The sequence below is a fragment of the Prevotella sp. oral taxon 376 genome, assembly GCF_003043945.1.
GTDB lineage: Bacteria > Bacteroidota > Bacteroidia > Bacteroidales > Bacteroidaceae > Prevotella.
In genome coordinates, this window is the sequence record NZ_PYXG01000003.1 from 115,343 (window position 1) to 173,013 (window position 57,671).

At 50.9% G+C, this 57,671-nt stretch carries 48 protein-coding genes and 1 pseudogene (2 of these 49 running past the window's edge); 21 read left to right on the forward strand and 28 right to left on the reverse strand.

From position 1 onward, the window contains the following. The 7 genes and pseudogenes from C7120_RS12750 to C7120_RS12780 form a co-directional block, all read left to right on the forward strand. A pseudogene (locus tag C7120_RS12750) lies at positions 1-1,599 on the forward strand (SusC/RagA family TonB-linked outer membrane protein); it begins 1,718 nt to the left of the window's first position. 14 nt (positions 1,600-1,613) lie between these two features. After that, positions 1,614-3,206, forward strand: coding sequence for a RagB/SusD family nutrient uptake outer membrane protein (locus C7120_RS12755; protein WP_107622023.1), 1,593 nt, complete (start codon positions 1,614-1,616; stop codon positions 3,204-3,206). A 30-nt stretch (positions 3,207-3,236) separates the two neighbouring features. Beyond that, on the forward strand, positions 3,237-4,139 hold the full coding sequence (locus tag C7120_RS12760; RefSeq protein WP_107622024.1) for a putative zinc-binding metallopeptidase: 903 nt from the start codon (positions 3,237-3,239) through the stop codon (positions 4,137-4,139). Between the two features lie 16 nt (positions 4,140-4,155). Next, positions 4,156-5,475 (forward strand): DUF4302 domain-containing protein, encoded by a 1,320-nt coding sequence (locus C7120_RS12765; RefSeq protein ID WP_107622025.1) that lies wholly within the window; start codon positions 4,156-4,158, stop codon positions 5,473-5,475. A 12-nt stretch (positions 5,476-5,487) separates the two neighbouring features. After that, positions 5,488-6,582 carry a BACON domain-containing protein gene (locus tag C7120_RS12770; protein WP_107622026.1) on the forward strand — a complete coding sequence of 365 codons (1,095 nt, stop codon included), beginning with the start codon at positions 5,488-5,490 and terminating at the stop codon, positions 6,580-6,582. A 217-nt stretch (positions 6,583-6,799) separates the two neighbouring features. After that, the gene (locus tag C7120_RS12775; RefSeq protein WP_107622027.1) at positions 6,800-8,578 is read left to right on the forward strand and encodes a TonB family protein; all 1,779 of its coding nucleotides are present in this window, start codon (positions 6,800-6,802) and stop codon (positions 8,576-8,578) included. Between the two features lie 5 nt (positions 8,579-8,583). Then, the gene (locus C7120_RS12780) at positions 8,584-10,074 is read left to right on the forward strand and encodes a glycoside hydrolase family 28 protein (RefSeq protein ID WP_107622028.1); all 1,491 of its coding nucleotides are present in this window, start codon (positions 8,584-8,586) and stop codon (positions 10,072-10,074) included. Positions 10,075-10,766: 692 nt separating this feature from the next. On the opposite strand, the gene C7120_RS12790 is transcribed toward C7120_RS12780, so the two are convergent. Together C7120_RS12790 and C7120_RS12795 are read right to left on the reverse strand one after the other, a co-directional pair. Then, positions 10,767-11,891, reverse strand: coding sequence for a DUF262 domain-containing protein (locus C7120_RS12790; protein ID WP_107622030.1), 1,125 nt, complete (start codon positions 11,889-11,891; stop codon positions 10,767-10,769). A gap of 12 nt (positions 11,892-11,903) precedes the next feature. Beyond that, complete coding sequence (locus C7120_RS12795; RefSeq protein ID WP_107622031.1) at positions 11,904-12,938, reverse strand: adenine-specific methyltransferase EcoRI family protein; 1,035 nt, start codon at positions 12,936-12,938, stop codon at positions 11,904-11,906. A gap of 472 nt (positions 12,939-13,410) precedes the next feature. Here C7120_RS12795 and gpmI point away from each other — a divergent pair, with 472 nt between their 5' ends. The 3 genes from gpmI to C7120_RS12810 are packed head-to-tail and all read left to right on the forward strand — an operon-like array spanning position 13,411 to position 16,244. Continuing rightward, a complete protein-coding gene (gene gpmI, locus C7120_RS12800; protein ID WP_107622032.1) occupies positions 13,411-14,931 on the forward strand; it encodes a 2,3-bisphosphoglycerate-independent phosphoglycerate mutase in 1,521 nt (506 codons plus the stop codon). A gap of 51 nt (positions 14,932-14,982) precedes the next feature. After that, positions 14,983-15,648, forward strand: coding sequence for a uracil-DNA glycosylase (gene ung, locus C7120_RS12805; protein WP_107622033.1), 666 nt, complete (start codon positions 14,983-14,985; stop codon positions 15,646-15,648). Next, positions 15,642-16,244, forward strand: a complete 603-nt coding sequence (locus C7120_RS12810) for a DUF3109 family protein (protein WP_107622034.1) — start codon at positions 15,642-15,644, stop codon at positions 16,242-16,244. Before ung ends, C7120_RS12810 begins: the two co-directional genes overlap by 7 nt. 11 nt (positions 16,245-16,255) lie before the next feature. Here the strand turns inward: C7120_RS12810 and C7120_RS12815 are convergent, their stop codons facing one another. From C7120_RS12815 to rpsT, 10 genes are all read right to left on the reverse strand, one after another. Further along, positions 16,256-17,134: a helix-turn-helix domain-containing protein gene (locus tag C7120_RS12815; protein WP_107622035.1), complete on the reverse strand. Its 879-nt coding sequence runs from the start codon at positions 17,132-17,134 to the stop codon at positions 16,256-16,258. A gap of 83 nt (positions 17,135-17,217) precedes the next feature. Next, positions 17,218-18,138: an alpha-L-rhamnosidase gene (locus C7120_RS12820; RefSeq protein WP_146154273.1), complete on the reverse strand. Its 921-nt coding sequence runs from the start codon at positions 18,136-18,138 to the stop codon at positions 17,218-17,220. A 9-nt stretch (positions 18,139-18,147) separates the two neighbouring features. Next, the gene (locus C7120_RS12825) at positions 18,148-20,505 is read right to left on the reverse strand and encodes a glycoside hydrolase N-terminal domain-containing protein (RefSeq protein WP_107622037.1); all 2,358 of its coding nucleotides are present in this window, start codon (positions 20,503-20,505) and stop codon (positions 18,148-18,150) included. A 126-nt stretch (positions 20,506-20,631) separates the two neighbouring features. Beyond that, on the reverse strand, positions 20,632-20,835 hold the full coding sequence (locus tag C7120_RS13830) for a hypothetical protein (RefSeq protein WP_146154274.1): 204 nt from the start codon (positions 20,833-20,835) through the stop codon (positions 20,632-20,634). Between the two features lie 220 nt (positions 20,836-21,055). After that, positions 21,056-21,481 carry a hypothetical protein gene (locus C7120_RS14260; protein ID WP_107622039.1) on the reverse strand — a complete coding sequence of 142 codons (426 nt, stop codon included), beginning with the start codon at positions 21,479-21,481 and terminating at the stop codon, positions 21,056-21,058. Positions 21,482-21,505: 24 nt separating this feature from the next. Beyond that, positions 21,506-22,273 (reverse strand): bacteriocin fulvocin C-related protein, encoded by a 768-nt coding sequence (locus C7120_RS12840; RefSeq protein WP_146154275.1) that lies wholly within the window; start codon positions 22,271-22,273, stop codon positions 21,506-21,508. A 29-nt stretch (positions 22,274-22,302) separates the two neighbouring features. After that, positions 22,303-22,743, reverse strand: a complete 441-nt coding sequence (locus tag C7120_RS12845) for a DUF1573 domain-containing protein (protein ID WP_107622041.1) — start codon at positions 22,741-22,743, stop codon at positions 22,303-22,305. 159 nt (positions 22,744-22,902) lie between these two features. Next, on the reverse strand, positions 22,903-24,036 hold the full coding sequence (locus tag C7120_RS12850; RefSeq protein ID WP_146154276.1) for a hypothetical protein: 1,134 nt from the start codon (positions 24,034-24,036) through the stop codon (positions 22,903-22,905). After that, positions 24,017-25,990, reverse strand: a complete 1,974-nt coding sequence (gene gyrB, locus C7120_RS12855; RefSeq protein WP_107622043.1) for a DNA topoisomerase (ATP-hydrolyzing) subunit B — start codon at positions 25,988-25,990, stop codon at positions 24,017-24,019. The genes C7120_RS12850 and gyrB overlap by 20 nt, the downstream gene beginning before the upstream one ends. A gap of 674 nt (positions 25,991-26,664) precedes the next feature. Then, complete coding sequence (gene rpsT, locus C7120_RS12860; protein ID WP_107622044.1) at positions 26,665-26,919, reverse strand: 30S ribosomal protein S20; 255 nt, start codon at positions 26,917-26,919, stop codon at positions 26,665-26,667. A gap of 206 nt (positions 26,920-27,125) precedes the next feature. On the opposite strand from rpsT, the gene recO reads away from it, so the two are divergent. Next, positions 27,126-27,851 carry a DNA repair protein RecO gene (gene recO / locus C7120_RS12865; RefSeq protein WP_107622045.1) on the forward strand — a complete coding sequence of 242 codons (726 nt, stop codon included), beginning with the start codon at positions 27,126-27,128 and terminating at the stop codon, positions 27,849-27,851. A gap of 74 nt (positions 27,852-27,925) precedes the next feature. Here recO and C7120_RS12870 read toward each other — a convergent pair whose 3' ends face one another. The 14 genes from C7120_RS12870 to mraZ form a co-directional block, all read right to left on the reverse strand. Then, positions 27,926-28,375, reverse strand: coding sequence for a GatB/YqeY domain-containing protein (locus tag C7120_RS12870; RefSeq protein WP_107622046.1), 450 nt, complete (start codon positions 28,373-28,375; stop codon positions 27,926-27,928). A gap of 13 nt (positions 28,376-28,388) precedes the next feature. Then, on the reverse strand, positions 28,389-29,714 hold the full coding sequence (ftsZ, locus tag C7120_RS12875) for a cell division protein FtsZ (RefSeq protein ID WP_107622047.1): 1,326 nt from the start codon (positions 29,712-29,714) through the stop codon (positions 28,389-28,391). 39 nt (positions 29,715-29,753) lie between these two features. After that, a complete protein-coding gene (gene ftsA, locus C7120_RS12880) occupies positions 29,754-31,205 on the reverse strand; it encodes a cell division protein FtsA (RefSeq protein ID WP_107622048.1) in 1,452 nt (483 codons plus the stop codon). 9 nt (positions 31,206-31,214) lie between these two features. After that, complete coding sequence (locus tag C7120_RS12885; protein WP_107622049.1) at positions 31,215-32,012, reverse strand: cell division protein FtsQ; 798 nt, start codon at positions 32,010-32,012, stop codon at positions 31,215-31,217. Beyond that, on the reverse strand, positions 32,009-33,385 hold the full coding sequence (gene murC, locus C7120_RS12890) for a UDP-N-acetylmuramate--L-alanine ligase (protein WP_107622050.1): 1,377 nt from the start codon (positions 33,383-33,385) through the stop codon (positions 32,009-32,011). Before murC ends, C7120_RS12885 begins: the two co-directional genes overlap by 4 nt. Further along, positions 33,385-34,494 (reverse strand): undecaprenyldiphospho-muramoylpentapeptide beta-N-acetylglucosaminyltransferase, encoded by a 1,110-nt coding sequence (gene murG / locus C7120_RS12895; RefSeq protein ID WP_107622212.1) that lies wholly within the window; start codon positions 34,492-34,494, stop codon positions 33,385-33,387. The genes murC and murG overlap by 1 nt, the downstream gene beginning before the upstream one ends. Before the next feature lie 72 nt (positions 34,495-34,566). Continuing rightward, entirely contained in the window at positions 34,567-35,844 is a 1,278-nt protein-coding gene (locus C7120_RS12900; RefSeq protein WP_107622051.1) for an FtsW/RodA/SpoVE family cell cycle protein, read from the reverse strand. A gap of 3 nt (positions 35,845-35,847) precedes the next feature. Then, positions 35,848-37,179 (reverse strand): UDP-N-acetylmuramoyl-L-alanine--D-glutamate ligase, encoded by a 1,332-nt coding sequence (murD, locus tag C7120_RS12905; protein WP_107622213.1) that lies wholly within the window; start codon positions 37,177-37,179, stop codon positions 35,848-35,850. Positions 37,180-37,307: 128 nt separating this feature from the next. Further along, a complete protein-coding gene (gene mraY / locus C7120_RS12910; RefSeq protein WP_107622052.1) occupies positions 37,308-38,576 on the reverse strand; it encodes a phospho-N-acetylmuramoyl-pentapeptide-transferase in 1,269 nt (422 codons plus the stop codon). A gap of 19 nt (positions 38,577-38,595) precedes the next feature. Beyond that, positions 38,596-40,047, reverse strand: a complete 1,452-nt coding sequence (locus tag C7120_RS12915; protein ID WP_107622053.1) for a UDP-N-acetylmuramoyl-L-alanyl-D-glutamate--2,6-diaminopimelate ligase — start codon at positions 40,045-40,047, stop codon at positions 38,596-38,598. Between the two features lie 16 nt (positions 40,048-40,063). After that, positions 40,064-42,229: a penicillin-binding protein gene (locus tag C7120_RS12920; RefSeq protein WP_107622054.1), complete on the reverse strand. Its 2,166-nt coding sequence runs from the start codon at positions 42,227-42,229 to the stop codon at positions 40,064-40,066. Next, positions 42,230-42,718, reverse strand: coding sequence for an FtsL-like putative cell division protein (locus tag C7120_RS12925; RefSeq protein WP_199220714.1), 489 nt, complete (start codon positions 42,716-42,718; stop codon positions 42,230-42,232). Next, complete coding sequence (gene rsmH, locus C7120_RS12930; RefSeq protein WP_107622055.1) at positions 42,715-43,629, reverse strand: 16S rRNA (cytosine(1402)-N(4))-methyltransferase RsmH; 915 nt, start codon at positions 43,627-43,629, stop codon at positions 42,715-42,717. The genes C7120_RS12925 and rsmH overlap by 4 nt, the downstream gene beginning before the upstream one ends. Positions 43,630-43,650: 21 nt before the next feature. Continuing rightward, positions 43,651-44,121, reverse strand: coding sequence for a division/cell wall cluster transcriptional repressor MraZ (gene mraZ, locus C7120_RS12935; protein WP_107622056.1), 471 nt, complete (start codon positions 44,119-44,121; stop codon positions 43,651-43,653). 750 nt (positions 44,122-44,871) lie between these two features. Here mraZ and C7120_RS12940 point away from each other — a divergent pair. Both C7120_RS12940 and C7120_RS12945 read left to right on the forward strand, forming a co-directional pair. Further along, positions 44,872-45,717, forward strand: a complete 846-nt coding sequence (locus tag C7120_RS12940; protein WP_107622057.1) for a glycerol acyltransferase — start codon at positions 44,872-44,874, stop codon at positions 45,715-45,717. A gap of 19 nt (positions 45,718-45,736) precedes the next feature. After that, positions 45,737-46,732, forward strand: coding sequence for a GNAT family N-acetyltransferase (locus tag C7120_RS12945; protein ID WP_107622058.1), 996 nt, complete (start codon positions 45,737-45,739; stop codon positions 46,730-46,732). A 52-nt stretch (positions 46,733-46,784) separates the two neighbouring features. On the opposite strand, the gene dgt is transcribed toward C7120_RS12945, so the two are convergent. Continuing rightward, the gene (gene dgt / locus C7120_RS12950; RefSeq protein ID WP_107622059.1) at positions 46,785-48,122 is read right to left on the reverse strand and encodes a dGTP triphosphohydrolase; all 1,338 of its coding nucleotides are present in this window, start codon (positions 48,120-48,122) and stop codon (positions 46,785-46,787) included. A 102-nt stretch (positions 48,123-48,224) separates the two neighbouring features. On the opposite strand from dgt, the gene dut reads away from it, so the two are divergent. Genes dut through C7120_RS12970 form a run of 4 tightly spaced genes read left to right on the forward strand, consistent with a single transcriptional unit; the run spans position 48,225 to position 52,977 of the window. Beyond that, positions 48,225-48,662, forward strand: coding sequence for a dUTP diphosphatase (gene dut / locus C7120_RS12955; protein ID WP_107622060.1), 438 nt, complete (start codon positions 48,225-48,227; stop codon positions 48,660-48,662). 24 nt (positions 48,663-48,686) lie between these two features. Continuing rightward, entirely contained in the window at positions 48,687-50,465 is a 1,779-nt protein-coding gene (locus C7120_RS12960; RefSeq protein ID WP_369916888.1) for a tetratricopeptide repeat protein, read from the forward strand. After that, positions 50,458-51,348, forward strand: coding sequence for a DUF4292 domain-containing protein (locus tag C7120_RS12965; protein WP_107622062.1), 891 nt, complete (start codon positions 50,458-50,460; stop codon positions 51,346-51,348). The genes C7120_RS12960 and C7120_RS12965 overlap by 8 nt, the downstream gene beginning before the upstream one ends. Further along, positions 51,349-52,977 (forward strand): murein hydrolase activator EnvC, encoded by a 1,629-nt coding sequence (locus tag C7120_RS12970; protein WP_107622063.1) that lies wholly within the window; start codon positions 51,349-51,351, stop codon positions 52,975-52,977. Positions 52,978-53,204: 227 nt separating this feature from the next. On the opposite strand, the gene C7120_RS12975 is transcribed toward C7120_RS12970, so the two are convergent. Continuing rightward, a complete protein-coding gene (locus tag C7120_RS12975) occupies positions 53,205-54,272 on the reverse strand; it encodes a M20 family metallo-hydrolase (protein WP_107622064.1) in 1,068 nt (355 codons plus the stop codon). A gap of 90 nt (positions 54,273-54,362) precedes the next feature. Between C7120_RS12975 and C7120_RS12980 the strand changes: the two genes are divergently transcribed. The 4 genes in view from C7120_RS12980 to C7120_RS12990 are tightly spaced (at most 29 nt apart) and all read left to right on the forward strand, a layout consistent with a single transcriptional unit that may run on beyond the window. Further along, complete coding sequence (locus C7120_RS12980) at positions 54,363-56,171, forward strand: long-chain fatty acid--CoA ligase (RefSeq protein ID WP_107622065.1); 1,809 nt, start codon at positions 54,363-54,365, stop codon at positions 56,169-56,171. Further along, positions 56,171-57,295, forward strand: coding sequence for a peptide chain release factor 2 (gene prfB, locus C7120_RS12985; RefSeq protein WP_107622066.1), 1,125 nt, complete (start codon positions 56,171-56,173; stop codon positions 57,293-57,295). Before C7120_RS12980 ends, prfB begins: the two co-directional genes overlap by 1 nt. 29 nt (positions 57,296-57,324) lie before the next feature. After that, a complete protein-coding gene (locus C7120_RS14080) occupies positions 57,325-57,465 on the forward strand; it encodes a hypothetical protein (RefSeq protein WP_199220716.1) in 141 nt (46 codons plus the stop codon). Next, positions 57,465-57,671, forward strand: partial view of a CYTH domain-containing protein gene (locus tag C7120_RS12990; RefSeq protein ID WP_107622067.1) — the 5' end (the start) only. Its footprint extends 300 nt past the window's final position; the window shows 207 of its 507 coding nt (coding positions 1-207); its start codon is at positions 57,465-57,467; the stop codon falls past the right edge of the window. The genes C7120_RS14080 and C7120_RS12990 overlap by 1 nt, the downstream gene beginning before the upstream one ends.

The window sequence follows — 57,671 nt, forward strand, 5'->3', positions numbered from 1 at the left end:
CATGTTCGGCTGGGATTTCCGTGCGACCGCTGCCTATAACGATGTCTTCAACGAAGACCACATCGTGAACTTTTACGGTGGTCTGGAGGCCAACAGTTACGACCGCCACAAGAGCTGGTCCCGCGGCTGGGGCATGCAGTACCGAAAAGGCGAAGTGGCCAACTACGCCTATCAGGTATTCAAGAAAAGCAAGGAACAGGGCACGGATTATTTCACGCTCTCCAACACCCATGTGCGCAGCGTGGCATTCTTCGCCAACGCCACTTATTCGTGGAAGGGTCGTTACACCGTGAACGGCACTTATCGCTATGAGGGCACCAATGGCCTGGGCATGTCTCGCAGCGCACGCTGGTTGCCCACCTGGAACATCTCCGGAGCATGGAATGTACACGAGGAACCTTGGTTCTCCAAGTTGCAGCCGGCCCTGAGCCACCTTACCTTCAAGGCCTCTTACTCGCTCACGGCCGACCGTCCTTCGGTTACCAATGCACAAACCATCTTCAGGAGCAGAACTCCTTGGAGATACTTCACGCGCGACAGCGAGACAGGATTGTATCTCTATGAACCGGCGAACCCCAACCTTACCTATGAGAAGAAGAAGGAGTGGAACTTCGGACTCGAGGCCGGTTTCCTGGACAACCGCATCAATTTCACGATGGATTTCTATAGTCGCGACAACTACGACCTCATCGGCATGGCGACGACACCTGGCACCGACGGTTTCATCCAGAAGTATGGTAACATTGCCTCCATGAAGTCGAGCGGTCTGGAACTGAGTCTGAGTACCACGAACATCAGGACGAAGGATTTCAGCTGGACCACCAGCTTCATCTATTCTCACACCCACAACGAGGTTACCGACCTGGAGACCTCCCCCGCATCATCGACCTGGTGAGCGGCACGGGTTTCGCCCGCGAGGGGTATCCGGTAAGGTCGCTCTTCTCCATCCCGTTCGCGGGGCTGAACAGCCATGGTCTGCCCACCTTCTATACCTCGGATGGCAGCACCACCGTATCGGGCATATACTTTCAGGAGAGCGACCAAAAGGAACTGGATTTCTTGAAGTATGAAGGTCCCACCGACCCTACCGATACCGGTTCGTTCGGCAATATCTTCCACTACAAGGGGCTCACGCTGAATGTGTTTATCACCTATTCGTTCGGCAATGTGGTTCGGCTGGATCCCGTATTCAAGAAATCCTACAACGACCTGACCTCTACTCCCAAGGAATTCAAGAATCGCTGGATGGTGGCGGGCGACGAGTTCAAGACCGATATACCGACTATCGCCACGCAGCGGCAGAACTGGAACGATACTGACTTGAAGGTGGCCTACAACTCCTATAATTATTCCACGGCCCGCATTGCCAAGGGCGACTTCATCCGCATGAAGGAGATTTCGCTCGGCTATGACTTCCCGAGGTCGCTCTACCAGTCCGTGGGGCTGAGCAACCTGTCGCTGAAGCTACAGGCTACGAACCTCTTCCTGATCTATGCCGACAAGAAACTGAACGGTCAGGATCCGGAGTTCTTCAATACCGGTGGCGTGGCCGTTCCGGTGCCGAAGCAGTTTACGCTTACATTAAGATTGGGTATCTAAAAACAGAGATAGATATGAAAAGAAATAAATTTATATATTCCGTTATCATTTTGGGCTTCGGCCTCATGACGTTCACTTCCTGCAACGACTTCTTGGATGTGATGCCTGACAATCGCACCATCATCGATACGGAGGACAATGTTCGGAGTTTGTTGGTTTCCGCTTATCTCGATCACGACTACAACCTGTTTACAGAGTTGCTTTCCGACAATGTGGATGAGTATCAGAATACATATACTGAGCGTTTCATCGACGAGATCTATCAGTGGAAAGATCCCCGGGAGTCGAACAACGAGTCGCCGGAGAGTTTCTGGGAGTCGGCCTATCAGGTTATTACCACGGCCAACAATGCCCTCGATGGCATAGAGAAGATGGGCGGTGCCACGACTACGATCCTGAGAGAATGCAAGGGCGAGGCCCTGCTGGCGCGTGCCTATGCTCACTTCATGCTGGTCAATATTTTCAGCCTGAACTATAATTCCGCCACTGCCGGCAAGGATCTCGGAATTCCGCTGATGTACGATACGCATGCGGAAATCGGCGTAGTGCCCAGCCGCGGTACCGTGGCTGATGTCTATGCGTCGGTCGACAAGGATATTCAGGAAGGCCTGCCTTTGATTGGCGACAGCCATCTCTCGATTTCGAAGTATCATTTCAACACGAAGGCCGCCTATGCCTTTGCTGCCCGCTTCTATCTCTATTACGAGAAATGGGAAAAGGCCATTGAGTATGCCAACAAGTGCCTGGGCGAAAACCCTAAGTCTCTGTTGCGCGACTGGGCGAATTCCGCCACGCTGGCCTCTACTTTTGATGTGAGGTCGCAGCATTATGTGTCGTCCGAGCTGAACTGCAACTTGCTGCTCGCCACCGGCTATTCCAATGCGGGCGTTGCATTCGGACCTTACTTTACATGGAAGAAATACACTCACGGACCTTACATCTCCGATCATGAGACCGGCGGAGCGACGCATCCGTGGGGCGGGTCTACAATGCTCTATGAGGCTCCCCACTCCTATCCGGGCACAGGCTACAGCTTTGTTATCTTCTGGCGTGTCCCTTACATGTTTGAGTATACTGACGCCGTGGCCGGCATCGGCTACCGCCGTTCGATATTTCCGCTGTTCACGACGGACGAGTGTCTGTTGAACCGGGCCGAGGCTTACACCATGACCAAGCAGTATGACAAGGCTGCCACCGACCTTACGCTATGGATGCAGAACTTCACGCGGTCGAGAACCACGCTGACTCCTGCCAGCATCACGAGCTTCTATAATGCCATAGCCTATAGCTACCAGGAGACCGGAGACTCGCTGGCATCAACGGTGAAGAAGCACCTGCACCCAGCCTTCAGTATCGACAAGGAAGGTAGCACCCAGGAGGCGATGCTCCAGTGTGTGCTCGACTTCCGTCGTATGGAAACCTTACATTGGGGGCTGCGCTGGTTCGATATCAAGCGTTATGGCATCGAATATCCTCGCAGAACCATCTCTACTTCCGGCTCGCCCGACAAGCAGACCGACTTCCTCTCTAAGGACGACCCCCGCCGCGCAGTCCAGCTACCGTCGAAGGTGCTTGACGCGGGCGTTACGGCGAATCCGAGAAATTAAAGGCAAGATAAACTTTAAACGATTAGGAATATGAAAAAAATATTAGTATATGCTTTCGCGATCCTGTCTGGTGCCGTGATGTTCACCTCCTGTTCGGAAGACGACCTGAGCCCGGAAAGCATCATCACCGTCGACCAAGTGGACTATACCAAGTTCGATTACTGGCTGAAAGCGAACTTTATCAATACCTACAACATAGATCTCAAGTATCGCTTTCAGGATATAGAGACTGATCACAACTACTATTTGATTCCCGCCGACTACAATCAGTCCATCAAGTTGGCGCACATCATCAAGTATGCCGTGCTGGAAGCCTTCGACGAGGCTGCCGGAATCAACTTCACCCGAGCCAACTTCCCCAAGCAGATCTATTTGGTGGGTAACTGGGAATTTCGCAACAATGGCACCTTCGTGCTGGGTACGGCTGAGGGAGGAAAGAAGGTCTTTCTTGCTGGCGTGAATCTTTTGGACGAGAACCTCTCGAGTATCGCGAGGCTAAACCAGTATTATCTGAAGACCGTTTACCACGAATTCACCCACATCTTGAACCAAACCAAGGACTATGCGGCCGACTATCAGCTGATTACTTCCACGGGTTATGTGGCTGGTGAGTGGAGCGATCCTCCTTATAATGCAGCTAATTATTGTCTGGAGCATGGATTTATTTCCGCTTACGCTCAGCATTCTCATGGCGAGGACTTCGCCGAGATGTTCTCCATCTATGTAACCAATACTGCCGAACAGTGGGATGCCTGGATGGAAGCAGCCGGGACAGATGGTGCGAACTACATCGCATCGAAGCTCTTCATCGTGCGAGACTACATGGAGAAGTCATGGGGAATCGACATGGACGAGCTGCGCTCCATCGTCCTTCGGCGCGAGGCGGATATTGTCGCGGGCAAGGTTGAACTGTCTGATTTGACCGTAAAATAACATAAGGATTACGATTATGAAAAAGAATAAGTTTTTTATATATTTACTGCTCCTGCTCCCCGCGTTCCTGGTGGGCTCGTGCACTCCTGAGCAGGACGACTATTTCGAGGAGCCGTCTTCCACGCGTCTGGCCAATTTGATGTCTACCACACGCAAGGCTCTGATGGATTCCGAGCGGGGATGGCTGTTTGAGGTGTTCCCCGGACTGAAAGGTCAGGAGTTTGGCGGCTTTGTCTATACCACGAAGTTCGATAGTCTCACTGTTTCGGTCAGGAGCGAGATTGCCGGCGATCCCACTTACGAGGAGACCTCTTATTATAAGATGACCAATGAGGCCGGTGCCGCCATCATCTTCGATACGGGCAACCACCTCATTCATATCCTCTCTGAGGGGACCTCTTCCAACTATCAAGCTTTTGGCGGCGACATCGAGTTCGTGATAGACAGTGTGGGTGTGGACATCATCAAGGTTCATGGTGCCCGTTCCGGTAATACCTGCTACTTCCGTCGGCTCACGATGTCGGCAGAGGACTATGTCAAGGCAGTGGATGCCATTCAGGCCGATTTCATCTATGGGAACTATTACGGCACCATAGGTGGAAAGGTTATTGCCGTAGGATTTAACCTGGACTCCAACCAGATTTACATCAATCCGGACACCACCCAGACCGTTGGAGAAATATCCACTTCCTTCGTCTATACCAATCAGGGTATTCGTTTCTATGGGCCTGTTACCATTAACGGTATCACGGTATCTGAGCTTGTGTTTGACTATGATGCCGGTACACTGACAGGTACGGGTAGTGCAGGAAACTCATTCGTTCTAAATGGGCAGTTGCCAAAGGGATATCGCAAGTTTGCGGACTACGAGGAAGGTGCTTACACTTTGACTTACAGTAGCGCAAGCGGTAGACCTCTTACGAAGGCGGTAACGCTGACAAAGAGTTCCGGCAGCAGCTTCTCCATGACAGGGTTGTTTGCCAACTCTCCGTCTACAGAGGTTAAGCTCACCTATAACAAGGCCGATGGTGCGCTTTACTGGAATGCTCAGGCTGTGGGAACAGAGAATGAAAATACTGTATGGACTTGTCCATGGGTTTATGGGAGCACGCTCACCTGGAATACGGATGCGGGCATGAAGACCGTATGGAACGGCAACGAGACCAACCCAGTATACACATGGGAGAACAATGGGAAGACTTCTTACGCCTTCGACTCCTTCATCATGTGGACTTTGAATTCTGCAGGAAAGAGTGCGGGTGAGTATAAGGGTACAACTTACAAGGTGAATAACAGCAGCAGAATCATTAAATTGGTTTCTCTTACTAAAAACTAAAGATTATCAATTATGAAAAAGATATGTGGAATATTAGGTCTTATGCTGGGCTTATTTGTATTCGTTGCTTGCAGTAGCGATGATATAGAGAATCCTTATGCACAAGTCTCATCTATCTCTATAGATAGTTGCTCGGTGCTGTTTCAGGCAGCACCCGGCACAGGCTATGTCGCTCTCGCTGCTCCGAACGGAATCACGAAGGTGGTTTCAGAGCAGCCTTGGTGTACGGCTACGATCAATGGCACCATGGTTAGTGTGCAGGTGGAGGAAAACTCTGGTATGCTGGGCCGCTCTTCTGTATTGACCATTTATTCCGGCAATGACTATGCCCAGGTTACCGTGCAGCAGATGGGGATCATTTTCGCGTTGGATGTTCTGTCCTTCGTTTCTGACAACGATGATGCCGTAACGCTGCGCTATTCGATGAAGACCAACACCGATGTCGCCATCACCTCCAATGCCGACTGGCTTCAGGCGTCTGCCTCGGGGAATACCCTGGTCGTCAGCATGACAGAGAACACCACGGGGCACATGCGTAAGGGATATGTGTATTATACGGCAGGAACGGCTACCGACTCCATTCCCGTCATTCAGTATGATTTCGACAAGGATATTGCGGGCAGTTACCGGCTGTTCTACAAAGAGACGGCAGATGCCGCCGAGTGGCATTATTTCAATGCCGTGGTCAGCAAAGACTCGATATCGCTGCCAGATCTAGGCCTGAGACTTCCCGCCTCCTTTGATAAGAGTGCCTTGTCGATCAATCTCCAGAGCGGGCAGTATTGCGGCCGGTTCGGTGCTTATTATATCTACAATGCCTTCCAGTTGGCGGATGGATATTGGACGGCTTATTACTCTAGCACTACGGCTTGGGGCTCCTTTGATTACGACGAGGAAGATGGTATCCAGTATTGCATGATCAACGAATCCACCAGCACTCGTGCCTTCATGGGCATCAGCCTCATCGCGTGCAGTAGTCAAGAGTTTAATGCTTCTACCGACCAAGGCGCGCTTGCAAACCTCTACAGCCCAGTTCTTCAGAAAGTTGCTGCCGAAGGTGGTGCCAAGGCTTCCTTCAGGCTCCCATCATTGAGACAGGCTAAGTAGTAAATTCTCTCTTTTGAATAGCCAGGGGGGCCATATACTTGATGTATATCGGCTCCCTTGCTTTTTGGCGGAAGTTCCTTATATCATAAGTTTAGGGGGTGCTGACACCGGCAGGAGGGGGATTTCTCAAAAGTTGTGCATTGTTTCTTCATTTTTTTCGAGTTATGGGGACAAACTCTTGCTAATATCAAAAATATCATATAACTTTGTGGCTATCATGAAGAAGACAACCACAATATTATTGCTGGTGCTGCTCTCCTTGGGAGTGAACGCGGCGCGGGAAGTTACCTCTGCGCAGCTCAAACTGGTGGGGGACGGCAAGACCTTGAACACCCCTGCCATCCAGGCGGCTATCGACAAGCTGTCGCGCAAGGGCGGCGGTAAGCTCATCCTGCTTCAAGGAACGTATCTCACAGGAGCCATCCAGCTCAAATCGGGCGTGGAGTTGCACCTGGAGGCCGGAGCGGAGTTGCTGGGTAGTACGGATCCGAAGGACTATTATCAACTGCAGGTAGGGGGAGAAGGCGATGTCGTACGTAAGGACAATTCCAAGTATGGACTTATCCTTGCCCAGGGGGCAAAGCGTATCAAGCTTACGGGCTATGGCACCATTAATGGTCAGGGACGAGAGCTGGCACTCACCATCGACTCTCTTTGCAAGGCTGGCATCCTAAAAGATGACCACTATAGCACGCGATTGCATCGCCCAAGTGAGATCATGCGCCCGAAACTTTTTTTCTTCAGTGAGTGCGACGGGGTAGAAATCACCAATCTCACATTGCGTGAGAGTGCTTGCTGGGGTTTGAGTTTTGACCAGTGCCGCAATATGAGGCTTGATAACCTCACCGTCTTGAATCGTGCTTATTGGAACAATGATGGCATCGATCTGACGGATTGTGCCAATGTGGAGGTGGCCAACTGCTACATCAACGCTGCCGATGATGGCATCTGCTTGAAGAGTTATCACCTGCACGGAGTGAGCGAGAACATTCGTATCCACGACTGCCACATAGAAAGCTCAGCATCGGCGGTGAAGTTTGGTACCGCCTCGTGGGGTGCTTTCCGCAACATCTTCATCACGAACAACAATGTGCTGAACACCTTTCGGTCGTGTATTGCCATCGAGAGTGTCGATGGTGCGAAGATAGAAAACATTCTCGTCGATGGTATGAAGGCTCGTAATACGGGCAATGCCATCTTCGTGAAGCTCGGCAATCGTGCCGGTGATGGCACGGGCTTCATTCGAAACATCATGCTGAAGAACTTCGATGTGGAGCTTGCAGAGGATCGTCCTGATGGCAATTACGATATTCGTGGCCCGGAGGTAAGCTACTTCCATAATCCTTTTCCATCCAGTATTACCGGTTATCCTGGTCATGCCGTCCAGAATGTGGTCCTCGACAGCATCCGGATCGTGGCTCCGGGAAATGCCAGCAAGGGGATGGCCTATGTGCGCGTAGACGAGGTTCCCGAGAACGAGAAAGGCTATCCCGAGTTCACCATGTTCGGCGAGCTGCCGGCTTGGGGCTTCTTCTTCCGCCATGTCGACGGTCTTACGATGCGCCATGTGAAGTTGATATACAGGCAGAAAGACTTCCGGAGCCCCATCGTGAAAGACGATGTGAAGAATTGTGAGGAAGAGGATGTCGCCGTGAAGTGGCATTGTGCGGACATATTTGTCGATCATCCGGAATATCTGCCATCATTCCCGGGCGGGAGTAATGCTCTCTTGAAATATATCGCCGACCATGTGCGGCATCCCGACGGCAAGGGTATGGGGCAAGACAGGGTTGTCGTGAGCTTCGTCGTGGAGCGTAATGGAGACCTCACAGGCTTTGAGATCGTCCGTCCTTCATCTCCCGCGCTCGACGCGGAGGCTCTGCGCGTGGTAAAAGCCATGCCTCGGTGGGAACCCGGGAAGAGATACATGAACGGATATGGGCTGGTGCCCGTGCGGACAAGATATAATTTGCCAATAACTTTTAAAACAAAATAAGATCCATGAAAAAAACGCTTTTAACTTTTGGCTTTGTGCTCCTTTCGCTGAGTGTAAGTGCCCAGAAAACCATCACCTCTGCCGAAGCAGGACTTGTGGGGGATGGCAAGACCTTGAACACTACCGCCCTTCAGACCACCATCGACCGTCTTTCCCGTGAGGGCGGTGGTGTGTTGCAGCTTAATCGGGGCATCTATCTCACGGGTTCCATCCTTCTCCGTTCGGATGTGGAGTTGCGCCTTGACAAGGGAACCGTGCTCTTGGGCAGTCCTAATCCCGACGATTATACCGATCTCCGTGAGCAGGTGGAGGGCAAGCCGATGCCGAAAAATGTCTACAGCCTTGCCCTCGTGGTGGCTTATAAGGGCAGGAACATCAAGATTACGGGTCGCGGCACCATCAACGGACAGGGACGCAAGGTGGCACTTGCCATCGACAGCCTACACCTGAAAGGCATCAAGAAAGACCCGAACTACTTCACCCGCCTGCATCGCCCCCGCGAGATCGTGCGTCCTAACCTGCTCAACTTCATGGAATGCGAGCAGGTGGAGCTCCGGGGCAACCACTATGAGGGCAGCGCTTGCTGGGGACTGGTGTTCGTGAAGTGCCGTCAGCTGCACATAGAAGGCCTCGACATTCGCGACCGCGACTATTGGAACAACGACGGTATCGACATTGCCGACTGCCATCATGTAGTGGTGCGCGACTGCCATGTGGATGCCGCCGACGACGGCATCTGCCTGAAGTCTGACGATCCGGAAGATACCAATAAGGACATTCTCGTCGAGAACTGCCGCGTGGAGTCGTCGGCCTCCGCCATCAAGTTCGGTACGGCGAGCCTCGGAGGCTTTCAGGACATCATCATCCGCAATATCAAGGTGAAGGACACCTTCCGCTCCGCCATCGCCATAGAGAGTGTCGACGGCAGCATCTGCAAGAATATCCTGGTGGAGAACATAGACGCCCGTAACACGGGCAATGCCATCTTTCTGCGCATCGGCAAGCGATGGGGCAAGCGGCAGGGCATTCTGGAGAATGTAATCCTGCGCAATATCACCTGCGAGGTGCCCTTCGAACGCCCCGACAAGGGGTATGACCTCCGCGGGCCTATAGAGGATACCATGCTCAACCCCATCCCCTCAAGCATCACGGGCACGCCCGAGATGAAGGTGAAGAATGTGGTGCTTGAGAATATCACCATCACCTGTCCCGGCCAGGCCTCCAAAGGCGTGCGCTATATCCCGTTGTGGAATATAGCCTCCATCCCTGAGAAGATCGACAGCTATCCTGAATACGACATGTTCGGTGAGCTGCCGGCCTATGGATTCTATCTCCGTCATGTAGACGGCATTGTCTTCCGGAATGTCCGTTTCAAGCTGGACGGTGAGGAATTCCGTCCTGCTTTCGTGCTCGACGATGCCAAGAATGTAACCTTCGAGCGCATTACCTATCCGAAAGGATACGATAAAAACCAGGTATACTGGAAGAGGGACTGACGCTCCCCGCTATTTGCATGTGGGCAAAAGTCCCTTGCCATAGACGGGAAAAAGTTCTGTTTCATCCAGAAAGATACACTGGCAACCATTGCCGTTGAGGGTGTCTTCCTCTCCGATGACTGCGATTTCGACAACACACAGATGTGGGATGTAGTGCGGGGAAGACATCTTCAAGGGCGGTTTTACCGTCTTTGGGGGTAGCCAAGGAATCTCCGGGGGCTTCTCTACTCCTACCGGGCGCGGTGGCGGGGCGGCAGAGTTAAGTGCCATTGACGCCTGTTATCTGAGTTTTATCTGTAAATATATTTCTTAATTGTCGGCTTTTGCGTATTCGGGAATGATCTGAATAATATTCAGAAAATGCCCCCCGAGTTTGCAAAAGACCGTCTTTTGCATGCCTTTTAGCGGCCTTTTACAGGGCCGGAAACCGTTAGAAGGCAAGTGAAAAGCCGCTTCCTGTCTGCAAAAATTGCATATTTCTTTTTGAAATCAGCAAACCGAAAGATTAACGAAAGTTAAATGCGGCTTTTAAACGAGTTGTAAGCCCATCAAACAGTTCTGGCCTATCATTTCCACCCCAGCCGTCCGCGTCGCTTCTCGAGGAAAATGGATAATTATGCATTAATAACAGTCTCTATTGTAATATAATTTAGCCGATTTGACTCTCGCCATGTTCCTGCAGGGGAGAAAGCCTATTTTGATCCTTTCCTTCGGTTGCAGTCGCGGCAGAGCATCTGGCAGTTTTCTTCTACGGTGCGCCCTCCCTCGCTCCAAGGAGTGATATGGTCGCCCTCCATCTGTTCGATTTCGAAGTGCTGGTGGCATATCGGGCACACGCCTCCCTGCCGCTCGTAGATGGTCAACTTGATGTCCTCGGGAAAGGCGCGAAGCCCCAGATAATGCTCATCGCGTGTCAATACATAGGGACAGATGCCCTTTTTCGATTGTACTTCTGAATCTATGATGAGGCGTGCCATCTCTTTGTCGAGGCTTGCCTTGTCGAGAATCTTATGGTGAAAGCGGTCATAGAGCCCGCCCCAGTCTATGCCCTTCATGATGCTCTTGCGTTTCCCGAGATCGAAGGTTGCCGTTATCCAAGTGATGACCGACGAGAAATACTGCCACAGCTGTGCGGCGTTCGGGTCGTGCTGATGCAGTGCCATATAGCCCTCTATGCTCATTTTGGGTGTTGGGGGAACGCTTAGCGATCCTGCCATCCAGCGCAGGGCGGTCTCCAGGAAGTCTTGTCGGATGGGTGAGCCGTTCATCAGCAACCTACCCATATTGTATGCCGGGCAGTTGGTTTTTGAGAAATAACGCTTGGCATCACTCACGAATGGTCCGGCATAGACAGCGTTGCGCAATTCCTGCGGGGTGAGTCTTTCTCCCGAGATGTTGATGGTTTCAAACCAGTTGAGTTTTTCTTTATCGTTGCCGCTGCACACATAGACCATCAGTTCGTAGTCAAGTATCTGCTGTTTTTCCGGCTCCGTGAGGTTGTGGAAGTACTGAAATTCGTAGGCAAATACGCCCGTTACATACTGACAGAGCGATATTGTGCGCTGCTGACCGTCCATGACCTCGTAGGGGACATCGGCGTCCGCATCCCGACAAGCCCAGTACATCACATTCAAGGGGAAGCCCCGCTTGACGGTGGTAATCACCGCTTCGCGCTTTTTCTCGTCATAGATGAATTCCCGCTGGTAAGGAGGGCGGATGTCGAGCTTGCCTCCGAAGCCTTTTACGCCTCCTTCATCGTTGTCTTCATAGCCGTCGGTGAGTTCACGGACGGTGATTTTTCTAAGTTCGATTTGCATGATAGTATAGTTTTATAATTCTTTATTTCTAATTAAAAGGCGTGCATAAACTCCTTTTCCATTGACATAGAATTTTGCTCTTCCATCATCTCCATTAGTCAACTCGTCTCCTTTAGCTCCACTCATTAGACCTAATATCTCGAATTGTTTAGGATTATATTTGTCCAAAAAAGTGATGGGCACGCCCATGATTCCATCATAGTTGTAGGGTATCTCGTTGGTCTTGTTCACATTAATAGCATCATAATTGTCGTACTTTTGGTAGTCTTCAGGGTTGTAGGTCTTATATAAAATCAGCTCCTCATTCCGCTTCCGGGTTTCCAAGTTGGTAAACCAGTGCACGCCGGAGACCCTGATCATACCCTCCCGATGATCCCCCGCTGAAGCTGTATCTTCGTAGACGGAGTGGAAATGGGTGGCTCCTCCCTTGAATCCATATCCCAACCAGAGCCTATTTTCTTTGATAAGAGGGAAGATTTCCTTATAGGTGATGGCGTTCTGATGGCCTATGATGAGGAATTTCTTGCCGTATTCCATCAGTTGTGCCACATATTCCCTGAAGAGGGAAAATGGTGGATTGGTTACTACGATGTCGGCCTCTTTGAGCAGCGCCACGCACTCCGTGCTGCGGAAATCGCCGTTGCCCTTGAGCAGCGTGAGGGCGTTCTTATCGTTCTGCAACAGGTACTGCACATCGGCCAGGTTGACCACGCCGTCGCCATTCTCGTCTTTCACTTCGGAAATCTCTATCTTGTGTGCGATTTTCTTAGGTTCTTCCTCGCTGTCGAAGTGCAACATCAGCTCATTTCCTTGTACGGGTGATCCGTCGTAGCAGGTAGCAATGAGCTTCTTCAAGCCCAGTACATTGAAGTTGAGGGCAAAGTATTTGAAGAAGTTGCTCTCATAGGGGTCGTCGCAATTGCAGAATACGGTCTTGCCGCGAAAGTGCTCCCGATAGTGGCGAAGCTCGTTCTCGATGTCTGAAAGTTGCGTGTAGAACTCGTCTTTCTTGTTCCGCATCGCATCTGATAAGGTCTTGTTTGCCATATGCTATAGTGTTATTGGGCGTATTGCTTGTTCTCGGAGTGAGTTTTCTTTAGGGCACAATAAAAGCGTGAACGGACTTCATCCACGCTTCAAAGGCCCTGAGAAAGCCCACTAAACCAGATTAAGTCACGCCCACGCCATAGCGCAGACGCTTGCAACTTATTCTTTCGGTTTAGTTTTTTCTAGAATTTCTCAGGTTCTTGAAGCTGTTCCGAATAATAGCAAACGCTATGTTTTTACCCACAAAAATACCGAAGAGAGTCCGCCGACTAATTCTCCGGCATCGGCAAAGGTAGCATATATTTTCCGAAGAATCAAGTTTTCGCCCGGTTTATTTTTTTGTTTGTTTTTCAGGAGGGCGGTCATGGGTAGGTGAATTTAACCGCTTTTATCTTTTTATATTTTGTAAATCAGTGGGAAAATTGTAACTTTGTAGGCAGAAATATAACGAATAAAAAACAGATATAAACTTATGGCAAAGAAAGCTTTATTGATGATTCTCGACGGATGGGGAATCGGCAAGCATGGTGAGGGCGATGTAATCTACAATACGCCGACCCCCTACCTGGATTATTTGAACGCCGTGTCGGCTCACTCCCAGCTGATGGCGTGTGGCGAGGATGTGGGTCTGCCCGACGGTCAGATGGGTAACTCGGAGGTCGGCCACCTGAACATTGGTGCCGGAAGAGTGGTCTACCAGGATCTCGTGAAGATTAACCGTGCCTGCAAGGACGGCTCCATCCTCCGGAATCCGGAAATACAGAATGCCTACGGTTATGCCCAGAAGACGGGCAAGAAACTCCACCTGATGGGGCTGACCTCTACCGGCGGTGTGCATTCTTCACTCGACCACCTTTTCAAACTCATTGAGATCTCCAGGGAATATGGCCTCAAGGACACTTATGTGCACTGTTTCATGGACGGGCGCGACACCGATCCGAAGAGCGGCGCCGGCTTTATCAAGGAAGTTCAGGAAGTCTGCGACAAGAATGGCGCGCACATTGCGAGCATCGTGGGGCGTTTCTATGCCATGGACCGCGACAAGCGCTGGAACCGCGTGAAGCAAGCTTACGACCTGCTCGTAGAGGGTAAGGGCAAGCAGGCTGCCGACATGGTGAAGGCCATGGAGGAAAGCTATGCCGACGATGTTACCGACGAATTCATCCTTCCCATCAACAATTCCACCGTCGATGGAACCATTCAGGAGGGAGATGTCGTGATTTTCTTCAACTTCCGCAACGACCGTGCCAAGGAGCTTACCACGGTGCTTACCCAGCAGGATATGCCCCAAGAGGGAATGCACATCGTCAAGAACCTGCAGTATTACTGCATGACACCTTACGACGCGAGCTTCACGAATGTTCATGTACTTTTCCCCAAGGAGAATGTAACGAATACGCTGGGCGAGTATCTCTCTGCGCTGGGCAAGAAGCAACTCCACACCGCGGAGACCGAGAAGTATGCGCATGTAACTTTCTTTTTCAACGGCGGTAGGGAGGAACCTTACGAGGGGGAGGACCGCATACTGGTTCCCTCGCCCAAGGTGGCCACCTACGACCTCAAGCCCGAGATGAGTGCATATGAGGTAAAGGATAAATTGGTGGATGCCATCAATACTCAACTCTATGACTTTATCGTCGTGAACTTCGCCAATGGCGACATGGTGGGGCATACGGGGGTATACCACGCCATTGCAAAGGCCGTATGGGCAATAGACCATTGCGTGCATGATGTCATCGAGGCGGCAAAAGCCAATGACTACGAGGCCATCATCATTGCCGACCACGGTAATGCCGATAATGCCATCAATCCGGATGGAACGCCCAATACGGCCCACTCCCTCAACCCCGTTCCTTTCATCTATGTAACCGACAACAACTCGGCAAGGGTGAAGAATGGGCGTCTGGCCGATGTGGCTCCCTCCCTCCTGCATATCATGGGACTGGAACAGCCGGAAGCCATGACGGGCGAGAACCTGATAGAAGACAAGTAAACAAAAACAGGCAGAGAGCTTCCTCACCGAAGGGGAGGCGCGAATTTTCCGATGGATGTAAAGATTGAAGAAAGCTGGCGGCAGCAAGTTGGTGAGGAATTTGATAAGCAATACTTTGTCAGCCTTACCCATTTCGTACGCGAGGAATATCTGCGTCATCAGTGTTTCCCTCCGGGAAGGCTCATTTTCAATGCCTTCAATCTTTGCCCTTTCGAGCAGGTGAAGGTCGTGATTATCGGTCAGGATCCTTATCACGAGATGGGACAAGCCATGGGCTTGAGCTTCTCTGTGCCGCAAGGGGTCATGATGCCGCCGTCGCTGATTAATATTTTCAAGGAGATAGAAGGTGATATAGGTACTCCGATGCCCGCCGATGGCGACCTTACCCGATGGGCAAGGCAGGGCGTGCTGCTGCTCAACGCCACGCTCACGGTGCGCGCCCATATGGCGGGAAGTCATCAGCGGCGGGGCTGGGAGGAATTCACCGATGCCGCCATCAAGGCGTTGAGTGCCCGGCGCGACCATTTGGTATTCATCCTCTGGGGCGGTTATGCCCGCTCGAAGCGCATGCTCATAGACCCACGGAAACATCTCGTGCTGGAATCGGTGCACCCCTCGCCGCTCTCGGCGAATCGTGGCGGATGGTTTGGAAATCATCACTTCTCCTGTTGTAATGCCTATCTTGAACAGAACGGGATCGCTCCCATCCAATGGTAAAACAGCAACTTCACATCCTTCAAGTGGGCAATGTGCTCGTCTCTCCCGATATATTCACCGAGTATTTCTGCTGCGACCTCGATGTCTGCAGGGGTATCTGTTGCGTGGAAGGCGACGCGGGAGCGCCCGTGGAGCTGGATGAAATCGCGGAAATAGAGAATTGTCTGGATGTCGTCTGGGGCGATTTGTCGGCCTCGGCGCAGTCGCTGATCGACCGTCAGGGCGTCGCCTATGCCGACAGGGACGGCGAACTGGTAACCAGTATTGTGAATGGGAAAGACTGCGTGTTTACCTGTTATTCGGGGGCGACTTGCTTGTGCGCCTTGGAAAGGGCGTGCCGGCAGGGGAAGAGCCGGTTTATGAAGCCGGTTTCCTGTTCGCTTTATCCTATCCGGGAGAAGAAGTTTCCGGGAGGAATTTCAGGCATCAACTATCACAAATGGCAAATTTGTGAATCTGCAAGGATAAAGGGCAGAGAGCTTGGTCTGCCTTTATACAAGTTTCTGAGAGAGCCATTGATTCGTCGGTTTGGTGCCGAGTGGTATCAAGAACTTCTTGAGATAGCCGATGAACTGCGGGCTCAGGGGCTGATTTAATTCCCTCTTTCTTAGGTTCTTCTGTATGCGGAAGGCGACAATCCGGTGTGTTCCCGGAAGTATTTGCCAAAGAAACTTTGGTTGGGGAAGTTCATTTCTTGCGAAATCTCTTTGATGCTTTTCGTGGAACTCTTTAGCTGAACACGGATTTCGCGCACCACATAGTTGTCTATCCACTCGTTGGGCGTGCGTTTGCTAATCTGCCTCACCGTCTCGGAAAGGTATTTCGGGGTGATGCAGAGTTGCTGCCCATACCAGCTCACGCGCCTTTCGTGCTTGAAGTTCTCCTCCAGTAAATGCATGAATTGAATGAAGATGGTCTCGCTGCGGGTCTGTTTCTTGTCGCTGTGCTGCTGGATGCGGTAGATGCTGTTGCCGATGTCGTAGAGCATGGTGGTGAGCAGCGAGCATACCACATCCTTGCGGAAATGGTGGGAAGTGTCGAGCATCTTGCGGCGAATGAGCTCGTAATACTCCTTGAAAACCTCTTCCTCGTCACTCAAAAGGCGGAAGACCGGATGGGAGCGAGAGAACAGAAACACGGAAGAAATCTCGTGAATGTCCTTCACCATCTCGGAAAAGAAGTTGAAACTGACCATCAGCCCGATGCCGTTGAAGTCGCGGCTGCGTAGGAAATCACCGGTTACCTGTCCGTGGCTGATGATGAGCACATCGCCGGCAGATACCTCGTGCATCTCCGTATCGACGGTGTAGCGGGCCTCACCCTGCAGGCATAAGCCGACGAGAATGCAGTCGAGGACACGGGGTTCTGTAGGGAACGGCAACTTGGCAAACTGGTCGAAGAGGATAATGTCGTCATCGATATATTCGCCTTGGAATGCCTTTTTGGCCTTTGCGATTGTAATCGGTTCGAATTGAAAATTGCTCATAAGACAACTTTTAGTTGCAAAGATACGGCATTCTAATGGAAAAAAGGAACAAAATCGAGGGTTTTTATTCTTAAAATGGAGAATTAATAGTTTGTTTCGGAATCGTTTACGATCGTAACTTCAACGATTTCCAGCCTCTGGATTTGCTCTCTCTTAAACCATTTGTCGCCGTAGACAAGTATCCTTTTGCCGAAAAAACGGGCGAATTTAGGAAATGCCTGCTCGTCGGTTTTCCCATTGCAGATGTACTCGAAGTTGCCGAAATGGATGACCTCTCCTTTCTTGCAGTCTCGCAGGGTGGCCCTTAGGAAGCCGTAGAAAGGTTCTCCAAATTCATAATAGATGCTGTCTCCGACAAGGTCGAAATACTTGGGAGTTCGAATCCTGATAGCCCTTTCTTGACCTGCAGGGGCATCCCGTGGGATCTTTCCGTACTCTGTATGCCCCCGGCCTTTCTTCGCGCCCTGCCAAAGGGCTATGTGAACGGAGGTGGCATTCCATGGCGCACTGTCTGTATAGCCGTCTTGTGCTTCGCTTCCGCAGAAGTCCAGGGTCCTGTTTGCGGGTCTGCACAGCCAACTCTCGTCGCTCAGATGGGCAAAGTTGCGTCCCTGACGGTCTTTCCCGCTATACACAACGGCCACCTGATGATGCTCTATGTGCGGATAGGACGGTGCATACCACAGGGCAATGGTATTTGAATCGCTCCTTAGGAGGTGAGAAATGTCGAAAGTTCTGGTAATCGGGACATCTGAAGGGGCATGGCGATTGAGACTAATCAAGGTGTTTGAGACATTGCACTCATTGACATATACATCGAGACAGCCTGTCGAGGTTACCGTCAGCTGAGCCATTAGTGGCCGCTCCTTGCTGACAAAGGTTTTCCGGAACCATATCTGCGAGACAGAGTCCGGCATCGGATGGCTTATCCAGCGGGCACCGAATTCTTGAGCCTGCGTACCCACTGCCCATAATGCCAGCCATAAAAGAAGGGAATGTTTCATATTTCCAGTCTATTCCAGAATCACACTCTTGCCCCTTTCCAGATTGATTTTCTTTGTTTTTCCGTTGTATCTTACTGTTGTGGAGCCTCCGTTCCTGCTATAGAGGGTTGCCTTGATCACCTTGCCTTGTCGCCATTCTATGTCTACAACGAAGCCCCCACGGGCGCAGATGCCTTTCACATGGCCTTCGCTCCATTGCTCCGGAAGGGCGGGGAGAAGCTCAATCTCATGAAGCGAGCTTTGCAGAAGCATCTCGCAGACACCTGCTGTACCACCGAAGTTGCCGTCTATCTGGAAAGGGGGATGGGCATCGAAGAGGTTGGGATAGGTGCCTCCCCCGTTGCCGTAGTTGGTCTCGTTCTTGTCTGCCGGTACATAGTTCAGTAGTTTCTGGTAGGTGTGGTAGGCTTGCCTGGCGTCATGCAGCCGTGCCCAGAGGTTGATTCTCCACCCCGTGCTCCATCCTGTCGTGCGGTCGCCCTTTTGTATCAGGGTCTTTCGGGAGGCTTCTGCCAGTTCGGGGGTGCCGCTGACCGAAATCTGATGACCGGGATACAGCCCTATCAAATGCGACTGGTGGCGATGGTGGATGTCGGGATCTTCCCAGTCATAATACCACTCATTGAGGTCGCCTTCATGGCCGATTGTATAGGGATGCAACCGCTTCACCTTGCCAGAAAACTCACGGGTAAGCATATTGTCGATACTCAGAATGCTTGCGGATTGCAGCGTGTTGTTCAGCAGCTCGCGGATGATGGCGAGGTCGGCGGTACCCCCATAGCAGGTCTCGCCCCGATAGCCGTTCACCCTATAGGTGTTCTCGGGACTTGTGCTGGGGGCCGTAATCAGTTCTCCCGGCTGTTTTGGATTCTCGATAAGCCAGTCGGAAACAAACTCGGAGGCTCCCCGCATGAGGGGATATGCCGTGTTTCGGAGGAAGTTTTTGTCCATCGTGTAGGCGTAATGCTCCCACAGCGACTGCGTGAGCCATGCGAAACCGAGGTTCCAATTGGCCCACATGGGACTGCCGACCTTGTCTCCTACGGGGTTTGTCATGGCCCAGATGTCGGAATTATGGCTTGAGCACCATCCTCGGTGGATGCCGTAATAGTTGCGGGCGGTGTGCCTGCCATTCTCCGCAAGGTTCTCCATGAGCGTGAAGAGGGGCATTGTGAGTTCTGAGAGATTGCATACTTCTGCGGGCCAATAGTTCTCCTCGAGGTTGATGTTCACGGTGTAATTACTTCTCCAAGGGGCTTTCTTCTGTGAGTTCCACAGTCCCTGCAGGTTGGCAGGAACACCTTTTGTGCGCGAACAACTGATGAGCAGGTAGCGGCCGAATTGTGCATAGAGCGTCTCAAGGTAATGGTTTCCCCCGCCGTTCTGCGTGTAGTTTTTCAGTTGGACATTCGTGGGGAGCTTGTTCTCATCATTGCTTACCTTGCCCAATCGGAGCTGAAAGCGATTGAAGAGGTTCTGGTAATCGGCAATATGACGCTGCCGTAATTGATCGTAAGGCTGTGCCTTGACGGCCTTAAGGTCATCTTCCACATTCGTGATGTAGGCCGCCCCTTCTTTGACGGGATGCTTGTCGAAGCCGTTGAAGCTGGTCTCATTGACGAAGTACAGGGTTGTTTCGTCTGCCTTGTCTAAGGTGAGGGTGGAATCCATGGCCGTTATTTCTCCCCCTTTGTTTACAACTTTCAGGATGGAGCAGAAGTGTGTGGTCTCCCGCTCGTTGCCGACGGCATGTCCTGTCAGGGTGAGTCGGTTGCGGAAAGCTTTTATGCCGTGGTCAATTTGGGAGCTTAGTGTAATGGTGAGGTTGACTTGTCCGGGCTTGTCGGCCTTGATCCTGACGGCGAAAACCTTGTCGGGATTCGACACGAAGTACTCTCTCGTGTAGGTAACTCCATTGCGTGTATAGCGATCCTTGCAGAGGGCGCTGTCGATGTTCAACTCCCTGTAGTATCCGGTAGCCTTGCCTATGGAGTTATCGAGGATATGGAGGGTCGCCAGAGGCATGTAGTATGCCGAGTTAGGACCTTGCAGATGGCGTTGCAGGGAGTCGGCGAGCCGATAGTCTTCATTGAACAATGCCTTTCGGATTTCCGGCAGCCATCGGTGTGCGTCCTTATCGAGATTTCTGTCAACAGGCTTCCCCGACCACAGCGTGATGTCGTTCAGGTAAATCAAGTTGTCGTCAGGATTCCCGTAGACCAGCGCTCCGAGTTTTCCGTTTCCCAAGGGCAGCGATTCCTCGAAGAAGTTCGCCGGCCGGTCATACCATAGTTTGAGTTGAGGTTGCTGTGCAAAACCCGTCAATACGCAGCTGATCAGGGTTAAAGTAAGAAGGTTCCTTGTCATCTTTAATGATTGTCTTTATTCGCAAAGATACGATAAAACTTCCGTTTTTCAAAGTAATTAAAACAAAAAAGACGATGAGTATTTCATCGCCTTTTGTCAAAGTGCTTATAATATAAGTGTTGCTTTTTAACCAGCAATATTTTCCCAGCCTTCCGGTCCTAAAGAGTTGAGGAGTACTATGATAATCATGGATAGTATCAATATCACATCATTTTTGTTTCTGAAATAAGTGGCAGCCAAGGCTACTGCGACACTCGAAAGCAATGGCGTGAAAAGCATAAATCTCATCGGGCGGAAATCTATAAACATCAGGCTAATTGCTGGCAACATTCTTCCTAAGATTATACAGCATGCAATAGGGATGCTGTGTTTGCCGTCATCGTATGCGTTTAGTAATAGATAAGCTAATACAAAATAGCAGACTGAACCGGTCCAGCTCGCGGTCTTCTTGTCATTGAGCGACCAATAGGCAAGAAAGTACAGTAGCAAGGACGCTAAGAAGCAGATTAAATACTTTATCTTCATATGTTTTATTTCAATATCGCTTATCTTAACTGTAGCTTACATGTAGTACAGACTCTACAAACTTCAGCCAAATAGGGGGAATTAAAGTGTTGAGAACTACAGCTATTATTGTTATAACTATTAATACATACGCGGTACGGAACTTGTAATAGATTCCTGCTGCGATGATAGCTGTTATCTCAACTATTGTGATATAGAATGATGGCAGGCAGTCCATAAAATCGAAAATCCTCATGGGAAGTTCCAGGATTAAGCGTCCTGCCAAGATCCACAATATGATATTCGTAATCTTTTGCGTGCTGCCATATTTATCCAATAGTACCAGACTGACACAAAAGAAGATGAAGCTTTTTCCCCATTCATGGCCTGTATCCGGAATGGCCAGTATCCAGAACGAAGTCAGTTGAGCGACTAAGGCGATGAAGAATATCTTCCAAAGAGTCTTGTTCATGTTCTTTTTCTCGTATAATGTTGTTTATGGAGTACTGCATAGACCGTTGCAGTCGTACCCGTCCATCCATCCACAACCGTTCTTGACAATTTTGCAATTGATCCAGTGGCTATCGCAAGTGTTTGTACCACATCCGTCAAAGAAAACTTGATCGGTGCAGTGGCATTTAAGATCTTTATCTGGATTATAGATATCAGTAGTATCAGGTGGAAAATCAATGTCCGTTGTGTCCACTTCAAGTCCAGGATCCTCTATGGAAGCTTTGCTTATCGGTTTCAGGATAAGACCTGTTTTTGTAATCTCCAGTGTACCTTTAGTGTCGAGCACCCTGTCTGGTGTCTGGAAGAGAGCTATAGCCACGCGTTTGTCCCAGTTCAGTTTCTCCTCTGCCTCTATGGTCCATTTGGTGAAGAATAGATCTAATTCGTTGAGTTCTTCATCAGTGGATTTCCCGCTACTCCAGATAAAGAGGCGTGCCTCAACCCATTTTATGGCTTTGTTTATATGCTCAAGTTCGGCTTTTGTCCATGGAAGTTTCTTGACTTCGACAAATTTCCCCTTCCACAATTCGTGTTTCTGCTCAGGATTAAAGGCTCTGTAGGCAGGTATTTTATAGTCTTCTCTTAGTTTAAGCCATTGGCTTCTATCCATTTGCCTAATAGTTGGGAGGTTGTCAACAATGCCCCTGTTAATGGTCGGATCACAACAATACACTCTGCCGTTAATGTCTTGGCATGTAAGGTTTGTTAAGCAACAAAATAATGTTGCGGCAAGGATCAGTAATTTTTTCATGACGGTTGTTATTTTGCAGGTTATTGTTTTTAGTTGTTTACTTTGATTGATCCTGTAATTTCTCTTTTTATTCTTACTGTCTTGGATGCGCTTTCTGCATTTGGATAGATGATTGCCGATTGGTTTAGGCAGCCAAATTGATTCTTCGGATTTATGTTTATCACAAGCTTTGCGGTTTCGTTTGGCTTAATGGTTTTAGAAGAAATGTTATATGAAAGGCATCCGCATGACAATACTACTTCTTGTATTGCTATGAGTTTCTGACCTGTATTCTTTAAATCAAAGGAAGTACTGATGAGTTTCGTTACATTCTTGCTGACGGTTCCAAATGATTTTATGGAGTCTTCAATTACTAAAATGCCTTGGCCTGCTGTAGCATCCATGGATATCCAGGTACTCTTCTTCATGCATGACTGGAGGCAGACAAAAAGGAGTGAGAGTTGAAGGCAATAGATAACAGCTTGTTTCATCTTCTTTGAAATTTTCCTGCCGTAAAGTTAGAAGGTTAGATTGAGAAATCCAAATGGATGCCAACTTTTTTTCTTGAAGCGTCGCACCATGGAATAGAAAGGTAACAGTCTGGCGAATAAAGGATTATGGAATCATTTGTTGCGACGCACCATAAGGAATTATTTTCTTAGGTTCCGCTTGATGCGCAAGCGATAATTGCGGATGGTGCTGGGCTGGACGAAGAGGATGCGCTGTATCTCGTTGTCGTTGAATCCAAGCTGGCGAAGGAGGATGAATGTGGTGTGGCGCAGGGAGAGTGAAGAGTAGGATGAGATGAGCCGGTTGTAGTCGTCGGGATGGGAGAAGGCGTAATAGTCCACGAAGCTCTGCTCGTCTTCTATCGAGATGTTTTTCATTTGTCCGCCGGTCATGACGCTTTCGTAGATGTGTTTTCCCCGCCCCAGCTCGTCGTACTTGCCCTGAAGGGTGCGTACGGCCTGTTTCCGCAACAGTTCTTTCTCTTGTTCACTATTCCGTATGCTTTCGTTGAGCTGCGTGATGGTGGCGGTTTGCTGCTCCACCTCGTTTTTCTTGGCATTATAGAGCTGCCTGCGCCTGTCGTAGATGCAGAGTGCGGCAATGCAGACGGTAAGGAGCGCGATGAGCCATGGCAGGTGTGGTATTGACGGTTGAGAACTTGCAGTATCGATGCCTCTTGCATGGTATAGCCGGAAGGGATTCTCTGTACGCAACAGGCTGCCGATGACGGTCTTTCGCAGGCTGTCGGTTCTGGCAGCAATGGCCTGTGCCTGGCTGCCTTCAAGGCTGCCCTCAATTTCAGATAAAGTCCGGATTTGAAGCAGGATTTGCCGTGCACTGTCGGCTTTCAGGATGTCCCGACGGGTCTGCAGGGTGTCCGTCAGGTGTGTCCGGAGATCTGTGGGCCGATAGTAGTAGGCCTTTACATCCTTTGCGTAGGATAGCTGCAGCAGCCTCAGGGCTTCCTTGTCTCGACGGTCTTGGAGGGCTTTTGCCGCCTTGTAAAAGTATGCCGCCGATATGCAGTGTGGCTTGTGCGTAACCAGCAGACTGTCCCGGCGCAATGCGGTCTCGGGTATCTGCGCATAGTGCGCTATGGCGGAGTCGGTCTGCTGGTCAATCAGCCGTTCGCTTTTTATCAGCGCTCGGCCGTACGGGCTCCGCGAGAAACAGGAAGCGAAGAGGCACATAGACAGCATAGATACAACAAAGGCATATCCAATCTGCGGATATGCCTTTGTCGCATGGTGCCTTCTATGCGTCGATATTGGCATAAGTGGCGTTGTCTTCGATGAACTTCCGTCGCGGTTCCACATCGTCGCCCATGAGCATGGAGAATATTTCGTCGGCCTCGGCGGCGTTCTCGATGGTTACCTGCTTCAGCAGTCGGGTCTTCGGATCCATGGTGGTTTCCCAGAGTTGCTCGGGGTTCATCTCTCCCAGACCTTTGTAGCGCTGGGTGTGCAGACCCTTGTCGTCGCTGTTGCCTTCCACATACTTGTCGATGAAAGCCTGTCGCTGTTGCTCGGTGTAGCAGTATTCGCTCGCTTTCTTGTATGTGCACTTGTAGAGCGGAGGCGTGGCGATATAGAGATGCCCTTCCTCGATTACCTTCGGCATGAACCGATAGAAGAGGGTCATGATCAAGGTGTCGATGTGCGAGCCGTCGACATCGGCATCGGTCATGATGATGATCTTGTCGTAGCGCAGCTTGTCGATGTTGGCCTCGCGGTCGTCCTCGCCTTCTACTCCGAAGCGCACTCCGATGCTTTGGATGATGTTCATGACCGACTCGGCCTCGAACACTCGGTGCCACTGCACTTTCTCCACATTCAGAATCTTGCCGCGCAGAGGGAGGATAGCCTGTGTGTATCGGTCGCGGCCCTGCTTGGCCGAGCCGCCCGCGGAATCACCCTCGACGAGGAATATCTCGCAGTCCTTGGGGTCTTTGTTGGAGCAGTCGGCCAGCTTACCGGGCAGGCCGCCGCCACTCATGACGCTCTTGCGCTGTACGCTCTCACGCGCCTTGCGCGCCGCGATGCGGGCCGTGGCGGCAAGCACCACCTTCTCGCAAATCTGCTTGGCTTCCTGCGGGTGCTCCTCAAGGTAATAAGTGAGCGCCTCGCCCACGGCCTGCTGTACGGCACCGGCCACCTCGCTGTTGCCGAGCTTGGTCTTGGTCTGACCCTCAAACTGCGGTTCCGCCACCTTGATGGATATCACCGCGGTGAGCCCTTCACGGAAGTCCTCGCCCGCAATCTCTATCTTCGCCTTCTCGATTTGCTTCGAAATGATGGGATCGTTGTCGGCATAAGCTTTCAAAACACGCGTGAGGGCGGCGCGGAACCCGGTCAGGTGGGTGCCTCCTTCTATGGTGTTGATATTGTTCACATAAGAGTGGATATTCTCGCTGTAGTCTGTGTTGTACATGATAGCTACCTCGATGGGGATGCCCTGCTTCTCGGTCTTGAGGTAGATGACATCGTCGAAGAGGTGCGTGCGATGGCGGTCGACATAGCGCACGAACTCTTTCAGTCCGTCCTTGGCATGAAACACTTCCTGGCGCGTCTTGCCCGTCTCCGGGTCGGGACGCAGGTCGGTCAGGGTGATCCTGATTCCCGCGTTCAGGAATGCCAGCTCGCGCATGCGGCGGGCGACGATGTCCCACTGGAATGTGGTAACCGTGAAGACGCCGCTGTCGGGCCAGAACTGCTGGCGCGTGCCGCGCTTTTCGGTCTCGCCGATCATCTTGACGGGATAGAGGGGCTTTCCCTTCTCGTATTCCTGCTGATAGATCTTGCCGTCGCGATAGACCTGTGAGGTCATGTGGGATGACAGGGCGTTCACGCAACTGACGCCCACACCGTGCAAGCCGCCGCTGACTTTGTAGGATCCCTTGTCAAACTTACCCCCCGCATGGAGAACAGTCATGACGACTTCGAGGGCTGATTTATGTAGTTTCTTATGCTCGTCTACTGGAATTCCACGGCCGTTGTCCTCTACGATTACGCTTCCGTCCTCGCAGAGAGTAACCTCTATGTCGGAGCAGTAACCGGCCATTGCCTCGTCGATAGAGTTGTCCACGGTCTCATTGATCAGATGGTGGAGACCCTTTTCACTGATGTCGCCGATGTACATGGCAGGGCGCTTGCGCACTGCTTCCAGTCCTTCGAGGACTTGAATGTTACTGGCTGAATAGTTGCTTTCGATGTTCTGATTTTCTGCCATTTTGTTGTTACTGATTAATAGTATGCAAAGATACTAAAAAATCTCCAATCATCGAAACTTTTTAAGGGATAAAATGATCGGCCGGCGATTTCGTTTTGTAAGTTTTTCTGTCGTCGCGGCAGGGGCCTCGTTTTTCTTCCGAAATTTAGGAGAATGTTTTTTCGTGAAAGCGGCGGCAGAAATGAATAATTATGCATGTCGCGTATGAGCCCCTGAAACGGGGCGGGGGTGGAATCGTGCCGTCGTTGCGGGAAAGAGGGCTTGTGGGGGCGTTTGAAACGATATTTCTGTTTTTATGATAAATAGAAAGGTTGATTTTCCTGTCGTAGACAAATCGTTTTCTGGAAAGAGATGGCCTTTTAGGGGCTAAAAGACGGCAGAAAGCAGGGTGGGAAGCCGTTAAAAGGGGGACAAAAGGCCGTTGGAAGGAGCGCGGAAGGCCGCTTTCCGCAAATCGGACAGCGATTTTCCGAATAAATATGCAATAGCAGATGAATATGCGCTCCACAAGGTTGGATTTCGGATTGTTCGTTTTCGGAACAATTTACGGGTGCTTCGTATCCTAAGAACAAGGAACCATTCATCTTGGTTTTATAGTCGGTCTGTGCCAATACAACTAAAGGCCGCTCCCTTTTTGGGGCGCGACCTTAGAATGGTTTCTTGCAGACAGGAGCTTAACCCAGCTTGCTGATATGGAGACACAGACTTGACTTCAAGTTTGCGGCCTTGTTCTTATGGATGATATTTGTCTTTGCGAGCTTATCCAACATCTTCTGAACTGCCGGATACATCTTTACGGCCTCTTCCTTGTTGGTCGTGGCGCGCAGCTTGCGAACGGCATTACGCATGGTCTTTGCATAATATTTGTTATGCAGGGTTCTTGTCTTTGTCTGACGAATTCTTTTCAGAGTTGATTTGTGATTTGCCATCTTCTAAGTTCTTCTTTTTATTCTGTTTAGTAGTCCCTAGCAGAGTCGAACTGCTCTTTAGAGAATGAAAATCTCTCGTCCTAACCGATAGACGAAGGGACCATAGTCTAGTTTTGCGGGTGCAAAGTTAGATATTTTTATTCGATTGGCCAAATTTTATAGAGAATATTTTCCGTTAATGGCTGTTTTTTAGTATTTTTGCAAGGATGCTGATAAAGTCGAGGGCCATAGTGCTGCATAGTTTGAAGTTCGGTGATTCTCAGCTGATAGTCGACCTTCTGACGGCCCAGGTGGGCCGCGTCTCTTTCATTTGCAGACTTCCCTCAAGTAGGAAATCAAGGATAAAGAAGCCGTTTTTTCAGCCGTTGAGTATTCTGAATATCGAGTTCGACCATCGGCAGAACCTTAAACTGCAGAAATTCAAGAATGTCGCGGTTGCTGAGCCGTTCGCCTCGATTCCCTTCGACTCCTACAAGCTGTCGATTTCGCTCTTTCTTGCGGAGTTTCTCGCTTATGCCACCCGCGGCGAGCAGCAGGACATCTTGTTATATAATTACATAGAGAACAGCATGCTCTGGCTGGACGGCACGCGGCGGTCGTTCAGCAATTTCCATCTTGTCTTCACGATGAGGCTCAGCAGGTTTATCGGTTTTTATCCGAATCTGGAAGACTATGAGGAGGGAGATTTCTTTGATCTGAGAAGCGGCATATTCTGCAAGATGCCCCCTCTTCATCCTGATTTTATTCCTCCTGCCGAGGCTTCCAGAATAGTTCTTCTCATGCGGATGAACTATGAGTCGATGCACCTCTTCAGGATGAGCCGGGAGGAGCGCAACCGCTGTGTGGAATGGATACTTACCTATTATAGGCTCCATATCCCTAATTTCCCGGTACTCAAGTCGGTTGCGGTGCTCCGGGAGCTCTTCTCGTAGCCTCGTGGCTGTGTCATGGCATGAGAGAGGGGCGGCCGCAAGACCGCCCCTCCGGGTATGATTGTCGTTTTGAACTACGCTAACAGCTTCTTCACGATTCTGGAAATGGTGCCGCCGTCGGCCTTGCCGGCCATTTGTCTGGAGGCCGCTCCCATGACTTTACCCATCTCTTTCATGCTCGTGGCACCGGTCTGGGCGATGATGTCCTTCACTGCCTTCTCTATTTCCTCTTCTGAAAGTGGCCGTGGGAGATAGTCCTCGATGACTTTCACCTGGGCCGACTCTTCGTCTGCAAGATCCTGCCGCCCGGCCTGGATGTAGGTGGAGGCGGTCTCTTTGCCTTGCTTGGCCAGCTTCTGGAGTATCTTCATGGCCGCCGCGTCCTCCAGCGTGTCGTTAGCTCCCGGTGCCGTCTTGGCTTCCAGAAAAACCTTCTTGATGTTGCGGAGGGTCATCAGGCGCACCTTGTCGCGTGCCTTCATGGCCTCCTTGATGTCTTCGCTGATTTTCTCGTATAAGTCCATTTTTGTCCTTTTTTTATCCTTCGGAGAAGTTGATGATGCCCTGCACAGGGTCTTTCTTTTCCTCTTCCGGATTGTGTGTGGTATTTCCCGCTGCCTGTTCGCGGATGTTTTCGAGCATTTGGCGCGTACGCTTGTAGGTTGGGGTGTTCTCAACGGCAAGGATTACATCCTCATTGTCGAGGTCTTCAGAGCGGAACAGGAAGATGTGCGGGCGGCGCTTGTATTGCTTGTTGTCGGAGTCTTTGCCATAATAGCGGTTGCGGCGGTCCTGCCGCTCGGCGGCTTTTTCCTCTTCCTGGGCAATGCGGTCAGCCTCTTCCTGCGTGCGCTTGTTGGTAAGGTGGGAGTTCATGCCGTCCACATCCTCAATGCCGAATCCGGTGGCAAGAATGGTAACCTTGACCTGTTTGCCAAGTTCGGGATCGATGGCAAGCCCCCATTTGATCTCAAAGTCGCTGCCAAACTTGGCCATGAAGTCGTTTACATCGTTCATCTCCTCCATCATCAGTCCGTTGTTGTCGCCCTTCTCGTTGCAGAAGTTGATGCTTAGCAGGATTTTCTTAGAGTTGAAGATGTCGTTGTCGTTGAGCAAGGGAGAGTTGAGCGCGTCGTCGATAGCTTTCTTGACACGGCCTTCCCCTTCTCCATACCCCGTACTCATAATGGCCACTCCACCGTCCTTCAACACCGTCTTGACATCGTTGAAGTCGAGGTTGATGAGGCCATGGTTGGTGATGATCTCGGCTATGCTCTTGGCTGCTACGCTCAAGGTGTCGTCCGCTTTGCCGAAGGCGTCGAGTACGGTAAGTTCCGGGTAGATTTCGCGAAGCCGCTCGTTGTTGATAACGAGCAAAGCGTCTACATGTTTGGACATTTCCTCGACGCCGTCAAGGGCCTGGTCAATCTTCTTTTCGCCCTCGAAGCGGAAGGGAATCGTAACGATGCCTACGGTGAGGATACCCATTTCCTTGCTTACTTTTGCAATGACGGGAGCTGCCCCCGTGCCGGTTCCCCCTCCCATGCCTGCCGTGATGAATGCCATCTTGGTGCCGTCGCTGAGCATGTTTTTGATGTCTTCGATGGTCTCCTCGGCAGCCTGACGGGCTTTGGCCGGCTTGTTTCCCGCGCCGAGGCCTTCCTTCCCTAACTGGAGGTGGACCGGTACGGGAGAATCGTTGAGTGCCTGGGCATCTGTATTGCAAAGTACGAAACTCACATCATGGATGCCTTCCTTGTACATGTGGTTGACTGCGTTGCCACCGCCACCACCAACACCGATGACCTTAATATAAGTGCTTTCCTGTTCGGGTTCGCCGAAATCTAATATCTGAGGTTTCATGTTTTCTGAATTTTAATGGGATTATTGTTGGGCTTTGCGCTACTCTTCACCGGAGATGATGGAAGAACCGAACTTCTTTAGGAACCTCAGGGTCTTGTTCAATACGCTGTTTTCCTTTTTTTCTATAGCGATTCTCTCTTCTTCGGCTTCGGTCTTCTTGCGGGCTTCCTCCTCTTCCTCTTCTCTTTTCCTGCGAGTTTCCTCTTCCGCCTTCAACTTCTCTGCTTCGGTTTGTACGATGCCCCGGCCGGTAGTCTCACTGATAGGCCGCGGATCGCGATGCAGCTCTTCGGTAGTAGGTCCCTGCTTGGTTTCGGGGTTGAGGAACAAGTCGTTGCTGATTTCATCGCCCGCACAGTTCATATCACCCTTCTCGAGTAAACCGAGAACGGTATTCATCTTCCCGTCGTGAGCCATGATCTCCGGGATGTTGGAGTTGATGGTCTGGGTAACGAACTTTGCAATCCTAATCTTTCCCATATGGGTATGGTTGCGGAATGCGTGCTCTATCTCAGGCATGTTAGAGCCGCCGCCCGTCAGGACAATACCTCCGATCAACTTGTCCACATACTCATTGGGTACTTGGAACCATGCATTCTCTATGATTTCCTCGAGTCTGCCTTCGATGATTTCAATGAATCTGCGGCTTTCAATCTGGCGATCCTGGTCGATTGAGAGCATGAGCGTATTGTCTATGTCGCTATTGTCGGTAAATGCCCTGGCATGTTTGAGTTTAAGAATTTCTGCATCCTTTTCTTCCATCTGTAGCGAGGCGATGTCTTTCGTGAGGTTGTCGCCTCCGATTGGGATGACGGCTAAATGGCGGAGGATATTCTTGTAGTAGACGGATACGGTCGTGGTGTCGGCTCCGAGGTCTACCAGCACGCATCCGGCACGCTTCTCATTTTCAGTAAGCACACTGTCGGCTAATGCCAAGGGAGCCAGATACATTTCGGCAATGGCTATTCCTGCCTCGTCGAAACACTTGTTCAGGTTCTTATAGAAAGCCTTACGCCATAAGATATTTAGGAAATTCCCTTCCAAGCGGTGGCACGGAATGCCCACCGGATCGAGCTGATACTGGTTGTCCACTTTATATTCCTGTGTTGCGGCATCTAGTATCTCCTGCTCCGGGTAGCTCATGTTGCGGTTGGCATCCATGAGCTCGTTTACCATCTCCTGGGTAACGGTAGTCTCGACGGGAAGCTCCTTTACAATTACATTCTTGATGCTGCGGATGGATCTTCCTCCGACTCCTACATAGACATGGGCTACCTTGGTCTTCAGCGTTGTCTCAAGTTTCTTGACGATGTTCGTGATGCACAGCACTGTCTTGTCAATGTTGTAGACTACGCCTTTGCGTATGCAAGAGGTCGAATCTTCTTGCGCAATAGCAAGAATACTCGTACTACCATCCAGGTTCTTCCTGCCTGCGACACCAGTAATCTTTGACGATCCCAGTTCAATAGCTACAATAAATTCTTTTGCCATACAGTTATATCAATTATGGGATTTATTTTTCTTACAGATGATTTGATTGTCGAATTCCAAGTTTATATAGTTATACTTGTTCCATCCTGCCTGTGAAAGACCATATTTATAGAAAGTCAACAGGCGTTCCATCTTTTTCTTTACGAAGTCTTCGATGAGCTTCTTGCGCCCACTCTTATAATTGCTTTCCGGCAATGGTCCAATATAGATGACATGGTTGCCGACTCTCGGTACGAGCTCAACTCCCTTATCGGGGAGGACATGAATCTGTACAATCTGGTTTCTCCATAGGTCGTTGGCGCAGAGGGCGGCATTCAGGTGGGAAATGTAATTTTGTGCATACCACCGACTGATGTTACCCGTAGCGATAATGAGGTCGCTGGTATAGTGAGAATTCGGCATGATGCTGTTCTTGTCGTCAATATAATAGTCATCGCCGTTGGCTGCTTTGATTCTCACGGTCGGCATTCTCTGCGTGAGCGTGATGCATACATGCCCGTCCTGGGTCTTGTAACACTCTGCGGCTTTGACGAAAGGCGTCGCTTTGAGAGCATCTTCTATATTACGGGCACTGATCTCCTTCATTGGCTTCTCTAAAGGATAGAGCTTGTTCTGTTCCAGTCGCCTTTTGATTTCCTTTGTGTTGATGAAGCCGTTTGTTGTTTCATCCTGAATGTTGATACTGACTTTATTGCACTTGGAAACCGTTTCATCGGGTTTGTTAAACGCGGTGAATGCCAGTATGAGATAGCCTCCGATGACCACATCCAGTGCAATAGTGAAAGTTTTTCGCCAGTTAATCTTCATTTGTCCTCAATAATCTTTGTGATTTGGGGAACATAGTTGTCCAGGTCGCCAGCGCCCAATACCATGAGCACATCGAAGTCCCGATTCTTTACAAGGTCTAATATGTCATCTTTCTTGACCATGCTCTTCTCTACACCGGCCTTCAGGTTGTCATAAATGAGCTTGCTGGTAACGCCGGGAATGGGCTTTTCACGAGCAGGATAGATATCGCAGAGGATGACCTCGTCCAGTTGGCTCAGTGCATCGGCAAACTCTTTGTAGAAGTCGCGAGTGCGTGTGTAGAGGTGTGGCTGGAATATAGCGGTTATCTTGCGGTCCTCATAGAGTTCGCGGATGCTTTTTGCGCTCTGATAGATTTCTTTTGGATGATGAGCGTAATCAGAGAGAAACACATGCTTGTTATTCTTGATTTTGAAATCGAAACGACGGTCAACGCCTTCATAGGTGCGCATTCCGTATCTGAGTTCCTCTGCGTTGCATCCGTTAAGCTGCGCCATAGCCATGGCCGCAACTCCATTCTCGATGTTGATAGGCACCGGTTGACCAAGCATGATGTTCGGTACATTCTCGATAGGGGAGATGAAGTCGAAGGTGATTTCTCCATTCTCAATCTTGATGTTTTCTGCGTGAAAGTCGCCCTCGTTGAGGCTATACTCGTAAATCTTCACGCTTTCCTGAACATGGGCTCGCATTTCAAGGTTCTTATGGAGGATGAGAGAGCCGCCAGGCTGAATCAGTTCCGTGTAGTGGCGGAAGCTTTCCAGATATGCTTCCTTGGTTCCATAAATGTCCAGATGGTCTGGGTCTGTGGATGTGATGATACTCATCCAGGGACGCAGCCAATGAAAACTTCGGTCGAATTCGTCAGCTTCGATGACGACATAGTCGCTCTTGTCGCTGAGGATATAGTTCGTTCCATAGTTTTTGGAGATGCCTCCCAGGAAGGCGTTACAGTCCACATGACTTTGGTGCATGATGTGTGCACACATCGTGGAGGTCGTTGTCTTGCCATGGGTTCCCGCTACGCAGAGTCCTTTATGGGTGCGGGTAAGGGTTCCTAATACCTGTGCGCGCTTCTCAATCTCAAAGCCGTTTTCGCGGAAATAAACCAGTTCCTTGTGCTCTGCGGGTATTGCCGGCGTGTAGATAATCAAGCAGGATTTTGGGTCTCTGCATGCGTGGGGAATCTCGTTAATGTTTTCCTCATAATGGATGAGCATTCCCTCTTTCTCCAAATGACGAGTCAAATCGGAAGGGGTCTTGTCATATCCGGCTACTACAAGACCTCTGTGCATGAAATATCGTGCGATGGCGCTCATCCCAATGCCGCCGGCGCCTACGAAATATACAGCTTTAATATCTTTAGGTTCCATTATTTATTGGCTAATTTAATCACTTCGTCAGCGATGATATCTGCCGAGTCCTTGAGACCGAGTTTGAGGATGTTCTTGCTCAGGGATGCCAGTTTCTCATCATTCTGTACGACTTCAATGGCTTGTTTGAGCAATACTTGTGGCGCATCGGCATCTTTTACATAGATGGCGGCATCCTTATTGACCAATGCCATGGCGTTTTTGGTCTGGTGGTCTTCTGCAACATTGGGACTTGGCACTAAGATGACAGGCTTGCCAATCAGGCAGAGCTCGCTGATGGAACTTGCTCCGGCACGGGAAATTACCAAGTCGGCAGCCTTGTAGGCGGCACCCATATCACCGATGAAATCGGTTGTCTTGAGCATTTGTAGTCCCTCTTGGTCTTTCAGTTGTTCGCTGATAGCTGCATGGTAGTATTTGCCGGTCTGCCAGATAAACTGCACGCTTGATCTTTTTACGAGGTCAAGATGCTGAAGAATGCTCTCATTGATGGTTTTTGCACCCAGGCTTCCTCCTACGAGAAGGATGGTCTTTCTGTCGGGTTCGAGGCCAAACTGCTTGCGGGCCTCTTCTTTTGTCAGTGTGGTTTCCAGCACATTTTGTCGGACGGGATTACCCGTCATGATAATCCTGTCGGCAGGGAAGAACCGTTCCATGCCCTCATAGGCCACACAGATTTTATCGGCTTTCTTGCCAAGGAGCCTGTTGGTTACTCCAGCATATGAGTTTTGTTCCTGGATCAGACAGGGGATACTCTTGTTTGCACATACATTCAGTGTGGGGCCGCTGGCATATCCGCCGACACCGACGGCAACCATTGGCTTGAAGTCGTTGATGATTTTTCTTGCCATGCGTTGGCTTTTCCATATCTTGAAGAGGACGGAAATGTTTTTCAGCAGATGCTTTCGATCGAATCCGCATATCGGGAGCCCCTTGATTTCATATCCGGCAGCGGGCACTTTCTGCATTTCCATTCTTCCAAGAGCACCCACGAAAAGAATCTTGGCGTCAGGTCTTTTCGACTTGATGGCGTTTGCGATAGAGATGGCAGGAAAGATGTGTCCTCCAGTCCCACCGCCACTGATGATGATTCTTAGTCCTTCGTCCATTTTGTCCATTCTTTGTTATCTATGCAAAAGTAATCAAAAATTTTCTTATTTGATCATATTTTGTATATTAATTTATATATTGCTCGTGGCAAGTTTCATATCATTGGTGTTTCCGTCATCAGTCTTCTTTTTCTTGGCAGATCTGCTGATACTTAGAATGACACCGACATAGATGCAGTTGATGATAGACGATGTGCCGCCTTTGCTGACCAGAGGTAGCGGCTGTCCGGTTACAGGAGCCAGTCCTACGGCCACGGCCATGTTGAACATAGCTTGTGAGACGAGCAATAATGCCAGTCCCATTGCCAGGAAAGCAGGAAAGTTGTTCTCGCATCGGTTTGCTATTCTTCCCGTGCGGAAGAGCAGGGTAATATAGAGAAAGGCTACGAATGCGGCTCCGATAATTCCCGTTTCCTCTATGATAATCGCGTAGATGAAATCAGAGAAGGCTTGTGAGAGGAAATCTCTTTCCACGGAATTTCCCGGCCCTTTACCGATGCCGTTTGAGGAAGCGATGGCAATATTGGCATGGGCAACTTGCGCGTCTTTGTCCAAGTCGATGTCTTCCGGAGCAACTTCCTTGCTTTTCAGGAACTTGTTAATTCGCGACTTCCAGGTGTCGAAACGGTGGAAAATTCTCGGGGAGTTGTTTTCTTTGTCTTGTTCCTTAGCCACCTCCTCTGTCATTTGCAGATTAGTATTCTTAGGTTGTCTGTCTTCTCCAAGCATCATGATGGCCGAAAAGAAAAAGACGGCCATCAGCATGACGACTCCCAGAAGCTTCCCTATCTGTGAAGCGGGCACCCTTCCGATAATCATCATCATCAAGATGACGGCGCAAAGTAGTACTGCGGTCGAGAAATTCTCCAATAAGATGGGAAAAATAAGAAAAGCCCCCACTATCAGAATGTACTGGATGGCGTGTTTGTCTGCGCCCTTAGGTGTCTGCATGGCACTCAGTATCTGTGCCGTGGCAAGCACCATCGCGCCCTTCGCAATCTCAGAAGGCTGAAACTGGATACCCAGAATGCTGATCCATCGGTTGGCATCATTGGTAGAAGAGCCGAAGAGGAGCACCCATACGAGCATCCCGAACGATACGATCAGTAGTACCGGTGTTACGATTTTGAAGTAGCGGCATTTGATGTTGAGCGTTACCACCATGCAGAAAATTCCCACGATGAGAATGCCGAGATGCTTGAGCATAGGTGCAAGGTAACTCCCGCTCTTATAGGTCAGCGACGACGAGGCAGAGAATACCTCGACAACGCTGATCAGGCAGAGGAAGAAGAATACCATCCATACTACCTTGTCGCCTTTGAATATATTTCCTAAGGTCTTGTTAATCATTCTTTAAAGGTTTCTGACGAGGTTCTTGAACTGTTCTCCGCGGTCCTCCATGTTCTTGAAAAGGTCGAAGCTGGCGCAGCATGGGCTCAGCAGTACGGTGTCGCCGGGCTTGGCCATCTCGTAGCAGGCGGCCACGCATTCCTTCATCCCGTGCGTGTCTCTGACAGGTATGCCGAGGCTGTCGAAATTGTCGTGGAGCTTCTGATTGTCGGCTCCAAGGTATACCAATCCCACGCATTTCTTCCTGACAAGGTCTTTGATGGCCGCATAGTCGTTGCCCTTATCTTTCCCGCCAATGATAAGGATGGTGGGCGTGGTCATGCTCTCAAGGGCATACCAGCAGGCATCTACATTGGTTGCTTTCGAGTCGTTGATGTATAATACGCCGCCGACTTTACACACTTTCTCAAGCCGATGCTCCACTCCGGGAAAGTCGCCGAGGCTCTTGCGGATGATGTCTTTCTTGATTCCGGCAATATTCGATGCGATTCCGGCGGCCAGACTGTTGTAGATGTTGTGCTTGCCGGTAAGGCTTAATTCCTCTTGCTCCATGTTGAAGGGGGTTGGTTTCTCTATTTTGTACTGCCCGTCTTCAATGTAAGCGATGGAGCTCTTTTCCTTGATCTCAGAGAAGGGGAACCTGACGGCTTGGATTTTAAATTTCTCGAGCTCGCGTTTGATGACGGGGTCGTCGTTCCAATAGATGAAATGGTCTTCGGAAGTTTGGTTCTGGGTGATGCGCATCTTGGCATCCGCATAGTTTCCGAACTCAAAGTCGTAGCGGTCGAGGTGGTCGGGCGTGATATTCAGGAGAATGGCGATATTCGCACGGAAATCGTACATGTTGTCGAGCTGGAAGCTGCTCAGCTCGATGATGTAGTATTCATGCGGGTCTTCGGCCACCTGTAAGGCCAGCGAGTTGCCGATGTTCCCGGCCAGGCCGGCGTCGTAACCCGCGGCCTTGAAGATGTGATAGATGAGCGAAGTGGTTGTGGTCTTGCCGTTGCTGCCTGTGATACAGATCATCTTAGAATGCGTGTAGCGTCCGGCAAACTCAATCTCGCTGATGATATGGATGCCTTTCTTCATCAATTTCTGGACGATTGGGCTCTCCTTGGGAATGCCCGGACTCTTGATCACTTCGTCGGCATTCAGAACTTCCTCTTCCGTATGGTGCCCTTCCTCCCACTTAATCTGATGGCTGTCGAGAAGGTTTTTATATTTATCCTTTATTTTCGACATGTCGGAAACGAACACATCGAATCCCTTTTTCTTCGCCAGTATGGCGGCTCCTGCGCCACTTTCCCCGGCACCGAGAACAACGATTCTTTTCATATCTTTTGTCATTATATTCTCTTCTGGTATTCCGCCGTTTTGTAAAAGACGGCTAAAAGCTTTCCTTTTAACGGCTAAAAGCCTTCCTTCTAACGGCTAAAAGCTCGCCTTCTAACGGCCTTTTACTTTTATCTTATCTTCAAAGTGATGATCGTAAGGGTCGCGAGGATGATGGTAATAATCCAGAACCGGATCGTGATTTTCGCCTCGTGCTTGGCCGTATGGGGCTTCCGGATGAGGTAGGAGCATTCTGGGTCGAGCTGTGAATCCTGTGTGCGGAAGTTGTCATGGATAGGGGTTCGCTTGAAGATGCGCCGCTTGATTCCCTTGCGCTTGCCCATTTTGTAGTACCACACCTGCACAATGACGCTCAGGCTCTCTACGAAGAAGATTCCACAGAGGATGGGTAGAAGCAGTTCTTTATGGATGATGACGGCTGTAACACCGATGATTCCACCGATAGTGAGTGAGCCGGTGTCACCCATGAACACTTGTGCCGGATAGGCATTATACCACAGGAAGCCTATGAGTGCACCCACGAAGGCGCAGAGGAAGACCACCAGTTCTTGAGAGCCGGGTATATACATGATATTCAGGTAAGAGGCAAACTCGATGTGGGAGCTTACATAAGCGAGTATGCCCAGCGCCACGCCGATGATGGCGGAGTTGCCGGCACACATACCGTCCATGCCGTCATTGAGGTTGGCTCCATTGCTCACGGCCGTTACGACGAGGATGGTCATGATTACGAAAAGTATCCATCCGGCTGCTGTCTTATACTTCCCGCACCACGACATGAGGCGTGAGTAGTCCAGGTTATGGCCTTTCACGAAAGGGATTGTGGTCTTGAGCGACTTCCGGGCTTCCGTCCGGTGCTTGACGACGACCTCCTGACCTTGCTTCTCGATGACCAGATTCTCGTTGGTTTTCACATCGGGCGAGGCCCAGAGCACGAGTCCCACGATGAGCCCGATGCCGATTTGTCCGATGATTTTATATTTTCCTTTCAGCCCCTCCTTGTTATAATGGAAGATTTTGATAAAGTCGTCCATGCCTCCGAGAAACCCTAACCAAACCGTGGTGATAATCATAAGGATAAGGTAGATGTTCCTCAGTCGGCCGAGCAGCAGTACCGGGATGAGGATGGCGACGATAATGATGATGCCGCCCATTGACGGGACACCGATCTTGTTTACTCCAAAGGGATCAATGGAGGCGTCGCGCTGGGTTTCGGTGATTTGCTTTCTCCTCAAATATTTGATGAATTTTTCACCGAACCAAGTAGAGATGACCAGTGAAAGTATCAGTGCGAGCAGAGCCCTAAAAGAGATGTAGCCCCATAGATGGGCACCGCTGATGCCGAATTGCTCCAAGAATCGGAAAAGGTAGTATAACATGTTGCTTGCTGTTTATCCGTTAATTATCAAATATTTCACGCAGCACTTCATGGTCGTCGAAGTGATGCTTCACCCCATTGATTTCCTGATAGTCCTCATGTCCCTTGCCGGCAACGAGCACCACATCGCCTTTCGTCGCCATCATGCATGCCGTGCGAATGGCCTCCCTGCGGTCGACGAGGCAGATTACTTTTTTCTTCTGTTGGGCGTTCAGGCCGGCCATCATGTCGTCGATGATGGCTTGCGGATCCTCGTCGCGCGGATTGTCGCTGGTGAGGATTACCTTGTCGCTCTGTCTGACAGCCTCTTGTGCCATTAGCGGACGCTTGCCTTTGTCGCGGTGCCCGCCAGCCCCGCAGACGGTGATGACATGTCCCTTGCCGTTCAGCACTTCATGGATGGCACCCAACACATTCTCCAAGGCGTCGGGAGTATGGGCATAGTCGACCACGGCCGTGTATCCTTCCGGGGAATGCAGGGGCTCCAGACGTCCGTTCACGCTGTGTAGCGTGCTCATGGCTACAAGGATTTCCTGCGGCTCCTTGCCCAGCATGCGGGCTGTGCCGTATACTGCGAGCAGATTGCTCACATTGAACTTGCCGATGAATTGGACGCCCACCTCATGTCCGTCGATGTCGAGATACATGCCTTCGAAGTGGCACTCGAGGATGCGTGCTTTGAAATCTGCCATGCGTGTGGTGGAATAGGTCTTCACCGTAGCCTTGGTATTCTGTACCATGATCATGCCGTTCTTGTCGTCGGCATTGGTGATGGCAAACGCCGTTTTTGGCAGTCCGTCGAAGAAAGCCTTCTTCGCGTTGCGGTAGTTCTCGAATGTTTTATGGTAGTCGAGGTGGTCGCGAGTGAGGTTGGTGAAGATACCTCCTGCGAATCGCAGCCCTCCTATGCGCTTCTGGGCGATGGCATGGGAAGAGCATTCCATGAAGGCATATTCGCATCCTGACTCCACCATGCGGGCAAGCAGCTGATTGAGTTCGATAGGGTCGGGGGTCGTATGGGCAGTGGGCAACGCCTCGTCCTCGATGTAGTTGCAGACCGTTGAGAGCAAGCCGCACCTGTATCCCATCTTCCGGAACATATTATATAATAAGGTGGCGACGGTGGTCTTGCCGTTCGTTCCCGTTACTCCCACCAGCTTCAGTTTCCTCGAAGGGTCGCCGTAGAAGATGGTTGCCACCTTGCCGACGGCATCCTCGGTAGAGGCTACTTGTATATAAGTGATTCCGGCGCTCCTCTCCTCCGGCATGTCTTCGCAGAGAATGGCCTTGGCACCCAGCTCTATGGCCTTGGGGATAAAGCGATGGCCGTCTACCTGTGTGCCTTTCATGGCAATGAAAAGATGCCCGTCTTCTGTGTGGCGGGAATCAATGTCTACCCCTTTGATGTCGATTCCCTCGCTTCCAATGAGCGCAAGAGGCTTGATATTCTTGATTAAATCCCTTAAAATCATAGTTGTATATCGCTTTTTAGATTTCCAAAATCAGTTTGCAGGTTTCTCCTTTCTTGATCTGATGGCCGGCCGGAAGACTTTGCGAGACTACCTTGCCTCGTCCGGAGAGTTGCACCTTGACGCCCCGGCTTTCAAGAAGGTAGACGGCATCGCGTGCCCCCATGCCCATGACATCGGGTATATAGCTCTTGCCATACAGTTTTTCTCTGCGAAGACTGATGGCCTGCCCTTTCCGTATCTCAGCCTTTCCCCAGATCGGATTGCCGGTTGCATAGGATCCGGTCCAGTCGGCCTTCACCTGGAATCCTAAGTGGTTGAGCACATAGTCGGCGGCAAGAATGTTTCCGTCTTTGATATCCGGCGTGAAGACCGACAGGGAGTCCCGGGCATCGGAAACATCGAGCTTGATGTCGCGGGCCATGATTCCTTCCGCGATGTTATGGAAAACGACGCCGCTCATACCGCCTCCGGATGCCGGGAGGCCCGATTTCTGGATGCAGACGATGCAGCTGTAGCGAGGATTGTCGGCCGGAAAATAGCCGGCGAAGCTGAGCAGATAGTTCACCCGTCCCGACTTATATCCCCCTGAGCCTTGGGAAATCTGGGCGGTACCGGTTTTTCCCGCTACCTGGAAGGAGGGCGAGCCGGCCTTCTTGCCCAAGCCTTGACTGACGACATGGCGCAGGATTGTCTGCATGTATTTCAATGTTTTCTCACTGCAAATCTTCTCGTGGCCCGGTACGACCTCTGGTGGAAAGTCTACGACTGTCCTCCCGCCTTTCTCCACTCGTTGGACGAAGCGTGGACGCATCATCTTTCCTCCGTTGGCAATAGCATTGTAAAAAGTGAGCGTGGAGATAGGAGGAATCTGCGTCTCATATCCTATGCTCATCCAGGGGAGCGCCGTGTTGCTCCAGTTGAGCCATTGGCCGTTCTTCGCTTTCTTGGGCATTCGGATCTGCGCTCTTGAATAACCGGGCAGCGGAAGGTGGAAGTCTTTCTGGATGCCTGTGCGGTAGACGCCTCTTATGAACTTCTCCGGGTCGTTGTGATAATATTGGTCGATGATGCGGCTGACGCCGATGTTGGAGCTGACCTCCAAGGTGCGGGGAAGCGAAATGGTGCCGTAACCGCCGCGGCGCCAGTTGTGATCCTTCATCTGCCGTCCGTACATGGGCCATACGCCGCCAGCAGTCTCTACGATTTTGGTCGTGTCGCAATAGCCGTCTTCCAGTACCGTCATGATGGAAACGGGCTTGAAGACGGAGCCAGGCTCCAATAGGTCGCTCACGGCATGATTTTTCAGCTCCCGGTATTCGCCGTCTGCGCACTTGTCCATATTCACAATGGCCTTGATGTCGCCGGTCTGCACTTCCATGACGATGGCGACTCCTACATTGCCATTGATAAGCTTGAGTTCGTCGATGACGGCTTTCTCGGCGATGTCCTGGATGCTCATGTCGAGCGTGGTAACGATGTCCGACCCGTCGATAGGGGGCGTATCGGTGATGCTGAGCCACTTGTTCAAGACCTTCTGGCGACGGATAATGCCATCTTTGCCACGGAGAATGGAGTCATACTCCAGTTCCAGCCCTACGCGTCCCGTGTCTTTCTCGGCGAAGATGCCGCCCACTGTGCGGTTTGCTGATGAGCCGAAAGGATTTACGCGGGCGTTGAACTCTTCTACATGAAAGCCACCCTTGTAGGGTGCCAGCCGGAATATGGGGAGGCTTTTCACCTCGCTATAGGTGTTGTAGTCGACGCGTCTTTTCCAAATGGGCCAGTTGCGGCCTTGTTCTTCGCGCCCCTTTTCCAAGTCCTTGCGAAATCCTGCCATGCCCTTTTCCGGGAAAATCTGGTGCAGGCCGCGGCATATGGAGTCGAGGCTGGCTTCCCAAAGAGAGTCGTTTCCGGCCTCGCGAAGTGCCTTGAAGTCCATGTAGAGCTTGTATTTGGGCAACGAACCCGCCAGAAGTTCTCCATCGCAGGAATAGATGTTGCCTCGAGTCGGCTTTGTGGGAACGCTGTCTCGTTTCACTCGGTCGGCCACTTTCATCCAGTAGTCGCGCTTCACGGTCATCAAATAGCCTGTCTTTGCAAGCACGATTGCGGCAAACAGAGTCATCAGGATGGCGATGAGGCTGTAGCGGGGCATAATCTTTTTATTGTCGAACTTGCTCATTTATTCAGGGACTTTGATTTTGTAAGGAGGCTCGCTTGCGATGTGCAGCATACTGTCCTTGTTGTTTTTTAACATGTCCATTACATTGCTTTGACGGCTCATTTCCGTGAGTTGGCTGCCACTTGACAGGGCTTTGTATTTTGCGCTTTGAAGTTCTTGCTGCAGATGGTCTATCTTGATGAGGTCCTGCTGGCAGCTGTAGCGGTTGGAGGTATAGATAATGAGAAAGAAGCCGATGAGCAGGAAGAGCCATATCTGGTGGCGAATCGTGCTCGTGGTGAGTATGTCGCCTCCGAGTATTTTCCGCAGGGAAAGGCCGCCGGAGATGATGGCGGCGTCGTCTTCGGTGGCTTGCTTCTCTATGACTTCCTGCAGGGAAGGCCCTTCGGGGTTGGCCTCCTTGGCCTCTGCCTCTTTTGCCTCCCTTACGATTTCGGGCTCGATGGTGAGCACGGCTTCTGCTTTTTTGTCTTTGTCTTCTTCGTTCATTTCTTCTCGGATATTCTGAGTTTGGCACTTCGACTTCGCGGATTGCGCTCCTGCTCATCGCTGTCAGGGACTATCACTTTGTTGTTGACAAGGGAGAACGGCGTTTCGAACTTCCCAAAGAAGTCCTGTCTGATTTTGCCTTCGGCGTTTCCCGTCTTCATGATGTTTTTTACGATTCGGTCTTCGAGCGAGTGGTAGGTGATGACGGAGAGTCGTCCACCCGGGCCGAGGAGCTCCGTTGCGGCAAGCAGCATTTCCTTCAGGGCTTCCATTTCGTGATTCACTTCGATGCGGAGGGCCTGGAAGAGCTTGGCCATCTCCTTTTTCTCGCGCTCCCGACGGAAGAGGCTCTCCACGGCCTTTGCGAAGTCTTGCGTGGTCTCTATCTTTTTTTGTTGCCGCGCCTTGACGAGTGCCGCACCGATTTTCCGGGAGTTTTTTAGTTCTCCATATAGGTGGAAAACATTCGCCAGCGCCTCTTCGTCGTATTCGTTCACGATGTCGGCCGCCGTTTTTCCAGCCCTCTTGTTCATCCTCATGTCGAGGGGAGCATCGAAACGAAAGCTGAATCCGCGGGTCTCATCGTCAAAGTGGTGGGAGGAGACGCCGAGGTCGGCAAGCAGCCCGTCTATTTTTTCCACTCCGTAATATCGCATCCAGTTCTTCAGGTAACGGAAGTTGCTGCGCACGAAAGTGAAGTTTTCCGCGGGTGTGATATTCTTCTCGGCATCCTCGTCCTGGTCGAAACTGTAAAGGTGGCCCCTGTCGTCAAGCCGGGAAAGTATCTCCCGGGAATGGCCGCCGCCCCCGAAGGTTACATCCACATAGACTCCTCCGGGCCTGATGTTCAGCCCGTCGATGCTCTCTTTGAGGAGCACGGGGGTGTGATATGTCTCCGCGGTTCTTACCATTAGACAGTTTTTACTTTTAGGTTATGCTCCGGTCTTGTCTTCTTCGTTGACATTGCCCATTACTTCTTCTATGGCCTTGCTGAAGTCCTCGGCATCCATGAAAGCCTTTTCAGGCTCGTCGTTTCGCCAGATTTCAATGGTATCGTCCATCCCGACGAACTTTATCGCCTGGGTGATGGCTGCCATCTTCTGGTAGCGCCTGGGTATCAGAAAGCGCCCGTTGCCGTCGAGGGTGAGGATTTCCACATCCGATACGAACTGGCGGAAAACCTGCTGTTGTTTTGAATTCCAGCGGGAAAGGCGGCTGCGAAGGGTGTCGAGCTGCCTGTTCCATACCGATTCGGGATACAGAACGAGGCAAGGTTGGAAGATGTCTTTCCTTAACACGAGCCGTTCCTCGCCCGATGCTTGCAGCACCTTTCGAAAGACGGCCGGAAGAAATGCCCTTCCCTTGGAGTCGGTTTTGGCCTCTATGTTTCCTATAAATCGCATGCGTTCTTATCTATAAGTATTGATATCGATGCCAAAGTTATATATTTTTCCCCACATTCCACCACTTTTCTCCACAAATTTTTATCAAAAGGGCTTAAAAAAGCATTTTCCCGGAATGGGGATAGGGATGGGGCAGGGGAGGAGGAATGGGTGATATTGTATGGATAATTGGCAAAAATTAAGTTGAGGTTATAGCTCTTTAAGGGATGAAAACGGCAATTTTTCGTGTGGAAAACAAGCTTTGGAAAACGGAAAAGCGGTTATTTTTGTTCGATTTTGTCTGTTTTCTTGAATTTTCCGGCGCATTTTGCCTTGCCGAAGACGGCTTTTTAGTCTACAGAAAGCGGCTAAAAGCAAAGTAAAAGGCCGTTAACAGGCGTGCTGGAAGCCGTCTTTTGCAATTCAATCTCTTGTTTTTAGGCGCTTTAAAGAGGTTTTGTGTTTTTGCCCGTTTTTGCCTCCGGCAGGTTTGTTGTTGGCAAAAAACGATTTATTTTGCAAGAATGTAAAATAAATTAATCTATATTTATCAGCAGATTGGGCCGTAGGTAATTGGGGTGGAGATTTTTTTCTGCTTATAACTTTACACCGGATTTTTTAGCGTGGGAATGCAATTCAGGAGATAACGAGATACAAACATAGCGTCGCAAAATGAGGCGAAATGGGAAACAACGGTATTTTTTTTAGGATTATTTGCATTGTATTTCGGTAACTTTTGTTATTTTTGCATTCAGTTAGTATACTGCACCTATGAGTGAAGAGATAGAGAAGGTCATCGACATCGAGAAAATTTTAGCGGGCAAAATGGGCAGCAAGGTGAAGCTTGTGCCGGGTTTTGTCGTTAATTGGCTTAAGAAAATTGCTCATGAAAACGAGGTCAATCGATTTCTTTGGGAAAATCGCGATGCCCAAGGAACGGAATGGCTGGTTCGCTGCGTGGACTATCTTCAGATGAAATTGACTATTGAGGGTGTGCACAATCTGCCTGACAAGAATGATGGGAAGCTCTACACATTCGTGTCCAACCACCCTCTGGGCGGACAAGACGGCGTGGCGCTGGGAGCCATCATTGGCAGGCATTATGACGGCAGGTTCCGTTATCTGGTCAACGACCTGCTTCTCTATCTTCCGGGCTTGAAGCCCGTGAGCATCGGAATCAACAAAACGGGTAAGCAGAGCCGTGATTTTCCCCGGATGGTGGAGGCTGGCTTCCGGAGCGACAACCACATGCTCATGTTCCCCGCGGGCCTGAACAGTCGGAGGATGGGCGGTGTTATCCACGACCTTCCCTGGAAAAAGACTTTCATCTCGAAATCGGTGGAATACCATCGGGATGTGGTGCCCATTCATTTCAGCGGCCGCAACAGCGATCGGTTTTATCGAATTGCCAACTTCAGCGATAGATATGTGAAGAAGGTGAATATCGCCATGTTGTTCTTGGTGGATGAGATGTACCGGAATGTGGGCAAGAGCTTCAAGGCTACCTTTGGCAAACCCATCCCTTGGCAGACATTCGACAAGAGCAAGACGCCCTCTGAATGGGCGCAATGGGTTGAAGACAAGGTCTATAAACTTGATCAAGGCGCCGAAGCTTAGAGTATTAAGATTTCTGAAAATGGAAAAAGAGATTATCCAACCGATTGACCGGGAGCTCCTCAAGAGGGAGCTGACTCCCGACCGCCAGCTTCGTATGACGAACAAGAGTCATAACGAAATCTATGTCATAACGGCCCGGCAGGCGCCCCATGTGATGAAGGAAATCGGGCGTCTTCGCGAAGAAGCTTTCCGCTCGGCGGGAGGAGGAACGGGTAAGTCGATGGATATCGACGAGTTTGATACCATGGAAAATGGTTGTAGGCAGTTGGTTGTCTGGAATCCGGAGTGCGATGAGATCATCGGCGGCTATCGCTATCTGTTCGGGTCTGACTGGAAGACAGACGAGCAGGGACAGCCCGTTCTCGCCACAAGTCATATGTTTCATTTCTCCGAAAAGTTTATGGAGGAGTATGCCCCGTATACTGTCGAGCTTGGGAGAAGTTTCGTCTCGCTTGAATATCAGAATGTAAGGAAAAACACGAAGAGCATTTTCGCCCTCGATAATCTTTGGGACGGACTTGGCGCACTGACGGTTTTGAACCCCAGCGTGAAGTATTTCTTCGGCAAGGTAACCATGTATCCTTCTTATGTCCGTACGGGGCGGGATATGATTCTTTACTTTCTGAAGAAACACTTTGACGACAAAGATCATCTCATCGTTCCCCTGAAGCCGTTGGAACTGGAAACGCCGGAAGAGGCTCTGGCGAAGATTTTCTGCGAGGACGACTTCAAGAAAGACTATCGGGTCTTGAATTGTGAGATCAGAAAGCTCGGTTTTAACATCCCTCCACTGGTGAATGCCTATATGGGATTGAGCCCCACGATGAAGCTCTTCGGTACAGCCATCAACTATGGATTCGGCGAAGTGGAGGAAACAGGCATCCTGATTGCGGTCGACGAGATTCTTGAGGAGAAGCGTGTCCGGCATATCGACAGCTTCATCAAGTCGCATCCGGAGGCCCTGAAGCTGACCAGCGGTGCCAACAATGTGATCTATCCCGATCCAAAACCATAAAGGTGCCCCCCTGCAGAGGAAGCATTCCCGCTATGATGGGGGTGTGGTATCCCTACACTACGGGGAGTGATATCCCGCAAATCTTCTGGTAAATATCGAGCGAGTAGACATCCGTCATTCCGCTGATATAGTCTATTACGGCCATGATGCGTGTCTGCAGATCGTCGCTCTGGATGTCATACTGACTGCTGAAGCGCTTGATCAACTGCTGGGAATGGAAGTTTTCGGGGTGTACGGCGGCCTCGACGAGATTCTGCATCAAGGTCTCCATGATCTTGTAACCAGACAATTCTACATCTAAAACCAGCTTGCTCTGATAGATTTTTTTCCTCGAAACCTCCTGACAATGCCTGTAGGCCTGTCGTGGCAACCCGCTGATGTGCTTGATGAGACTGCCCTCGAAGGTTCCTCCCAGAATCTCTTCTTCATGCTCCACGAAAGCTTTCACGCATTCGGATTCCAGCTCTCCGACAACGCAGGCCCGCAGGTAGACCACCTGTTCGTTTTCATCCGTAACCCTTTCTTCCTCGATTCGTTTCAGGATGTGTGCCCGAGATTCTTCGTTGAAGAAACCAAGCAAGAGTTCTCTGGTTTCCTCGTATGAAATAATTTTAAGCTTATGGGAATCCTCTATGTCCATAATCTCGTAACAGATGTCGTCGGCAGCCTCCATCAGATAAACCAATGGGTGGCGGGCATACTGCAAGGGCTCCCTTGGAAATGACTTACAAATAATGCCCAATTCATCGGCAATTCTCTTATAGTCGGCTTCCTCGGAGGAGAAAAAACCAAATTTGCCGTGCTCACCGGAAAGTGAAGAGGCAAAGGGGTATTTGACGATGCTTGCAAGAGTTGAATAAGTCATTACAAAACCGCCCTCTCTCCTACCGTTGAAGCGATGTGTCAGGAGGCGGAAGGCGTTGGCGTTTCCCTCGAAGTGCGTGATGTCGTCCCAGAAGCGTCTGCTTACCCGTTCTTTCAAGGCCTGTCCTTCGCCTTCGGTGAAGAAGGTCTGGATAGCCTTCTCGCCGCTGTGTCCAAACGGGGGATTGCCCAGGTCGTGCGCAAGTCCTGCCGTTTGAACGATGGTTCCGATTTCCTCGAAGAGCGTTCCTTTGAGCTCCGGGTGCTTTTCCGTCAGTCGTCTGGCCACATCGTCGCCAAGTGATTTGCCGAGTGAGGAAACCTCGAGGGAGTGCGTGAGCCGGTTGTGTACGAATACGCTGCCGGGTAAAGGAAACACTTGGGTCTTGTTCTGTAGTCTTCTGAATGGTGCCGAGTAGATGAGTCGGTCGCTGTCGCGCTTGAATTCAGAACGGTCGTCATGCCTGAGAGCATGCTTAGTCTCCTGTCCGAACCGCTTGTTGGATATCAATTGTTGCCATTTCATATCGCAAAAGTAATGTAATTTTGCCTAAATAGTCTCTTTTTATGTTGAAAAATTCAATTATCTGCACAGAATTCATTATTTTTGCACATTATTGTATTTAGTATGATTCAGATAAAAGTTGTCAATAAGGGACATCAGCGACTGCCCGCCTATGCTACGGCGCAAAGTGCCGGTATGGACATTCGCGCCAATCTTGACGAGCCGGTAGTGCTTCGTCCGTTCGAGCGCAAGCTCGTTCCGACGGGCTTGTATATTGCTCTGCCCGTGGGGTTTGAGGCTCAGGTCAGGCCTCGTAGCGGCTTGGCGTTGAGGCATGGGATAACCGTTCTCAATACGCCGGGTACCATTGACGCCGACTATCGCGGCGAACTCGGGGTCTGCTTGATAAACTTGTCGCAGGAAGACTTTGTAATCAACGATGGTGAGCGCATCGCCCAGATGGTGATCGCACGGCACGAACAGGGCGAATTCGTTGTGGTCGAGGAGCTTGATGAGACCGAACGCGGGGAAGGCGGGTATGGTCATACGGGCGTAAAATAGAACTATAAAATCAGCGAGAATATCTTGAAACTCAGAAATACACATCTTGTCATTTCCTTAGCGACTCTCATCCTGATGACAGCCGTATCTCCTTCGTTTGCCAAGAAGAAAAAGACCACCCCCCGGAAAGTGGTTGCAGGAAGGACCCTCTTGCCCGAAGAACGGCGTCGCTATGACTATTTTTTCCTGGAGGCTGTACGCCAGCAGAATGCCGGAAAATACTCCGCGGCCTTCGAACTGTTGTCTCACTGCCTGAAGATCGACCCGAATGCGCCGGAGGCATATTACCTCCAGGCCATGTATTATTCGGTCTTGAAGCAAGACAGCCTCGCTCTGCGAAATCTCGAAAAGGCCGCTTCCCTGAACCCGGGCAATTCTACCTATCTTGAGCGGTTGGCCCAATATTACCTCAATGGGAAAGACTTTGACAAGGCAATCTTGGCATATGAGCAACTGGCCGGCCGCCATCGCGACCGTACGGATGTGCTGAATGTTCTCATAAACCTTTACCAACAGGCTAAGAACTACGACGGAATGCTCAACTGTATTAACCGGATAGAGCAAATCGAGGGCAGCAGCGAGGAAATAACCCTTTCCAAAATGCGCGTCTATGAGATGAAGGAAGACAGCAAGTCGGCCTATAAGGCGCTGAAGTCTCTCTGCGACGAGCATCCTAACGACTTGACTTATAAGGTGATGATGGGCAACTGGCTCATGCAGCACGGCAAGCCGAAGGAGGCCTACAGGATGTTCACGGCTGCCCGGAAGATAGATCCTGACAATGATTATGTCCAGACTTCGCTCTACGATTACTATAATGCGGTGGGCGAGAAGGAGCGTGCCGACGCCCTTCTGGAGAGCATCCTGATCAATCCGAACACGGAACCTAAGAGCAAGGTTACCCTGATGCGGGGAGTGATTCATGACAATGAGGCTCATGGGGGCGACAGCACACAGGTGCTGAACCTTTTCCGTCGTATCCTCGGCAAGAACCCTATGGACAGCACGATGGTAGAGTTGGAAGTGGCATATATGTCTCTGAAGAAGATGCCGGAGGACTCCATCAACAGCGGACTCTATCGGTTGCTGGCCATGCAGCCCGAAAATGCTCAGGCTCGCCTTCAACTGATACAGTCGTATTGGCTGAAGGAAAAGTGGGATTCGGTCATCGCCCTGAGTAAGCCGGGTACGGAATATAATACCGATGAGCTGGTGTTCAGCTATTTTCTGGGGATAGCCTATTATCAGAAAAAAGACAACGACCACGCGCTCGAGGCGTTCCGGCAGGCCGTGAAACGGACAACCAGCAAGAGCGATCCCTCCCTCGTGAGCGACTGCTACTCCATCATGGGCGAGATATACCATGACAAAGGCATGACGGAGGAAACCTTTGCCGCTTATGACAGCTGTCTGCAATGGAAGAGCGACCATATGGGATGCCTGAATAATTATGCCTATTACCTGAGTGTGGAGCACCGTAACTTACACAAGGCAGAGGAAATGAGTTATAAGACCATAAAGGCAGAACCGAAAAACTCCACTTTCCTGGATACTTATGCTTGGATTTTGTTCCGGCAGGAACGGTATACCGAAGCGAGAATCTATATCGAGCAAGCGGTGAAGAACGATACCGACAGCGTCCAGAGCCCTGTGATCCTGGAGCATGCAGGCGACATCTACTATAAAACCAACGACGCCGACAAGGCCCTCGACTACTGGAATCAAGCCCTCAAGGCCGGTAGCGAGAGCGTGGTATTACCCAAGAAGATAAAACTGAAACAATATATCAAGGAAAATGAATAAGTCTATTTTGAAGATAACAGTAGTTTGCCTCATCCTGTTTGTTGCCTCGTGTGGCACCAAGAAGGCGGTAGTAGGCAAATCCACGCCGAATGCCCCGGCTGTTGCCAAGGGGGAAGGTAGCGTGGTTTTACAAAAGCTGGCATTTGTCCAGATGGTTTCCGATCGACAGCTTTATCAGAAGAACATCGTGGCCGATATGTCTTTCAACATTCAGGCGGGAACAAAGAATATTACGGTTCCCGGTTCCCTGCACATGCGGAAGGATGAAGTGGTGCGGCTTCAGCTGTTTATCCCGCTGCTGGGCAGCGAGGTCGGGCGCCTGGAGTTTACCCCGGATTATGTGCTGGTTGTCGACCGGATTCACAAGGAGTATATCAAGGCAGACTATACGCAGCTTGAGTTTCTGAAGGAAAACGGGCTCAATTTCTATAGCCTTCAGGCCCTTTTCTGGAATCAGCTGTTACTTCCGGGAAACAAGAAAGTAGGTGAAGGCGACCTTCAGCAGTTCGACGCCGACCTCACCAAGCAGGGCTCCACCGTTCCGGTAAGCTTGAAAAACGGGAAGATGACTTTCTGCTGGAATACCGATAAAAACGACGGACGCATCCTTTCGACCGTCGTGGAATATCTGAGTGCGGCCCATGGGAAGTCAAACCTTACCTGGAAGTACTCCAATTTTCAGCCGGTAGGCGTCAAGTCGTTTCCTGCCTCGCAGGAGTTTACCTTTATCACGAATGTCGGTGGAAAACCTCAGGCGGGTACGGTAACCATCGATATGGATGACATCAGCACCCATGCCAACTGGGATTCGCGGTCTACCGTCTCTCCGAAGTATAAGCAGGTGGAGGCAAAAGATGTGTTCGATAAAATCTTGAAAATGTAAATGAGACGGCTAATCATATTGATTCTTGCCTTTGCGTGTGCCTTAGCAATGCCTGCCCAGAAGAAAAGCGCTGTCAGGAAGACTGTGTCGACAAGCAAGGCCACGCAAAAGAAAACGACCAAGACCACGCCAAGGAAGCAAGGAACGGCAGCCAGAAAGAAGACTGTGGCAAAGAAACAGGACGCTTCTTACGGCAACAAGGAAATCAAGGGGCTGCAGAATCAGCGCGCCGCCGTGCGCAAGAAGATTCGCCAACAGGAGCAAGCGCTCAGGGCGAACAAGGCCGATGTACAGCAGCGACTGAAGAATCTGCTCGTCATCAACAGCGAGATCAGTGAGAAGCAGAAGTCCATCGACGGCATTCAGCAGGACATCTCACATCTCGACAACAATATCGGCATCCTCCAAAGTCAGCTTAAAACTCTCGAGGAACAGCTTCAGGAGCGCAAGGCCAGATATATCAAGTCGATGCGCTATATGGCCCGCCATCGCACCGTTCAGGACAAGCTGATGTTTGTCTTCTCGGCCAAGAGCCTCACGCAGATGTATCGCCGCATGCGTTTCGTGCGCGAATACGCGGCCTATCAGAAAGCACAGGGCGAGCTCGTGAAGGCCAAGCAAATCCAGGTTACCGAGAAGCACAAGCAGCTTCAGGCCGTGAAGGGACAGAAGCACACCCTCCTCGCTAAAGACCAGAAAGCCCGTGCGGAACTCGAGGGGAAGCAGACGGAACAGCAAGAGGTGGTCAAAGGCCTTCAAAAACAGCAGCAGACCATTCAGCAGGTCATTGCCCAGCAACGGCAGAAAGACAATGAGTTGAATGCACAGATAGACCGGTTGATAGCCATCGAGGTGGCCAAGGCGAAGGCTCGTGCGGAGGCCGAGGCCAAGCGCAGGGCGGCCGAAGCCGCCGCGGCGGCAAGGAGGAAGGCCGAGGAACTCGCCCGCAAGAAGGCGGAGGCCGAGGCAGCTGCGAAGGAGAATGCCCGCAGGATTGCTGCCGCCAAGGAGCGCGAGGCACGCTTGAGGTCGGAGGCTGAGGCAGCTTCCAAGACGAATAATGCCGCTGCCAAGGCCCGTGCGGATCAAGAGGCCTTGGCTGCCAGAGCCGACCGCGAGGCTGCCGAGCGTAAGGCCAGGGCCGATGAGGAGCGCAGCAAGAGGGAGATAGCCACAGCGAGGAAGAATGTCGACGAGGCCTCTGACTACAGCTCGTCCGACCGGAAGCTCAGCGGCGACTTTGCGGCAAATAAGGGACGGCTTCCTATGCCTATTTCCGGGCGCTACAGAATCGTAAGTCATTTCGGCCAATATAGTGTGGAAGGCCTCAAAGGCATTACCCTCGACAACAAGGGCATCAACATTCTCGGCAGCCCGGGAGCCGTAGCCCGCTCCATCTGCGACGGCGAGGTGAGTGCCGTAATACAGTGGTCGGGCACCTATGTGGTGATGGTGCGCCATGGGGCCTATATTTCTGTGTACTGCAACCTCGGCTCCGTAGCCGTGTCGAGAGGCATGAAGGTCTCCGCGCGACAGGCTCTGGGCAATGTGGGGAGCGACAACATCCTGCAATTCCAGTTACGCCGGGGCACGACAAAACTCAATCCCGAAGCGTGGCTGGGACGCTAACCCCGATCTTGGGAATCTGCTCCTTATCCGACAAAGGCGACCTTTAGGAATCCTGCTCATCATTGCGGGGCTTCTTAAAGGCCGTCTTCTGTCTGACGAAATCGGCGAATTCGTCAGACAAAATCGCCGAAATTGTCGCACAAAATCGCCGATTTCGTAAAACGCATAGTAACCTCTTATACTTTCGGATGTCGTGGACAGCTCTGTCGGAAGCCGTATCTGTATCCTTAGAAGGCCAAATCTTTACCGTTGAGCAGCTGCATGTAGACATCGAAGGCATGGCTGATTTCGATCAGGCAGATGAACTCATCGGCAGAGTGAGACCGCTCCGACTCCCCTGGGCCGAGTTTGAGCGACGGAAACGGCATGAGTGCCTGGTCGCTGAGCGTGGGCGAACCGAAGGGCTTCAGTCCCATTCCCACACACTTCCGCACCAATGGGTGGCTCTCGGGGATATGCGAGGACCGGAGGTGGAAGGAGCGTGCCTTGACCTCTGACCGTAGGTGTTTCCGGATGAATTCGAACACCTCCTGGTTGTCGTAGTATTCATTGGTGCGAATATCGACCACCATGTGGCACTCGTCGGGTATCACATTGTGCTGCGTGCCGGCGCTGATCATGGTTATATTCATCAGCGTGGGGCCGAGAAAAGGGCTCACCCTCTCGAATCGATAGCCACACAGCCAGTTCAGGTCGTCGAGTGCCTCGTAGATGGCGTTCCGTCCTTCGTTGCGGGCAGCATGGCCGCTCTTGCCTTTCGCCGTGATGTCAAGCACCATCAATCCCTTTTCCGCGATGGCAGGCTGCATGCCCGTAGGCTCTCCCACGATGGCCGCGGCAATCTTCGGCAATAGGGGTAGGGCACGACGGATGCCGTTGGCGCCCGACACCTCCTCTTCTGCCGATGCCAGATATATCAAGTTGTAGTTTCTCTCGAGGGGAACAAGCGCCCTGAAAACCTGTAGGAGCGTTACGAGCCCTCCTCCGCAGTCGTTGCTCCCGAGGCCGTAGAGCCTGTCGCCTTCGAGGGTTGGCGTAAAGGGCATTCGCCGCCAGCTGTCTACGGGCTTGACGGTGTCGATGTGCGCGTTGAGCAGAAGGGTGGGGCGCGAGGCCGTGAATCCGGGGTCGATCGTCCACACATTGTTAGCCTCACGGCGGGAAGTCAGCCCATAGCTCTCCATCTGTCGTTGCATGATATCTGCCGCCTCGGTTTCCTGCCGGCTGACCGACGGCGTTGCGATGAGCCTTTTGAGGAGGTCGACGGCGTCTTCCAGGAATTCTTCTTTCATCATATTACGGGCAAATTTAAGAAAAATTTCCAAATAATTTCTTGTTTTACAAAGATTTCTTTATCTTTGCAATAAACTAAAATAACAGAATTTATGCAGACGAATAGTCATCTCTCGGTGCTGATTCATGAGCAGGCCAAGAAGTATGGAAGCCGTTCAGCTCTTACATTTCGCAGTTTCGGGAGTCTCAAGTGGAAGGATGTTTCATGGAAGCAGTTCTCCCTGAGAGTCATGCAGGTGAGCAACGCCATGCTCAATCTGGGCATTAAGCCGCAGGAAAACATAGCGGTGTTCTCTCAGAACTGCGTCCATTATCTCTATACGGATTTTGGAGCCTATGGCATTCGCGCCGTCTCTATCCCTTTCTATGCCACCTGCAGCGAACAGCAGATACAGTATATGATCAACGACGCACGGGTGCGCTTCCTCTTCGTGGGCGAGCAGGAGCAGTATAACAAGGCCCACCGCATCTTCCCATTGTGCCACACGCTGGAGCGCATCATCATCTTCGACAGCAGCGTCCGCATCAGTACGCACGACCCTAACGCCCTTTATTTCGAGGATTTTATCCGTCTCGGAGAGGGGCTTCCGCGGCAAACAGAACTGGAGGCACGCTGGAGAGAGGCTTCCATGGACGACATCTGCAACATCATCTATACGAGCGGGACGACGGGGGAGAGCAAGGGTGTCGTGCTCACCTACGGGCAGTATCACGCCGCGATGGAGGCAAACCACAAGTGCGTGGCCGTTACGGACAAGGATAGGGTTATCAATTTCCTGCCGTTCGCGCATATCTTCGAGCGTGGATGGTCCTATTTGGCATTGACCGTGGGCAGCCAGCTCATCATCAATACCTATCCAAAGGAAATCCAGCAGAGCATGCGGGAGACCCATCCCACGAGCATGTCATCGGTTCCCCGATTCTGGGAGAAGGTGTATGTGGCCGTGAAGGACCGGATCGACCATGCCAGCGGCTTCCAGCAGAAGATGTTCAAGCATGCCCTTGAGGTGGGTCGCAAACACAATATCGAGTATCTTGCCAACGGCAAGCGCCCCCCCTTGGGCCTGGCATTGGAATATAAGGTCATCAATAGGTCTATCCTCAGTCTGGTGCGCAAGCAACTGGGGCTTGACAATCCAAATATTTTCCCTACGGCCGGAGCGGCTGTTTCGCCGGAGGTAGAAGAGTTCGTCCACTCTATCGGCATCAATATGATAGTGGGCTACGGCCTTACCGAGAGTCTTGCGACCGTGTCTTGCGACCATAAGGGCGAGACTTACACCATTGGTTCCGTCGGCCGGCCAATCGAAGGAATACAGATTAAAATCGGCGAGAACGACGAGATTTTGCTCAAAGGACCAACGATTACGAGAGGCTACTACCAGCACGATGATATCAATAAGACAGCTTTTGATGCCGAAGGATTCTTCCATACGGGCGATGCGGGCTATATGAGGGATGGCGAATTGTTCCTCACGGAGCGTATCAAGGACCTTTTCAAGACCTCGAACGGCAAGTATATCGCTCCGCAGATGGTAGAGTCGATGCTACTCGTAGACAAGTATATCGACCAGGTGGCAGTCATTGCCGACGAGCATAAGTTCGTTTCCGCCCTCATCGTGCCTGAGTTCCGTCTGCTCGAGGAGTACGCCAGGAATGAGGGCATAGGGTTTAAGGATCGTGAAGACCTCTGCGCAAGCAAGAAGATCCAGGACATGCTGATGGACCGGATACAGACTCTGCAGCAGTCATTGGCTCCCTATGAGCAGATCAAGCGTATCAGCCTGTTGCCGCATCACTTTGCCATGGAGACGGGGGAACTTACGAATACGCTGAAATTGAAACGCACGGTCATCTACAAGAACTACAAGGAGGTGATCGATAAGATGTATGAAGAATAATGATAACAAGTGATCAGTTGAAAGATGTGCTGGAACGCGCCGAGGCGTTGAACCGCTATCTGGATATCGACCGGAAGAAAGTGGAATTCGAAGAGGAGCAGCTTCGCACCCAGGCCCCCGACTTTTGGGAGGATCCCGTCCGCGCCCAGGAGCAGATGAAGAAAGTGAAAGGGATTGAGAAGTGGCTCGTGGGATATAAAAATGTCCGTCAGTATGCTGACGAACTGCAGCTGGCATTTGATTTCTATAAGGAAGATATGGTGTCGGAAGAGGAGGTGGATGCCGACTATGGGAAAGCTATCAAGGCTATAGAAGATCTGGAATTGAGGAATATGTTGCGCCAGCAGGAAGACCCGATGGATGCTGTATTGAAGATTAATTCGGGTGCTGGCGGCACGGAGAGCCAGGACTGGGCCCAGATGTTGATGCGTATGTATCAGCGTTGGGGGGAGAGCCACGGCTATTCCGTGAAGATAACGGACATCCAGGAAGGTGATGAGGCCGGCATCAAGAGCGTTACCATGACCTTTGAAGGCGGCGAATATGCTTATGGATACTTGAAGAGCGAGAACGGAGTGCACCGTCTGGTGCGTGTTTCCCCCTATAATGCGCAGGGCAAGCGGATGACCTCCTTTGCGAGCGTGTTCGTCTCCCCCCTCGTCGACGAGACCATTGAGGTGTATGTAGACCCGGCTCGTGTCAGCTGGGATACCTTCCGCTCCAGTGGTGCGGGCGGACAGAATGTGAATAAGGTGGAGTCGGGGGTCCGTCTCCGCTACATGTATCAGGATCCTGATACCGGCGAGGAAGAGGAAATCCTGATAGAGAATACGGAGACGCGAGACCAGCCCAAGAACAAGGCCAAGGCCATGCTGCTCCTGAAAAGTCAGCTCTATGACCGGGCGATGCAGAAGCGCTTGGCCGAAAAAGCCAAGATAGAGGCCGGCAAGAAGAAGATTGAATGGGGCAGCCAGATTCGCAGCTATGTCTTCGACGACCGTCGGGTGAAAGACCATCGCACGAATTTCCAGACCTCGGATGTAGACGGGGTTATGGACGGCAAGATCGACGACTTTATCAAGGCCTATCTGATGGAGTTCCCGACGAATGATGATGAAGGTTAGGCAACTGAAAATTTAAAAATAATACGACAATGAGTGAAAGAAGTAAAATCCGTCGCGCTCAGCGTGAGGCAAGGCAGGAGAAACAAGCCAGAAAGGTGATTATGTGGATAGGTGGCCTTCTGGTTGTATTTGCACTTTGCCTCTTGGTTTATGCAATGGCATTTATGTGATGAGCGGAATGGAGACGGAACGCAAGTTCCTTGTTAAGAAAGGCGACGCGTTTAAACGCGCCGCCTTTTCAAGCAGTCATATCCAGCAAGGATATATTCCTGCCGATGGCGCTACGGTAAGGGTCCGCGTTCGCGACGACAAGGCTTATCTTACCATCAAGGAGCATAGCAGGGATGGGGGCTTGAGCCGCTATGAGTTTGAGAAA

Excerpts from the sequence above, each read along its gene's own strand:
- gyrB (WP_107622043.1), bottom strand. The coding sequence starts at position 25,990 with ATGGCAGAAAATCAGAACATCGAAAGCAACTATTCAGCCAGTAACATT.
- dut (WP_107622060.1), top strand. The coding sequence starts at position 48,225 with ATGATTCAGATAAAAGTTGTCAATAAGGGACATCAGCGACTGCCCGCC.
- C7120_RS12795 (WP_107622031.1), bottom strand. The coding sequence starts at position 12,938 with ATGGCAAACAAGACCTTATCAGATGCGATGCGGAACAAGAAAGACGAG.
- C7120_RS14260 (WP_107622039.1), bottom strand. The coding sequence starts at position 21,481 with ATGAACAAGACTCTTTGGAAGATATTCTTCATCGCCTTAGTCGCTCAA.
- C7120_RS12920 (WP_107622054.1), bottom strand. The coding sequence starts at position 42,229 with ATGAGCAAGTTCGACAATAAAAAGATTATGCCCCGCTACAGCCTCATC.
- mraZ (WP_107622056.1), bottom strand. The coding sequence starts at position 44,121 with ATGCGATTTATAGGAAACATAGAGGCCAAAACCGACTCCAAGGGAAGG.
- C7120_RS12915 (WP_107622053.1), bottom strand. The coding sequence starts at position 40,047 with ATGATTTTAAGGGATTTAATCAAGAATATCAAGCCTCTTGCGCTCATT.
- C7120_RS12770 (WP_107622026.1), top strand. The coding sequence starts at position 5,488 with ATGAAAAAGATATGTGGAATATTAGGTCTTATGCTGGGCTTATTTGTA.
- C7120_RS12780 (WP_107622028.1), top strand. The coding sequence starts at position 8,584 with ATGAAAAAAACGCTTTTAACTTTTGGCTTTGTGCTCCTTTCGCTGAGT.
- C7120_RS12850 (WP_146154276.1), bottom strand. The coding sequence starts at position 24,036 with ATGCCAATATCGACGCATAGAAGGCACCATGCGACAAAGGCATATCCG.
- C7120_RS12970 (WP_107622063.1), top strand. The coding sequence starts at position 51,349 with ATGAGACGGCTAATCATATTGATTCTTGCCTTTGCGTGTGCCTTAGCA.
- C7120_RS12885 (WP_107622049.1), bottom strand. The coding sequence starts at position 32,012 with ATGAAGATTAACTGGCGAAAAACTTTCACTATTGCACTGGATGTGGTC.
- C7120_RS12825 (WP_107622037.1), bottom strand. The coding sequence starts at position 20,505 with ATGACAAGGAACCTTCTTACTTTAACCCTGATCAGCTGCGTATTGACG.
- recO (WP_107622045.1), top strand. The coding sequence starts at position 27,126 with ATGCTGATAAAGTCGAGGGCCATAGTGCTGCATAGTTTGAAGTTCGGT.
- C7120_RS12965 (WP_107622062.1), top strand. The coding sequence starts at position 50,458 with ATGAATAAGTCTATTTTGAAGATAACAGTAGTTTGCCTCATCCTGTTT.
- C7120_RS12790 (WP_107622030.1), bottom strand. The coding sequence starts at position 11,891 with ATGCAAATCGAACTTAGAAAAATCACCGTCCGTGAACTCACCGACGGC.
- gpmI (WP_107622032.1), top strand. The coding sequence starts at position 13,411 with ATGGCAAAGAAAGCTTTATTGATGATTCTCGACGGATGGGGAATCGGC.
- C7120_RS12945 (WP_107622058.1), top strand. The coding sequence starts at position 45,737 with ATGGAAAAAGAGATTATCCAACCGATTGACCGGGAGCTCCTCAAGAGG.
- murC (WP_107622050.1), bottom strand. The coding sequence starts at position 33,385 with ATGGAACCTAAAGATATTAAAGCTGTATATTTCGTAGGCGCCGGCGGC.
- C7120_RS12755 (WP_107622023.1), top strand. The coding sequence starts at position 1,614 with ATGAAAAGAAATAAATTTATATATTCCGTTATCATTTTGGGCTTCGGC.
- C7120_RS12815 (WP_107622035.1), bottom strand. The coding sequence starts at position 17,134 with ATGAGCAATTTTCAATTCGAACCGATTACAATCGCAAAGGCCAAAAAG.
- rsmH (WP_107622055.1), bottom strand. The coding sequence starts at position 43,629 with ATGGTAAGAACCGCGGAGACATATCACACCCCCGTGCTCCTCAAAGAG.
- ftsZ (WP_107622047.1), bottom strand. The coding sequence starts at position 29,714 with ATGAAACCTCAGATATTAGATTTCGGCGAACCCGAACAGGAAAGCACT.
- C7120_RS12810 (WP_107622034.1), top strand. The coding sequence starts at position 15,642 with ATGGTAAAACAGCAACTTCACATCCTTCAAGTGGGCAATGTGCTCGTC.
- dgt (WP_107622059.1), bottom strand. The coding sequence starts at position 48,122 with ATGAAATGGCAACAATTGATATCCAACAAGCGGTTCGGACAGGAGACT.
- C7120_RS12765 (WP_107622025.1), top strand. The coding sequence starts at position 4,156 with ATGAAAAAGAATAAGTTTTTTATATATTTACTGCTCCTGCTCCCCGCG.
- ung (WP_107622033.1), top strand. The coding sequence starts at position 14,983 with ATGGATGTAAAGATTGAAGAAAGCTGGCGGCAGCAAGTTGGTGAGGAA.
- C7120_RS12760 (WP_107622024.1), top strand. The coding sequence starts at position 3,237 with ATGAAAAAAATATTAGTATATGCTTTCGCGATCCTGTCTGGTGCCGTG.
- C7120_RS12840 (WP_146154275.1), bottom strand. The coding sequence starts at position 22,273 with ATGAAAAAATTACTGATCCTTGCCGCAACATTATTTTGTTGCTTAACA.
- C7120_RS13830 (WP_146154274.1), bottom strand. The coding sequence starts at position 20,835 with ATGTTGCCAGCAATTAGCCTGATGTTTATAGATTTCCGCCCGATGAGA.
- murG (WP_107622212.1), bottom strand. The coding sequence starts at position 34,494 with ATGGACGAAGGACTAAGAATCATCATCAGTGGCGGTGGGACTGGAGGA.
- ftsA (WP_107622048.1), bottom strand. The coding sequence starts at position 31,205 with ATGGCAAAAGAATTTATTGTAGCTATTGAACTGGGATCGTCAAAGATT.
- C7120_RS14080 (WP_199220716.1), top strand. The coding sequence starts at position 57,325 with ATGAGTGAAAGAAGTAAAATCCGTCGCGCTCAGCGTGAGGCAAGGCAG.
- C7120_RS12980 (WP_107622065.1), top strand. The coding sequence starts at position 54,363 with ATGCAGACGAATAGTCATCTCTCGGTGCTGATTCATGAGCAGGCCAAG.
- C7120_RS12975 (WP_107622064.1), bottom strand. The coding sequence starts at position 54,272 with ATGATGAAAGAAGAATTCCTGGAAGACGCCGTCGACCTCCTCAAAAGG.
- C7120_RS12940 (WP_107622057.1), top strand. The coding sequence starts at position 44,872 with ATGAGTGAAGAGATAGAGAAGGTCATCGACATCGAGAAAATTTTAGCG.
- prfB (WP_107622066.1), top strand. The coding sequence starts at position 56,171 with ATGATAACAAGTGATCAGTTGAAAGATGTGCTGGAACGCGCCGAGGCG.
- rpsT (WP_107622044.1), bottom strand. The coding sequence starts at position 26,919 with ATGGCAAATCACAAATCAACTCTGAAAAGAATTCGTCAGACAAAGACA.
- C7120_RS12775 (WP_107622027.1), top strand. The coding sequence starts at position 6,800 with ATGAAGAAGACAACCACAATATTATTGCTGGTGCTGCTCTCCTTGGGA.
- C7120_RS12845 (WP_107622041.1), bottom strand. The coding sequence starts at position 22,743 with ATGAAACAAGCTGTTATCTATTGCCTTCAACTCTCACTCCTTTTTGTC.
- mraY (WP_107622052.1), bottom strand. The coding sequence starts at position 38,576 with ATGTTATACTACCTTTTCCGATTCTTGGAGCAATTCGGCATCAGCGGT.
- C7120_RS12870 (WP_107622046.1), bottom strand. The coding sequence starts at position 28,375 with ATGGACTTATACGAGAAAATCAGCGAAGACATCAAGGAGGCCATGAAG.
- C7120_RS12820 (WP_146154273.1), bottom strand. The coding sequence starts at position 18,138 with ATGAAACATTCCCTTCTTTTATGGCTGGCATTATGGGCAGTGGGTACG.
- C7120_RS12925 (WP_199220714.1), bottom strand. The coding sequence starts at position 42,718 with ATGAACGAAGAAGACAAAGACAAAAAAGCAGAAGCCGTGCTCACCATC.
- C7120_RS12900 (WP_107622051.1), bottom strand. The coding sequence starts at position 35,844 with ATGATTAACAAGACCTTAGGAAATATATTCAAAGGCGACAAGGTAGTA.
- murD (WP_107622213.1), bottom strand. The coding sequence starts at position 37,179 with ATGAAAAGAATCGTTGTTCTCGGTGCCGGGGAAAGTGGCGCAGGAGCC.